General features: G+C 62.3%; 47 protein-coding genes and 5 pseudogenes. 9 read left to right on the top strand and 43 right to left on the bottom strand.

The window, feature by feature from the left end:
• Positions 1–624 precede the first annotated feature (624 nt).
• From EAV90_RS30975 to EAV90_RS30940, 8 genes and pseudogenes are all read right to left on the bottom strand, one after another.
• A complete protein-coding gene (locus tag EAV90_RS30975) occupies positions 625–1,527 on the bottom strand; it encodes a terpene synthase family protein (protein ID WP_122401287.1) in 903 nt (300 codons plus the stop codon).
• Positions 1,528–1,549: 22 nt separating this feature from the next.
• Positions 1,550–3,073, bottom strand: a complete 1,524-nt coding sequence (locus EAV90_RS30970; RefSeq protein ID WP_129145610.1) for a hypothetical protein — start codon at positions 3,071–3,073, stop codon at positions 1,550–1,552.
• A gap of 281 nt (positions 3,074–3,354) precedes the next feature.
• The gene (locus tag EAV90_RS30965) at positions 3,355–4,353 is read right to left on the bottom strand and encodes a polyprenyl synthetase family protein (RefSeq protein ID WP_129145612.1); all 999 of its coding nucleotides are present in this window, start codon (positions 4,351–4,353) and stop codon (positions 3,355–3,357) included.
• Between the two features lie 132 nt (positions 4,354–4,485).
• Positions 4,486–5,829 (bottom strand): cytochrome P450, encoded by a 1,344-nt coding sequence (locus EAV90_RS30960; RefSeq protein ID WP_129145609.1) that lies wholly within the window; start codon positions 5,827–5,829, stop codon positions 4,486–4,488.
• The gene (locus EAV90_RS30955; RefSeq protein WP_129145608.1) at positions 5,829–6,674 is read right to left on the bottom strand and encodes an SDR family oxidoreductase; all 846 of its coding nucleotides are present in this window, start codon (positions 6,672–6,674) and stop codon (positions 5,829–5,831) included. The genes EAV90_RS30960 and EAV90_RS30955 overlap by 1 nt, the downstream gene beginning before the upstream one ends.
• Complete coding sequence (locus EAV90_RS30950; protein WP_129145607.1) at positions 6,661–6,969, bottom strand: ferredoxin; 309 nt, start codon at positions 6,967–6,969, stop codon at positions 6,661–6,663. Before EAV90_RS30950 ends, EAV90_RS30955 begins: the two co-directional genes overlap by 14 nt.
• Complete coding sequence (locus tag EAV90_RS30945; RefSeq protein WP_122401281.1) at positions 6,969–8,258, bottom strand: cytochrome P450; 1,290 nt, start codon at positions 8,256–8,258, stop codon at positions 6,969–6,971. The genes EAV90_RS30950 and EAV90_RS30945 overlap by 1 nt, the downstream gene beginning before the upstream one ends.
• A gap of 92 nt (positions 8,259–8,350) precedes the next feature.
• A pseudogene (locus tag EAV90_RS30940) lies at positions 8,351–9,555 on the bottom strand (cytochrome P450).
• 732 nt (positions 9,556–10,287) lie between these two features.
• Between EAV90_RS30940 and EAV90_RS30930 the strand changes: the two are divergent.
• On the top strand, positions 10,288–10,917 hold the full coding sequence (locus EAV90_RS30930; RefSeq protein WP_129145606.1) for an FMN-binding negative transcriptional regulator: 630 nt from the start codon (positions 10,288–10,290) through the stop codon (positions 10,915–10,917).
• Between the two features lie 965 nt (positions 10,918–11,882).
• The gene (locus tag EAV90_RS30925) at positions 11,883–12,791 is read left to right on the top strand and encodes a TauD/TfdA dioxygenase family protein (RefSeq protein ID WP_129145605.1); all 909 of its coding nucleotides are present in this window, start codon (positions 11,883–11,885) and stop codon (positions 12,789–12,791) included.
• A 183-nt stretch (positions 12,792–12,974) separates the two neighbouring features.
• Here the strand turns inward: EAV90_RS30925 and EAV90_RS30920 are convergent, their stop codons facing one another.
• The 24 genes from EAV90_RS30920 to EAV90_RS30805 all read right to left on the bottom strand — a co-directional run bounded on the left by EAV90_RS30920 (position 12,975) and on the right by EAV90_RS30805 (position 33,938).
• Positions 12,975–13,217: a DUF2274 domain-containing protein gene (locus tag EAV90_RS30920; protein ID WP_122401278.1), complete on the bottom strand. Its 243-nt coding sequence runs from the start codon at positions 13,215–13,217 to the stop codon at positions 12,975–12,977.
• Between the two features lie 4 nt (positions 13,218–13,221).
• Positions 13,222–14,433 carry a TraB/TrbI/VirB10 family type IV secretion system protein gene (locus EAV90_RS30915; protein WP_129145604.1) on the bottom strand — a complete coding sequence of 404 codons (1,212 nt, stop codon included), beginning with the start codon at positions 14,431–14,433 and terminating at the stop codon, positions 13,222–13,224.
• Positions 14,430–15,464, bottom strand: a complete 1,035-nt coding sequence (trbG, locus tag EAV90_RS30910) for a P-type conjugative transfer protein TrbG (RefSeq protein WP_208738557.1) — start codon at positions 15,462–15,464, stop codon at positions 14,430–14,432. The genes EAV90_RS30915 and trbG overlap by 4 nt, the downstream gene beginning before the upstream one ends.
• Complete coding sequence (trbF, locus tag EAV90_RS30905; RefSeq protein ID WP_129145603.1) at positions 15,461–16,144, bottom strand: conjugal transfer protein TrbF; 684 nt, start codon at positions 16,142–16,144, stop codon at positions 15,461–15,463. The genes trbG and trbF overlap by 4 nt, the downstream gene beginning before the upstream one ends.
• Before the next feature lie 101 nt (positions 16,145–16,245).
• Positions 16,246–17,475 (bottom strand): P-type conjugative transfer protein TrbL, encoded by a 1,230-nt coding sequence (gene trbL, locus EAV90_RS30900; protein ID WP_129145602.1) that lies wholly within the window; start codon positions 17,473–17,475, stop codon positions 16,246–16,248.
• Positions 17,472–17,849, bottom strand: coding sequence for a putative entry exclusion protein TrbK-alt (trbK-alt, locus tag EAV90_RS30895; protein WP_129145601.1), 378 nt, complete (start codon positions 17,847–17,849; stop codon positions 17,472–17,474). Before trbK-alt ends, trbL begins: the two co-directional genes overlap by 4 nt.
• The gene (trbJ, locus tag EAV90_RS30890; RefSeq protein WP_129145600.1) at positions 17,849–18,580 is read right to left on the bottom strand and encodes a P-type conjugative transfer protein TrbJ; all 732 of its coding nucleotides are present in this window, start codon (positions 18,578–18,580) and stop codon (positions 17,849–17,851) included. The genes trbK-alt and trbJ overlap by 1 nt, the downstream gene beginning before the upstream one ends.
• Positions 18,577–21,018: a conjugal transfer protein TrbE gene (gene trbE / locus EAV90_RS30885; RefSeq protein ID WP_129145599.1), complete on the bottom strand. Its 2,442-nt coding sequence runs from the start codon at positions 21,016–21,018 to the stop codon at positions 18,577–18,579. The genes trbJ and trbE overlap by 4 nt, the downstream gene beginning before the upstream one ends.
• A 10-nt stretch (positions 21,019–21,028) precedes the next feature.
• On the bottom strand, positions 21,029–21,292 hold the full coding sequence (locus tag EAV90_RS30880) for a VirB3 family type IV secretion system protein (protein WP_129145598.1): 264 nt from the start codon (positions 21,290–21,292) through the stop codon (positions 21,029–21,031).
• Positions 21,292–21,615 (bottom strand): TrbC/VirB2 family type IV secretion system protein, encoded by a 324-nt coding sequence (locus EAV90_RS30875; RefSeq protein WP_122401270.1) that lies wholly within the window; start codon positions 21,613–21,615, stop codon positions 21,292–21,294. The genes EAV90_RS30880 and EAV90_RS30875 overlap by 1 nt, the downstream gene beginning before the upstream one ends.
• Before the next feature lies 1 nt (position 21,616).
• Positions 21,617–22,531 carry a P-type conjugative transfer ATPase TrbB gene (gene trbB / locus EAV90_RS30870; protein ID WP_174221554.1) on the bottom strand — a complete coding sequence of 305 codons (915 nt, stop codon included), beginning with the start codon at positions 22,529–22,531 and terminating at the stop codon, positions 21,617–21,619.
• A gap of 229 nt (positions 22,532–22,760) precedes the next feature.
• Positions 22,761–24,089, bottom strand: coding sequence for an MFS transporter (locus tag EAV90_RS30865; protein ID WP_129145597.1), 1,329 nt, complete (start codon positions 24,087–24,089; stop codon positions 22,761–22,763).
• Positions 24,090–24,223: 134 nt separating this feature from the next.
• A complete protein-coding gene (locus EAV90_RS30860) occupies positions 24,224–24,649 on the bottom strand; it encodes a ribbon-helix-helix domain-containing protein (protein WP_122401267.1) in 426 nt (141 codons plus the stop codon).
• 5 nt (positions 24,650–24,654) lie between these two features.
• Positions 24,655–26,643, bottom strand: coding sequence for a conjugal transfer protein TraG (locus EAV90_RS30855; protein ID WP_129145596.1), 1,989 nt, complete (start codon positions 26,641–26,643; stop codon positions 24,655–24,657).
• Between the two features lie 36 nt (positions 26,644–26,679).
• Complete coding sequence (locus EAV90_RS30850) at positions 26,680–28,443, bottom strand: relaxase/mobilization nuclease domain-containing protein (RefSeq protein ID WP_129145595.1); 1,764 nt, start codon at positions 28,441–28,443, stop codon at positions 26,680–26,682.
• Positions 28,440–28,865: a hypothetical protein gene (locus EAV90_RS30845; protein WP_129145594.1), complete on the bottom strand. Its 426-nt coding sequence runs from the start codon at positions 28,863–28,865 to the stop codon at positions 28,440–28,442. Before EAV90_RS30845 ends, EAV90_RS30850 begins: the two co-directional genes overlap by 4 nt.
• A 277-nt stretch (positions 28,866–29,142) precedes the next feature.
• Positions 29,143–29,832, bottom strand: coding sequence for a lytic transglycosylase domain-containing protein (locus tag EAV90_RS30840; RefSeq protein ID WP_122401265.1), 690 nt, complete (start codon positions 29,830–29,832; stop codon positions 29,143–29,145).
• Between the two features lie 206 nt (positions 29,833–30,038).
• Positions 30,039–30,551 carry a S26 family signal peptidase gene (locus EAV90_RS30835; protein WP_129145593.1) on the bottom strand — a complete coding sequence of 171 codons (513 nt, stop codon included), beginning with the start codon at positions 30,549–30,551 and terminating at the stop codon, positions 30,039–30,041.
• Complete coding sequence (locus EAV90_RS30830) at positions 30,548–31,012, bottom strand: DUF2840 domain-containing protein (RefSeq protein ID WP_129145592.1); 465 nt, start codon at positions 31,010–31,012, stop codon at positions 30,548–30,550. Before EAV90_RS30830 ends, EAV90_RS30835 begins: the two co-directional genes overlap by 4 nt.
• Positions 31,013–31,301: 289 nt before the next feature.
• Complete coding sequence (locus EAV90_RS30825; protein ID WP_129145591.1) at positions 31,302–32,183, bottom strand: replication initiator protein A; 882 nt, start codon at positions 32,181–32,183, stop codon at positions 31,302–31,304.
• 23 nt (positions 32,184–32,206) lie between these two features.
• Positions 32,207–32,488: a helix-turn-helix transcriptional regulator gene (locus EAV90_RS30820; RefSeq protein ID WP_129145590.1), complete on the bottom strand. Its 282-nt coding sequence runs from the start codon at positions 32,486–32,488 to the stop codon at positions 32,207–32,209.
• Between the two features lie 132 nt (positions 32,489–32,620).
• Positions 32,621–32,893, bottom strand: coding sequence for a DUF2285 domain-containing protein (locus tag EAV90_RS40915; RefSeq protein WP_245509660.1), 273 nt, complete (start codon positions 32,891–32,893; stop codon positions 32,621–32,623).
• A gap of 367 nt (positions 32,894–33,260) precedes the next feature.
• The gene (locus EAV90_RS30810; protein WP_129145589.1) at positions 33,261–33,506 is read right to left on the bottom strand and encodes an anion permease; all 246 of its coding nucleotides are present in this window, start codon (positions 33,504–33,506) and stop codon (positions 33,261–33,263) included.
• Positions 33,507–33,938, bottom strand: coding sequence for a citrate/2-methylcitrate synthase (locus EAV90_RS30805; protein ID WP_245509659.1), 432 nt, complete (start codon positions 33,936–33,938; stop codon positions 33,507–33,509).
• A 291-nt stretch (positions 33,939–34,229) separates the two neighbouring features.
• Between EAV90_RS30805 and EAV90_RS30800 the strand changes: the two genes are divergently transcribed.
• Positions 34,230–34,916, top strand: a complete 687-nt coding sequence (locus EAV90_RS30800; protein ID WP_129145588.1) for an IclR family transcriptional regulator — start codon at positions 34,230–34,232, stop codon at positions 34,914–34,916.
• A 218-nt stretch (positions 34,917–35,134) separates the two neighbouring features.
• Here the strand turns inward: EAV90_RS30800 and EAV90_RS30795 are convergent, their stop codons facing one another.
• From EAV90_RS30795 to EAV90_RS30755, 8 genes and pseudogenes are all read right to left on the bottom strand, one after another.
• Positions 35,135–35,455: a DUF736 domain-containing protein gene (locus tag EAV90_RS30795; RefSeq protein ID WP_129145587.1), complete on the bottom strand. Its 321-nt coding sequence runs from the start codon at positions 35,453–35,455 to the stop codon at positions 35,135–35,137.
• Positions 35,456–35,643: 188 nt separating this feature from the next.
• A complete protein-coding gene (locus tag EAV90_RS39780) occupies positions 35,644–35,808 on the bottom strand; it encodes a hypothetical protein (RefSeq protein WP_164937178.1) in 165 nt (54 codons plus the stop codon).
• A gap of 226 nt (positions 35,809–36,034) precedes the next feature.
• Positions 36,035–36,625, bottom strand: a complete 591-nt coding sequence (locus EAV90_RS30790; protein WP_244607874.1) for a hypothetical protein — start codon at positions 36,623–36,625, stop codon at positions 36,035–36,037.
• Positions 36,622–37,545 carry a DUF2493 domain-containing protein gene (locus tag EAV90_RS30785; protein WP_129145586.1) on the bottom strand — a complete coding sequence of 308 codons (924 nt, stop codon included), beginning with the start codon at positions 37,543–37,545 and terminating at the stop codon, positions 36,622–36,624. Before EAV90_RS30785 ends, EAV90_RS30790 begins: the two co-directional genes overlap by 4 nt.
• A 326-nt stretch (positions 37,546–37,871) precedes the next feature.
• A complete protein-coding gene (locus EAV90_RS30780; protein ID WP_129145585.1) occupies positions 37,872–38,933 on the bottom strand; it encodes a DUF7146 domain-containing protein in 1,062 nt (353 codons plus the stop codon).
• Positions 38,933–43,252, bottom strand: coding sequence for a strawberry notch-like NTP hydrolase domain-containing protein (locus tag EAV90_RS30775; RefSeq protein ID WP_129145584.1), 4,320 nt, complete (start codon positions 43,250–43,252; stop codon positions 38,933–38,935). The genes EAV90_RS30780 and EAV90_RS30775 overlap by 1 nt, the downstream gene beginning before the upstream one ends.
• A gap of 185 nt (positions 43,253–43,437) precedes the next feature.
• Positions 43,438–45,556 (bottom strand): annotated as a pseudogene (locus EAV90_RS39775) (ParB/RepB/Spo0J family partition protein).
• Between the two features lie 103 nt (positions 45,557–45,659).
• A complete protein-coding gene (locus tag EAV90_RS30755) occupies positions 45,660–46,622 on the bottom strand; it encodes an ArdC family protein (protein WP_129145583.1) in 963 nt (320 codons plus the stop codon).
• Between the two features lie 1,266 nt (positions 46,623–47,888).
• Between EAV90_RS30755 and EAV90_RS30750 the strand changes: the two genes are divergently transcribed.
• Positions 47,889–48,152, top strand: a complete 264-nt coding sequence (locus EAV90_RS30750; RefSeq protein WP_129145582.1) for a hypothetical protein — start codon at positions 47,889–47,891, stop codon at positions 48,150–48,152.
• Between the two features lie 30 nt (positions 48,153–48,182).
• Here the strand turns inward: EAV90_RS30750 and EAV90_RS30745 are convergent, their stop codons facing one another.
• Positions 48,183–48,371 carry a DUF3606 domain-containing protein gene (locus tag EAV90_RS30745; protein WP_006022625.1) on the bottom strand — a complete coding sequence of 63 codons (189 nt, stop codon included), beginning with the start codon at positions 48,369–48,371 and terminating at the stop codon, positions 48,183–48,185.
• 245 nt (positions 48,372–48,616) lie between these two features.
• On the opposite strand from EAV90_RS30745, the gene ligD reads away from it, so the two are divergent.
• A complete protein-coding gene (ligD, locus tag EAV90_RS30740; RefSeq protein ID WP_129145581.1) occupies positions 48,617–49,564 on the top strand; it encodes a non-homologous end-joining DNA ligase in 948 nt (315 codons plus the stop codon).
• A gap of 53 nt (positions 49,565–49,617) precedes the next feature.
• On the opposite strand, the gene EAV90_RS30735 is transcribed toward ligD, so the two are convergent.
• Entirely contained in the window at positions 49,618–50,040 is a 423-nt protein-coding gene (locus tag EAV90_RS30735; protein ID WP_245509658.1) for a metallophosphoesterase family protein, read from the bottom strand.
• Between the two features lie 36 nt (positions 50,041–50,076).
• Positions 50,077–50,532, bottom strand: a complete 456-nt coding sequence (locus EAV90_RS30730; protein ID WP_129145579.1) for an NUDIX hydrolase — start codon at positions 50,530–50,532, stop codon at positions 50,077–50,079.
• A gap of 273 nt (positions 50,533–50,805) precedes the next feature.
• Between EAV90_RS30730 and EAV90_RS30720 the strand changes: the two are divergent.
• From EAV90_RS30720 to EAV90_RS30705, 4 genes and pseudogenes are all read left to right on the top strand, one after another.
• Positions 50,806–51,126 (top strand): annotated as a pseudogene (locus EAV90_RS30720) (hypothetical protein); the annotation flags it as partial.
• A 3-nt stretch (positions 51,127–51,129) separates the two neighbouring features.
• A pseudogene (locus tag EAV90_RS30715) lies at positions 51,130–51,854 on the top strand (SOS response-associated peptidase).
• A 186-nt stretch (positions 51,855–52,040) separates the two neighbouring features.
• Complete coding sequence (locus tag EAV90_RS30710) at positions 52,041–55,499, top strand: DEAD/DEAH box helicase (protein WP_129145578.1); 3,459 nt, start codon at positions 52,041–52,043, stop codon at positions 55,497–55,499.
• Positions 55,496–55,813: pseudogene (locus tag EAV90_RS30705) on the top strand (hypothetical protein); the annotation flags it as partial. The gene EAV90_RS30710 and the pseudogene EAV90_RS30705, both read left to right, overlap by 4 nt.
• Positions 55,814–55,933 lie beyond the last annotated feature (120 nt).

Below are 55,933 nucleotides of genomic sequence, written 5' to 3'. Positions count from 1 at the left end.
TGCAGGCCATCTCAATTTGAAGCGAACTTGGAGCAGATGACTTTGAAACCCCGCGACAACCCGATCGGCACGAGGTTGTCACCCATCTCTTAGGTACGTTTCGTTACCCATGTCTCCGGGCCGGACAGGGTAATTCATGGTAGCGGGGGAGCGCTACCGCCTTTCCCCACACCAACCAAACCTACGATATCTTATCCCGTCCTTCGCATGAGGCAGTCCGCTAGATCCGCGCTAAGCTCTTATGAATGCATTTGGTGGCGTACTTGGAAGCGTGACGAACCTCGGTATCTGACTAAAGCGGCACAATTCGGGAAAAATCGAACAGTGGCTCATGTTCGTCGACACCTTCGTACAGCCGGCCACAATTGCCGAGACCACTCCGCTGGCTGCGCAGTTTCTATTCGGAAAGCACTGGGCGCCTCCCAGCCTTGACTGACCGTTGCCCTCCGAAGGCAAAGGTCACACGTCCAAATCGTGTCGCCGATCCAGCACCATGTCCAGATAGTCGTCCTTGCGCCGGCTCAGAGCGGTGTTGCTCATGCTCGCTCCGTCCGTCGCCCCGGGCGACGGCGTTGCGTCGGACCGAACCGCGGCAGCGCGCGCACGCCGCCGCCTCCCGCGCGTTCAGGCCGGCGAACGCTGGCCTCGCCCCGCAGAGTCGCTGCGGTAGCGGCTGGCCGAGGTCTGGTAGTACCGCGCGCAGATGGCCGCCATGGCCTCGATCAACGATCCCCAGGGCGCCGGAAAGCGTTCTTCCGCCATCACCCGGTGCAGCATGCGCGTATAGCCGGCCAGTTCGTCGCTGAGGAACTCCACCACAGGCATAGCTGGATAGCGCTGCAGCAGCAGGATCGCCGCGTTGTCGGCCTCGCCAGCTGACGTGTCCTTGTCGCGTCCATGCAGATCGTTCTGCAGGCGCCCTATCGCGGAGATGAGCCGCAGGACCTGGCGAAACGCCGGACGCGCGCGCAAGGTCGCCATGTCCAGCCCCCACAGCAACGACAGGCAACAGAACACGTTGGCGTAGGCTATCGAATCGATGCCGTTATGCAGGTACTCGGCGTAGGACCAGCGTTCCGGCCCTGCCGCCTGCGCGTGTCCGGCGCGGAGCGCCGCGCAGTAGCGCCTGGTATCGGCGAGAAGCTGAGCATAGTCGCGATGATCGTAGGCTAGCGCGGCCAGCGAAGCGCGCAGCACAGCGCAGCCCTCGAATCCGGGGAGCGCGCACGGCTCGCCCTGCCCCAGCGCCTGCTCCACCGCGGCGAGCTGCTCCGGCACGATCAGGCCAAGGTCGTTGCAATCGTCGAGCCAGAACAGCAGCGCCAGTTCGCGATAGAACGCCAAGATCAGTGTTTCGTCGTGCGGATCGCGACCGGTGCGGACGCTTATGTCGCGCAGGCTCGGGCGGATACGCTGCAGAATGTACTGGCCGCCGTTCACCGCTTCTACGGCATGCTCGTCGGCGAACCCGGTCAGGGTACGCCCCCACTCCAGCACCTGATGCAGCGCGCGTTCTGCCTGGATCATGGCGTCGCTCCTACTCTCTCGGTCAGGACGGGCCGCCCCAACGAAGCGCCAGCCACAAGCCGGCGAGTTCGGCCACGCGCACGACCCGAGTGGGGCAATACAGTTCCTTGCCGATCCACAATGGCGTTTTCGGCAATGCATGCGCCGCATGGCGGGCGAGCATCCACTCTAGCGCACGCGCCACCACCTGTGAGATGCGCCGGCGCCCTGGGGTTTTTTCTCTCTCGTCCATCACGCGTAATGCGAACAACGCATAGGCGGTTTCCTCGAATGTGGACGCGCGACCGGCGCCCCAGCCGCCGTCGCCGCGCTGCGCCCGCAGCAGTGCCGCCAGCGCGCGCTCGTCCCGCCACTCGGGCTTGCCCTGCGCCAGCGCAGCGACCGCATGCGCGGTGGGATACAGCCACGAAACGTGCCATTTTTCGTTGTCCCAGAGACCGTGCGGGTTGCGACTGGCCTCGACGTAGGCGCTGGTGCCGGCGGCGGGCTTTCCCAGCAGTCGCAACGCATGCAGGGCGTGGATGTTGGTCGACAGCGAGGCATTGCGCTCGCCGGGGAAGGTGACGAACAGCTCGCCGGTTTCAAAATGGCGCAATGCATCGACCGCCGCGTCGCGGCCTGCAATGTGCAGGACGCACAACGCAATGGCGGTGTCGTCCGCATCAGCTGCGAAATGCAAGGCGGGGCCTAGACCGCGCACGCTCAGGCGGGCGTCGAGCTGTGCGACAATCACGCGGACCGGCTCGGCGAGCCCGGGATGCGCGAACAGTCCGGCCAGATGCAGGGTGTACAGCGACCAGCATGGCTCGAAAACATTGATCGGCCAGACGTTGGGAACGACGCCTTCGACGCCGCTGCGCGTCGCCCGCGATGCCATCCGGAGATACGCATCGGCGCGCCCGGCCTGCGGCGTGCTTCCCCGCGTCATGGCGTGCGCAAGCCACGCGGCAGTGGCCGCAGGACTGATGCCGATGCTGCCATCGTCATCCGGGCATGCGGTCGTCGGCGACGTCCCCCAGGCCTCCCAGGAGTGTAGCAACGGATGGCCGCTCGGCAACATCGCCGCCGCCGCCAGCTTGTCCAGGCACGCTTGCCGCAACGGCAACAGCGCTGGATGGCGCGGAAACGCTACGGTACCCAGCAAGGATGCGGCCTCACCGCAAAGCTGCGGCAGGATCAGCTCCGCGCCGATCGGCGCGTCTTCCGGCACCGCATACGCGTAGGGATCGGGCTGGCGCTGGAGGAACCGGGTTGCCGCCTGGACTGCATCGGCAGCACCGGGAAGAGGATCGGCACGCTGCAATGCCAGTAACGCTGCCCAGGTGGACGCATGGCGGAACAGCGGGAAGTCCGCGCTTCCCCATCCGCCGTCGGCCTGTTGTTGCGCGATGAGCCACGCGTACGCGTCCTGCCGACCGGTGACGTTGCCGTGGAAGCGCAGCGCCCGCGCCGTGTCGTAGACAGACGGGCCGACGCTGCCACCATCGCTCACTTCGCTCAGCAGGACGCGCAATTCGGAAAGGATCTGTTCGGACAGCACGTTCACGCTGGATGTCCCTTATGCACACCAGTGAAAAGAACCGGGATCGGGCAGACGCCGCGGATGTCGCGGCGTCGCATAGGCAGCGCCGGATGGCCGCCCTGCTCCGGCGCGGCGACGGTCCCCGATGCTGGCGCCGGTCCGGCGCGTAGGCTTGCGCGCAGGCCGCCGCGTACGCCGCGGCGGGCAACCGCTGCGATCTGGACCGCGATTTGAACAAAGTGCAGCATGGACCTCTGTCGCCGGTCGATCGCTGCGGCACGGGGGGCGTCTCCACGCGGGCGCGCTCATGCGCATGACGCGTGCTTGGATAGATACGCGTTGGCGCGCTGTAGGAGTTGTGCCAACCGTTCAGCACGCGACCCCAGCGGCGCGATCGCCTCCCCGGCATCGCGCAACAGATCCAGCGCGAACTGGCGTGCTGCCGGCAGGCCCATGATCGACGCGCAGGTCGGCTTCTGCGCCGCCGCGTCCTTACCGGGGGTCTTGCCCAGCGTCGCGATATCCGCTGTCACGTCGAGAATGTCGTCGATCACCTGCAATGCCAGGCCGAAACAGGCGCTGTAGTGATCGAGCGCACAGTACAGCGCAGCGTGCGCGGCATTCTCCGCAACAGCGCATAGCGCGCCCATGCGAACGGACGCGCGCACTAGCGCTCCGCTCTTCATCTGGTGCATCGCCAAGATCCTGTCCAGCTCGACGTGCTTTCCAACCAGCGACAGGTCCCTGGCCTGCCCGCCTGCGGCACCCTCGGCTGACACCGCCTGCGCCAGTTCGCGCACAAGCGCGATACGGCTCTCGCCCGGCGCGCCGAGGCTCGCCAGGGTCAGGAAGGCGTGCGCCTGCAGCGCATCGCCGACCAGGATCGCAGTAGCTTCGCCGAACTTGACGTGCACGGTCGGAAGGCCGCGGCGAAGCACGTCGTCGTCCATCGCGGGCAGATCGTCGTGGACCAAGGTACAGGCGTGCATCATCTCAATGGCGGCGCCGACCTTATCTAGGATGTGCGCCGGCGCGTCGGCCAGTGTGCCGGCGGCCAGACATAGCAAGGCGCGGGTGCGCTTCCCCCCATGCAAGGTGGCGTAGCGCATCGCGGCCATCAGCTCGGTCTCACCGTCATGCTCGGCGCAGAGAAGACGCGCCAGCACCTGTTCGACCCGGTTTGCGCCCTCATGCATCCAGATCTCGGGCAGCAGCCCGCCGGATGCGTCGCGCGCCTGAGCGCCCAATCCGCCGAGCGCGGAATCACCAGTTATGTCATCCTGTGGCGTAGAACCGGGCTGCATGTTGTTCATGTCCTTGTCCCTGACAGGCGAGCCGCCGCGGTATTGTCTGCGTCGCACCGTGCGCGCGCGGAGTGCAGCAATGCCGCGCGTAGCCGGCACTGCTGCCGCGCCACAGGGGCATGTGATGCCAGCTCATGAGAATCCGATGCGTATAGTCATGGACGGATGTGCGGTCGGGTAATAGCGCCGGCCTTTTTCGACACCGCTCAGCAACCGCGGCCGCGCCCCGCCCTCGTGCATGGTCAGCGCCAAGGCGATGCAGAATTGCACCAGTTCCAGCCATGCCAGGTGGTAGCCGATGCAGACGTGTGGGCCGGTACCGAACTGCAGCATGTCCACCGGACGGATCGGCTCGGTGCGTTCCAGCCACCGCGTCAGGCGAAACTGATGAGGCGCCTCGTACAGCAGCGCCGAGGTCGAGAAATGCAGCACCGGGATGCATAGATCGGTGCCCGCGGGAATGCGCCGTTGGCCGAGTGGCAATTCACGCACTGCGCGACGCACCAGGAGCGGCGTCGGCGGATGCATGCGCAGCGTCTCACGGAACAGCGCTTCGGCGACCGGACACTGCGCCAAGTCCGCGTGCCGGGTCGGCACCGCGCCCACGCGTTGCGCCTCCTCGACCAGAGCGTCCCATAGCCCAGGCTGCCGCGCCAGCTCGATTACTATCCAGGCCATAGTCGAGGCCGTGGTGTCGTGACCACCGAGCAGCAGCAAGCGGATATTGGCGACTAAGACCTCATCGGAGAGCGCATCGTCGCTGCGATCGAAGGCGCTCACCATGTCGTTGATCAACCCGGTGCGCGCGGCATGTTCGCGCGCGTCGCGAACGAACTCCCGCAACCGCGCATCGATCCAGTCTCGGGCGGCGCGACCGCGCCGCAAGGGCAGTCCGGGCAGGTCGACCGGGGGCGCGACGATCAACTGCAGCAGTTGCCGGTACTTGCGACGCCATTCCGGCAGGTCCTGCGCGGGGATTCCCATGAGGCTGAAGATGAGTTTGAGCATTAGATCGCCGGTTTCGCGCAGGATGGTTACGTCTCCCCGGTCGCGCCACCTCTGCACCCACGCCCGGATGACGGGCGCGAACAGCTCGCCGATGCCAGCCTGGGTTAGCCCCGTGGGCAGGAACGCGGCCTGGATCGCACCGCGCGCCTGCCGGTGCGCGCCGCCGTCCCGGGCGACCAACGTTCCACCAAACAATTCGGGCGCGATATCTTCGATCAGCGCCGAGGACACGTCCTTGTGCCGGAGCAGTGCGATCGCATCCGGATCCAGACAGGTCACCATGTGTCCGGCAGGGCCGAAGTCCAGCCAGAAGTGACTGCCCAGCGTCCGTTCCGCACGCCGCAGCAGGCGCGGCAGGTCGCAGACGATGGCGGGAAGGTGCCCGACCAAGGGGAAAGCGCCGGGCACGACCGGGATGTCGTGCCGCAGCCGATCTCGACGGTTCAGCGGGTTGAGCAGCATGTCCATCACCAGCGCGGCGACGCAGCCGCTTCGGTGGTCTCGCCGGAAGGCGGCGCGGCGCGGCTGTTTCCACCGTCGGCGTACGTCGGCACATGCGCCAGCATGCCGCCGTCGATGCACACCACTTGGCCGGTGATGAACGCAGCATCGTCAGAGAGTAGGAACGCCACCAGCGCGGCCACGTCCTCGGGGCTGCCGACGCGCGGCAGGAGCTGGTGCCGGCGCAGATGCCGTTGCATGCACTCGTCCAGCTTGGCCAGGAGACGCTCGGTCATGATGAGACCTGGCGCAACCGCGTTGCAGCGGATCTGCGCATGACCGTACTGGGTGGCGAGCGAGGCCGATAGCATGTTCATCGCCGCCTTCGATGCGGCGTAGGACGTCAGCGTGGTGTCACCGCTGAGCCCCTGGCACGACGACATGTTGACGATCGCGCCACCGCCGCGGGCGATCATCCCTGGGATGGCCCGCCGGCAGCAGAGCAATGTGCCGCGCAGATTGGTTGCCATGGTCTCATCCCAGACCGCCAGGTCCAGGTCGAGGATCGCGCAGTCGCGCGGGGTCAGATGCATGGCGCCCGCATTGTTCACCAGGAGATCGACCGCACTGAAGTGCCGCTCCGCCGCATCGAACAGCGCTGCCACAGCCTGCGCCTCGGCGATGTCGATGGCCAGAGCCAGCGCGTGGCCCGCCTCGGCCGCGATTTGCGCGGCACACGTCGTGGCCGCCGAACCATCGATGTCGGCTACCACCACTCTGCCGCCCTCGCGCGCGATGGCGAGGGCGCATGCCTTGCCGATCCCGGCGCCGGCGCCGGTCACCACGGCCACCTTGCCTTCAAACCGTCCCACGGTGTCCTCCTGGATTGCGTTGGTCTCTCGCGGGATGCCGCTCCGTGTCCGCCGGAGAAGGCGCACTGTCGGCGCTGGCGCGCTCGTCACCGCGAGTTTCGCTTCTGATGACTCGAATGGCGGCGACCGGGCACTGGCTAGCTGCGAGCCGCACGGCCGCGTGCAGCGCCTGCGGAACTGTCGCCCGGCACACTTCGGCCACGCCGTCCGATTCGCGCTGGCGAAAAATACCCGGTAGCGTCAGCGCGCACTGTCCGCTGGTTCCGCACAGATCCTGGTCGACTAAGACTCGCATCACAGCCCCTGCGCATGCAGCCGCACCGGAAGCGCGCGGAACGTCCTAAGGAATGCAGAGGGCTCCCGGGTCGGTAGCTCGGCCAATGCCAGCGTGGGGAAGCGCGCCTGAATCCGCGGCAAACTTTCGGCCAACTGCACCCGGGCCAGTTGCGCACCGAGGCAGAAGTGGATGCCGTGACCGAAGCTCAGCATGATCTTCCCGTCGGTCGACATGCCGGGACTAGTGCCGTAGAACCGGGCAGGATCGAAGCGGTCGGGATCGGCGAAGGCGTCGGGGTCGCGATTCCCAGATGCGATCAGCACGCGCACGTCCGCGTTCTTCGGGATCACCACGCCGCCTAATTCGATGTCGTGCTGGGCGATACGCGGAATGGAGCTGAACATGGCGGGCGCGTCGCAACGCAGGACCTCTTCGACGAATGCCTTCACCCGCATGGCGTCTCCCTGCAGCCACTGCCGCTGTTCGGGATAGGCCAGCATCGCCAGGACCGCATGGTCGATGGTCGCAGCAGTGGTGGCGAAGCCACCCAGCAGCATGCCCCACAACATGCTGATCAACTCCGCATCTGAAAGCGTGTCGGCATCATCGTCGTGTGCGAGGACCAGCATCGACACGATGTCGTGGCACGGATCGGTGCGCTTGCTCTGTATGAGAGCGCCGAAATAGGCCTTCACTTTGGCACTCGCCGCGTCCGCCGCGGCGAGCCGGGAATCGCTGGCGTGTGGGCTCAGGCCTTCCAGAATGGCGCCGATGCCCGCGGCGAGCCCGAACATGTCGTCCCGAGGCATGCCAAACAGTTCGGCGAAGACCAGTATGGGCACGGCCAGCGCGAATTCCCGATGCAGGTCCACGGCCTCCCCGCGCTCCAGCGCGGGCGCCAAGCCGTCCAGCCGCGCTTCGACGATCCGCGCGATGCTCGGCCGCAGGTTGTCGATCTGGCCCATGGTGAAATCGCGCGAGATCAGCCGGCGCAGATGCGTATGCGTCGGTGGGTCCTTCATCGCTAGCGTGGAGGCCAGCAGATTGAGCGACAGGCTGGTCGCCGCATGCGGAAAATAGCGCGCCAGTTCGCCCGGCGCCGGTCCCCGAAACGCATCGCCCGTGGCCTTGAGGGCCCAGTAGATGTCGGCGTGGCGGCTCAACAGAAAGAGGCCCGACGCCGCGCGATGCACCGGGTCGTGCTCGCGCAACCACCGCATGAACGGATACGGGTCGTGGACCCACGCCGGCGACCCGAGTTCGGCGAAGGCGTCCCGGCATGCTGCCGTGGTTTCTTGCACGTCCATCTTTGTTACCGGTTAGCTGGCTGATCTGACCGGTGCACGGCAGGTGCGCCGGCAAACCGCGGATACGGATCGCTTCCCCCAGCGCTGCTCCATCACCAGAAAAACGGGAACTCCTCGAACCCGCCAGTGATGATCTCCTTGCGCAACCTCAATTGTTCAGGCGCGACGGCCAGGCGCAGCGCGGGAAAGCGCTGGAAGATCGAACCGAACACCGCCTTGAGTTCCAGCCTGGCCAGCTCCCCGCCGATGCAGGAGTGCGGCCCGTAGGAGAACGCCAGGTGCGGCTTTTCCTGGCGCCCGATGTCGAAGATTTCCGGCTCGTCGAAATGGCGCGGATCGAACGATGTTGCCGGCAGGCCGACCAGCACCTTGCTCTCGGCGGGAATATGCACGCCCGCGATGGTCACGTCGGTCCTCGGATAGCGCATGATGCCGTCCCAGCCCGCGCCCGGCGGGTACATGCGCAGGATTTCCTCCACCGCGCTGTCCACCAGGGAATGGATCGCCGACCAGGCGCTCGCGCTGTTTCGGATGGCGGAACATGGCCAGTAGGCCGCATTCGATCTGGGCGACGGTGCTCTCGTGCCCCGCCACCAACATGCCTGCCGCCAGGCCTATCGCTTCTTCCTCGGTCGACTTGCCCTGGGTCGACCGCCGCGAGCAGATCAATCAGCAGGTTGTCGCCCGGATCCTGGCGCTTATCCCGCATCTTGTCGCGAATGTAGGCGCGCAGCTCTTCCCAAGCCAAGCGCGACACGCTGCGCGGGCCGCTTTCATGCTGGTGCGTCATCACTTCGTCGGACAGGCGAGCAAAAAGGGCATGATCCTCGTAGAGCAGGCCCATCAGGGCGCTGATGACCATGGCCGGAAGCGGAAACGAGAGGTGGCGCCGCAAGTCGGCGGGCTGGCGCTGGACTGCCAGGTTCTCGAATAACTGCGCAGCGATCGCCTCGACATGCGGCGCCAGCAGCTTCACCCTGCGGCTGCTGAAAGCCGGGGCAACGAGCGTGCGTAACCGGACATGCTCGCCCCCCTCGTGCGAGACGAGCCACCCCGGCGAACCGAGGATCACCGAATCCGGGGTGAACGCCGTCGGCGGCATTCCCGCCGGCCGGAACGCCGCGTCGGACAGCGCGGCCTTGGCCTCGTCGTAGCCTGTCACCCACCAGCCTTCGTGCCCGGACGGGAAACGCACGCGGTGGATCGGACCGTTCGCGCGTAGCGCCAACATCTCGGGCGAGGGCTCAATGTGATCGACGCGCCACATCGGCAGCATCGGCAGTGGTTGTTCGGACACGGTGGCACTTCACTCTCTAAACTATGGAAGGGCGGAAGGTGCCCGCAGGCGCTGTGGTCACCCTACGTGCGCTTGCGTTCACTTCTGTTCGTCGATGATGATCGGCGGGAAGGCAACCGAGTCCTAGGGCCTCAAGTTGGCTTTGGCCAGCTACCGAATCTTGTAGTAGCCCGCTAAGCGCCTGGTGCCGAAAAAACGCGGAAACTCTGTCGCCAGGCGCTGCATTTGGAAAACCTATTTCAAAGGGGTATCCGCCCATGTTGGTTGGTCTCATGCGCATCTGAGAACACGGACCTGCAGCGCGATGCGCTGCTCGGCTCGCCATCGTGACCTCGCTCAAGGACAATCGGTTCCGATCGCTGACCAAGACCCTGCACACGGCGACGCCCTCGGGCGAATTCCTGTTCCTAAGATCAAGGACTAGCTCGCCAAACGCGACTCGGTGCGCGTCGAAGGACAGCTGCCGGATCGCTTCATACAGGCGACCGCCGGGTGAGATCTGTAATGGTCCATGAATGCCCGGCTCAGCCCGCAGGAGAATAGCTACGGAAACACAACCCCAACAGCAGCTCGACGGACCGAAGCGGCTGAATGGAATCGCCCGCGTCCCGAATAAATCCGAAGTCGTCACGTCAAAAGAGGAACCGGAGTAGCAATACGGGAGCGACCGAAACTGACAGTTTTCTCGCATATCGAGGTGGTTTATCTCGACGACCGCCAACGGAGAGCCTCATGTACATACCAACCCACTTCCGAGATGACGACATCGAGAACATTCGAGCGACAATCCGCTGCGCCCGATTGGCCAACCTAGTGACAGCGACATCAGATGGGCCACTTGCGACGCCTCTTCCGCTCTTCCTCGATGAGAGCGAAGGCGAACACGGCGCGCTATACGGGCACCTGGCGAAGGGCAATCCCCAGTGGCGCACGGCCCCGATCGGAGAAGCTCTGGCGATCTTTGCTGGCGCAGAGGCTTATGTGACCCCATCCTGGTATCCCAGCAAGCGACAAGCTGAACATGTGGTGCCGACATGGAATTACATCGCAGTCCACGCCCATGGGCCGATTGAGTTCTTCGAGGATCCCACTCGCCTGCTTGAGGTTGTGACGCGTCTGACGAATATCCATGAAACGTCACGTGCGACGCGCTGGGCCGTCAGCGATGCTCCCGCGGATTTCATCGCCGCTCAGTTGCGTGAAATCGTCGGCGTTCGCATCCCGATCACCATGGTCGAAGGCAAACGCAAGATGAGCCAAAACCGCCCCGCGCCTGATCGCATTGGTATCGCCACGGGCCTAGCGGCGAGCAAAGTGGCACGGGACCAGGAAGTTTCAGCTCTTATCTTGGTTCAGGACTGAGACGATAATGTGCATGACCAGCAGCGCCGCAGCCATCTTACATCTACAGCTCTCATAGACTCCAGCGTCGGGCCATCAATTACCTCGCGAAATTCACGAACGGAAACGTCGCCTCGGGCTTGCCGCACTGCGCAGACACCTGTCGGCATTCTGACAAAGGGACAATCTCGTGTCAGGTCCAGTACAACGCCCACAGTAAGCGTTCAGACTTTCGAAAGCCCATTCGACTTTGCGGATCCCGCGCCGCCTGGGATGGCCATTGGTTAAAACAAAGCGATCCAGAAACAGAGCCATATAGGCAACACTGCTCTCCACCTTCTCCAAACTCCATCTCGCCCTAGTGGCAATTACATTGTTGAACCAATTCGCGCACAAGTGCAAAGGCTTTGACTCGAGACTCGCGTCAGCGACATTTAATATTTTCGAGCCGCGCAACTCAGTTTAGGAGCATGAGCAAGCAAGAGCGGCTGCACTTGTATATACAGACCACCGTTTGGTCCCAGAAAGAACCGTAATCGTCATAGTGAGCGATATGCCAGTTGAGACCGAACTTGCCAAAATCTCGGTCTCGTCAACATATCAAATCGTTGGATGATTTGTTTCCGAGACGCGCTTCCGCGCGGCAGGTCCCGACTACATGATTCATAACCATCATGAACTGTTACATATTCTACAGACGCATTGCTCTTTCAACGCAGTTGCGTGATTACAAAAGCATAACGAGATCTGCCGTTGGCGCGCTCCTGCTGTCCGCTTCGCGTTCGACATTCGAAGGGGTGAGCTCGAAGATCGAGTTCTTTCTTAAGTCGCCCAATCACACGCTCAGTTCGAGGCTCGCGCCAAACGCCACTCATCATTCACTGCCCGTTGTCGAGTACATTTTTGTCTTTCGCTTGGCACGATGCTTGCTGAAGATCATTTGTTTCAAGGGGCGAGGAAGAACTGCAAGGGCTTGGAAAAGCAAGATGAGCACAAACGCTTTGATCGGAGGCGTCATTCCTAGTACCGATGTTGTGAAACGTGCCGCGCGGATCGGTGCCGAAGTCAAGAATATCAAGTTATCAGGCGATCTACCGGATCAAACGATCGCCGCGATCAACAGCTTATTGCTCGAGCACAAGGTGATCTTCTTCCGCAATCAAGGCCATCTCAATGACGCCGAGCATGAGCGCTTTGCCGCTCGTCTCGGAAAGCTGGTGCCACATCCGATGCTCGGTCCTACCAAGGGGATGGCGTCGCTCCTCGAACTGGACTCCACTCGCGGCGGCGGCCGCGCCGACGTTTGGCATGCGGATGGAACCTTCGCCGACGCCTATCCCAAGATTTTGGTCCTGCGGGCCGTTGTAATTCCAGCGTTCGGGGGGGACACCGTCTGGTCGAACACAGCTGCCGCTTATCTTGATTTGCCGCCGCCGCTACAACGGCTTGCCGAGGACCTATGGGCCGTTCACAGCAACGTCTTCGATTACGCCGGCATCGCGCGAGTCCGCGAGGTCGACAAGAAACATTTTGACGAGGTGTTCACCAGAACGGTTTTTGAGACCGAGCATCCCGTCGTACGCGTCCATCCCGAAACAGGCGAGCGGGCGCTAGTGCTCGGCGCCTTGGTGAAGCACTTTATTGGAATCCGCAAATACGACGGACAAAAGCTGTTCGATCTGCTCCAGTCTTACATCACCGCGCCCGAAAACACTGTGCGCTGGAATTGGTTAGAGGGCGATATCGCGCTGTGGGATAACCGCGCAACGCAGCATTACGCGGTCAACGATTACGGGGACCAGCATCGCGTCGTACGTCGGGCCACGATCGAGGGGGACGTGCCTCTCAGTGTCGATGGCCGGAGCAGTGTAACGCGACTGAAGGTGACCGACTAACTGCACGTAGACGCCCAGCGCCCCGGCTGAAAACTAGGAAAAATTGGTAATCGGAGTTGTTTCGGGCAAACTCGAAAGCACACTTTCCGACGCTACATCTCAACTTTTGATGCCAACTCGGCAGCGCTTCGCTGTGCTGGCAACTATTTAGCGTGGGCAACGGCTTCGAGGAAACCACGAGCATCACTGTCCTTCGCCGGCGGCCGGTACGTGGCCTTCTCGTTTCAGTTTAGAAAATCCTCGATCAGCGGCCATAAAGCGCGCCAACATGGGGCCGATGAGTTTAGTTGGATCGACCAGTTGACCACCCTGACGCGTAAGCACTTCTGCATATGCAATGAGATCACGATGCACGGCCGCGGGCAGCTCCGCAGTCACTTTGACCGGCTTGTCGTCTGGAAGCTCTCCTATTTTAAGTTTGGGCATGTTGTCACCCTCTATAGTGGGGAAGTATCAGATCATGATTGACAAGAACACGAACCGGGAAACCGGGTCGCACGGTCAGAGTAGGTTGGATGTTGAGACTGCGCCGAACCACCTGCTGGCCGGTCTGGTTCAGTGAGTCGGAGGCGCCGTGTCGCAATGCTTGGATGATCGCACTGTCGTTGCTGTTGGTGTCCGAGCCGGCACCCAGTTCGGTCCCGACCGCCAGAAACGTGGATAGTGCCGCGGCCTTGAAGAGCTCACCCCAGTGATTGTCGACCTGGTCTTCGAGGCCCGCATACCCGCCGGCGTCAGCGCCAGGCTGCCGCTCGAGAAAGATGGAACGTCCATTCGGCATGATCAGCCGGGTCCAGACGAGCAGGACGCGAGACTGGCCGAAACTGACCTGGCTATCGTAGATGCCGATCAGACGCGCTCCCTGAGGCACAAGCAGAAAGCGGCCAGTCGGCGAGTCAAAGACATTCTCGGTTACCTGCGCCGTAATTTGGCCTGGCAGGTCCGACCGGATTCCGGTGATCAGGGCTCCCGAAATAATCGTCCCAGCCTGCACGATATATGGTGAGGCCGGATTGGTGACGCGATCAGGGCTGACCGTGCGGCGGTCCACAGAGGCGTTGACGAAGGCAAGCTTGCGGTCCTGACCGTTCTCCGCCGAACCATCGTTGCCAGTACTCGTTGCCTTCGGTGGCACGACGCGGTCGCTTCCGACCGCCGCAGAGGTGGGCGGACGCAGTTCTCTCCCATTGGTCGAAGCGAACAGACGACTGATGCGGGCGGCCTCAGTCTCTTGATCCCGGCGCTGCTGGTCCGGATCAGCGCCGATCGTCGGCGACTGGCCTTGGGCCGCAAGGATCGGACGACCGAGGTCCCCAGGAAGCGGCGGACCCAGTTGCGGCATTGGCTGGCGTGGAATGCCAGCGTAGTCCTTCGGCAGCGTCGCAACGCCGTCGGCGATATTGTGATGGTCGGCACTGTAAAGCTCATCGGCCGCGTGGTCTCGAGGGTGACTCTTCTGCAGCGACCACAGCACTGCTCCGCCGACCACAAGCAGGACGACCGCGCTCCCTCCCGCCAGTACTTTCCGTGACAACCGTGTCACGCGCGGATGCTCCGCTGTCAAGCGGAAGGTCCTGGACTGATCCTCTTGTGTTTCAGGCGGAGCCGCTTGCTCCTGATCGTTTCCATTCCGGGTGTTCATGATGACGGCCTCCCGTCGGTCCGGACAATCCTGACCTTCTGCTGGTGCTCACCTCCCAGCCTCAGTTCTGCGGCCGCGAACAGCCGATCGACGATCAATATGTTGCCGTAAGCGCGATAGTTGACGAGTTCAGTCTTGCCGTCTGGACCGATGACGAAGAGCGGAGGCATCTCACCCTGCACGATGCCTTGCGGGAATTCGACATAGACCTTGCGGCCATCGTCATATGCGGCGAGCGGCCGCCAAGGAGGAGTGTCGCCTTCGATGGCATAGCGGGAGATACGCTGCGCCGGATCCGGAAGAACGGGCTTCAGAGCAACTGAACGCGACCGTTCGCGTGCCGCCTCAGGATAGTACCAGGCAACGTATGGCATGTATGGCCGTTCGCGGGAGCGGAGCTCGATCAGGTAGGTGCGCCGGTCAGTGTTGATCACAAGATTGGTCTCGATGGAAGCTCGGGTCGGCTTGACCAGGATATGGACGCGCCGTGTGTCGCCGCTCCCGCTCTCGGTATCGCCCACGACCCAGCGTACGGTATCTCCGGCTGCGATCGGCCCTGATCCCGTCAACTGTTCTCCCTCCTCGAGCGCTATATCCGTGATCTGCCCTGGTGCGGCGTAGATCTGGTAGAGCGCCCCGGGACTGTAGGCGTAGATTTGCGCCGCGTTGAAATAACCCCGCTTGCGCGGTTCAACCCGGGCTGCGCTATTTGCTGTCTCAACCCGGCTCACGGGTTCGACATCTTCCATCCCTCCCGACTTGCCGCCGAGAGCCGGCTTCCAGAGAGGTGGAACGTGAAGCGGCCGCGATCTGTCGTCGAGAGCCACCGGCGTCGCCGGTAACGGAGGCACTTCGGCGTCATAGCTGATCTCCGGCGGAATGTAGGTCGCGCACCCACCGAGCACCGAGGAACCAAGCAAGACAGCAAACAAAAGTGCTCGCTTTGCGATCAAGAATTCGCGCCAAGTGGGACCGATCCCACAGTACGGGACGGGGCGCTTCGAATAGACGTCAAACAGCGTCTGGGTCACTGGCTCAACTCCTTTGACCAGTTGATGGCGCGGACGTAAACGCCAAGTGGATTCTTGCGCAGACGTTCGGCATCGCGGGGCGTCTCGATCACGATCGACAGAATTGCAGTCCACCGCTCAGTCGAGCTCAACGAACCGTTGTCGTAGGTGCGCTGGGTCCACGCGACCCGAAAGCTCTCCGAAGAAGCACGAATGACGCTCGAGACGTCGACGGAGACTTGCGCCTTGCCCAGCTTGGCAAAGGGGTCATTGTTGCGCGCGTAGTCGTTGAGCGCAGCGGCGCCGCGATCGGTCGTAAAATCATAGGCCCTAAGCCAGTTTTGCCGCAGAACGATGCCGTCCGCTGGCAGGCCTCTGACATCTTCGATAAAGCGCGCCAGATGGTAAGCGATCTGCGCATCAGTGGGTTGATAGTCGACGTTGGCTGGCGCAACCCTTTGAGCCTGGCCGAGATGATCGACTTCGACTACCCAGGGCGTGATCGATCCCTGGCTCGATTGCCAGATAAGGCTACCCGCGAGGCCGGCCGATAGAATCAAGCAGCCGAACGCCATCAAGCGCCAGTTCTTGGCCTGCACGCGGGCAGATCCAATGCGTTCGTCCCAAACTTGCGCTGCCTTTTGGTAAGGCGTGATCGGCTCTGGCATGCGCCCGTAATGAACGGATGGTCGCTTGAACATCGATAATTTCCCCTGAGATCAAAGATGGGTCTTGAGCCGTGCGGTGCCCGGGTTTGAGGCGCTGCTGCACAGCGGGTGGGCGGAAGCGCGATGGCCGCGCGTCAGCGCTCTCCTTCAGACAAATCGACGGAAGAGCCGCTGCCGCCACGATCGCCTGAGCGAACCGCGTGGCCGGCCGCCGACGCACCGTGCCGAATGGTCTGGGCCCGCTTCATGCGCCGCGCCCAATCTGGCTGCCCATCAGCCGAACTGCTCGCGGGTTGCCCTCCCGTTTGCCCCCCTGCTCCGAACGCGGCCGCTGCGCGACGCAAAGGGCTCATCGCAGCCGAGCTGCCAGCCTCCGCGACACCAGCAAGGCCTCCGCTTCGATAAGCCGCTGATGCTCCGCTTATGATGGCGCCGCCACCGCGCGCGGCGCCTGCAATCGCGCCGCCAGCAAGTCCAACGCCGCCGGCGGCAACACCTGCGCCGGCGGCAACAATACCGCCAGCCGCAAGGCCCGTTCCAATCGCCGCACCGGCGCCGAGCTGCGGTCCGCCAGATACCAGGCCGTTGGCGAGTCCTGGCCCGAAGATGCCCAAGCCCAGCAACGAAAGCGCCGCGAGCACCAGCGTCATCGCGTCCTCGATGGTCGGCTGCGCGCCGCCGAAACCAGAGGTGAACTGGGAGAACAGGGTCGAGCCGATGCCAACGATGACGGCAAGGACCAGGACTTTAATCCCCGAAGATATGACGTTGCCCAAAACCCGCTCCGCCGCAAAGGCGGTCTTGCCAAACAGACCAAATGGAATGAGCACGAAGCCGGCCAGCGTCGTGAGCTTGAACTCGATCAGGGTGACAAAAAGCTGGATCGCCAAAATGAAGAAGGCGAGCAACACTACGACCCAGGCAAACAATAGAACGACGATCTGGACAAAATTCTCGAAGAAGCTGATGTAGCCCATCAGGTTGGAGATCGAATCGAGCAGCGGTCGGCCAGCGTCGAGTCCGACTTGCGCGATCTTTCCCGGCCGCAGGAAGTCCGACGCGGAGAGACTTGCGCCTGATGCTTTCAGCCCAAGGCTGGCAAAGCTCTCGAAAACGACGCGCGCAAGGCTGTTCCAGTTTCCGATGAGGTAGGCAAAGACTCCCACGAAAAGCGTCTTCTTGACGAGGCGCGCGATGATGTCTTCGTCCGGCCCCCAACTCCAGAACAACGCAGCAAGCGTGATGTCGATCGCCGCAAGGGTCGTGGCGAGATATCCGACATCGCTACCCAGCAGCCCGAAGCCGTTATCGATATAGCGCGTGAACGTTTCCAGGAATTGGTCGATGATGCCCGTACCCGTCATGGCCTGTTCGCCTCAGGTGTCGCCGGCTGCGGTTGCGGATAGCCTTGCGGAATCCGGCTCTGGTCCTTTGGAGCGGGCGCTAACCCTGCGGCGGGATCTTCTTGGCCAGGAACCGCGGCATGGGTTTTCTTGCCGAAGAAGCGACGCCGGTTTTCGGCCCACAGCTGCCTGCAATGCAGATAACCTACCGTTTCCTCAGCAGTGACGCTGCGGCAGCGTGCGAGGTCCGAGCTGGTTGCATCTACCGTCTGCTCCGCGTTGTGCGATCGCGGAGCATCTTCTCCACCGCGAAGCTGGATCGTGCAGGCTGTGACGACCAACACGCCGATTGTCGCAAGTAGCGACAGCGCCTTGAATGCCCTTATGTCGTTCATCAGTGGAACATCTGCACATTGGATGATTGATAGCCCTGCCCCGGTGTCAGGAAGCGCCGAAGCTGTTCTCGTCCCTGATCCTGAGCCGCGGCGCGCTGAGCCGCTTCAAGACTCTGCGCCCTGCCCTGCGCCGTCACGACAGCGGTGAGGTCGGCGAGTTGCTGCGCGCTCAGCGCGAGAATCTGATTGCCGGCCTGCGTCGCCTGCAGAGCGCCGCTTGCACCTTGGCTGGACGTTACGAGCGCGGACGTCTGGATACGGTTGGTGTCGAGGTTGCCTACGATGCCCGCCTGGACGCGAAGCGCGTCCTGTGTTGCCGCGTAAGTATTCTGCCACCGGGATTGAGCGTTGGTGACCAACATTTGGCTCGACTGGCTGCCAGTGGCCGGTGCGTAGCTCGCCGAGAACGCACGATCGACCTGCTGGACGTCGTAGGCGATGCGCTGAGCCTGAGCCAGCAGTTGTTGGGTCCGCTGGATCGATGATTGCAGTTGCTGCAGCGACGAATACGGCAGGCTTGCCAAATTCTTTGCCTGGTTGACCAGCATCTGCGCCTCGTTCTGCAACGAGGTAATCTGGTTGTTGATCTGCTGGAGCTCCCGCGCAGCCGTGAGGACATTCTGGACGTAGTTGTTGGGATCAAAGACGATCCACTGTGCTCTCGCAGGCCGCGTGACGCCGAGCATCAGCGCGGCCGTGCCAGCGGCCACCGATAGGCCAAGACGCTTCATAGCGATTCCTCCAGATTCACGAGATTGGGGATCAGATCCGTCGCCCAGCCGACGCCACGGTGCTGGAGCCAGGCCGGCACGAAGCCGTCAGGTCCATGTTCGGCGAGGAGTTGCGCGATGGCAGCCTGGTCTGTCTTGGAAGAGGCCGCGGTAAAGGCGAGCGCAACCTCACCAAGCCCGAGTTCGAACATCCGGTTGCCGCGGCGGGACTGGCAATAGTAGTCGCGCTTCGGCGTTGCCCGGCTTAAGAGCTCGATCTGGCGGTCGTTGAGGCCGAAGCGGCGGTAAATGGCCGTGATCTGCGGCTCGATCGCCCGTTCGTTCGGCAACAATAAGCGCGTTGGGCAGCTTTCGATGATTGCCGGCGCGATTGCGGAGCCGTCGATATCCGACAGCGACTGGGTGGCGAAGATGACGGACGCGTTCTTCTTCCGAAGCGTCTTCAGCCATTCCCGGAGCTGCCCCGCAAAATCCTCGTCATCGAGGGCAAGCCAACCCTCGTCCACAATGAGAAGTGTCGGCCGGCCGTCGAGACGGTCTCCGATCCGATGAAAGAGGTAAGCCAGAACGGCTGGGGCAGCACTCGTTCCGATCAAGCCTTCAGTCTCAAACGCCTGAACCGAAGCTTCGCCAAGGCGCTCGAATTCGGCATCAAGCACGCGTCCGGAGGGACCGCCCAGGCAATAGGGCTGCAGGGCCCTTTTCAGGGAATTGGATTGCAGCAGGACTGACAGGCCCGTGAGGGTGCGTTCCTCCCTCGGCGCCGAGGCGAGAGACGTCAGTGCCGACCACAGATGATGCTTGACCTCAGGGGTGATCCCGACCTTTTCCCGTGCCAGAATTGCGCCGATCCATTCCGTGGCCCATCCGCGCTCAGTGGGATCGTCGATCCAGGCCAAGGGTTGCAGAGCGACGGGGTTTTCGTCCCCGTCAGACAATGCACCGCCGAGATCATGCCAGTCGCCCCCCATGGCGAGCGCGGCCGCCCGGATCGAACCACCGAAGTCGAACGCAAAGACCTGGGAGTTTGGATAACGCCTGAACTGTAGCGCCATCAGAGCGAGAAGGACTGACTTGCCGGCGCCGGTCGGTCCCACCACCAGGGTATGACCGACGTCGCCGACGTGGAGGGAGAAGCGGAACGGCGTTGATCCCTCTGTCTTGCCGAACAACAGAGGCGGACCTTGGAAGTGGAGGTCCCTCGCCTCGCCCGCCCACACGGCCGACATCGGAATCATATGGGCGAGGTTGAGAGTCGAAACCGGAGGCTGCCGCACGTTGGCGTAGACGTGCCCGGGCAGACTGCCGAGCCAGGCTTCGACAGCGTTCACCGTCTCGATCATGCAGGTGAAATCGCGGCCCTGAATGACCTTCTCGACCAGTCGCAGCCTTTCGTCGGCAGCACTGGGATCGCGGTCCCAGACGGTAACGGTCGCCGTGACAAAAGCCTGTCCGATCTGGTCCGACCCCAGTTGCTGCAACGCCGCGTCGGCATCCAGTGCCTTGTTGTGAGCGTCGGTATCGAGCAGCGTCGATGCCTCGTTGGTCATGACCTCCTTGAGGATGGCGCCGATGGATTTTCGCTTCGTAAACCACTGGCGGCGGATCTTGGTCAGCAGCTTGGTGGCGTCGGTCTTGTCGAGCATGATCGCCCGGGTCGACCAACGATACGAGAATGCCAGGCGATTCAGGTCGTCCAGGATTCCCGGGGTCGTGGCACCCGGAAAGCCGACAATCGTCAGGACCCGAAGATTGGCTGAGCCCAACATGGGCTCTAGCCCGCCGGTCAACGGCTGGTCGGCCAACAGCGCATCGATATACATCGGAATTTCAGGCACCCGAACGCGGTGACGCTTGGTCGATATCGTCGAGTGCAGGAAGGTCAGTGTGTCCTGATCATCGAGCCAAGTGCATTCCGGCATGAACCCTTGGACGAGCTGCAGCACGCGGTTGGTTTGATCAACAAACCCGCGCAGCACCTCCCGGGCATCCGCTCCAACGGTGCGGTCGCGACCTTCATAGAGCAATCGCTCCGCCCTGGCGGCTCCCTCCTCCGGCGGTAGATAGAGGAAGGTTAGGAAATAGCTGGACTCATAGTGAGCGCCGGCCTCTTCGAACTGGGCCCTGCGTTCGGCATCGACCAGCGCGGACGCGACATCCGGAAATGTACTCGGCGGATAGACCCCAGCAAAATGACGCTGCGCCTCAACGAATACGGCCCAACCAGATCCCAGACGGCGCAGGGCGTTATTCAAGCGACCCGCGACGGCGACGAGTTCAGCCGGCACTGCGCTATCGAGGTCGGGCCCGCGGAACTTTGCTGTCCGCTGGAACGAGCCGTCCTTGTTCAGGATGATTCCCTCGTCGACGAGGGCTGCCCAGGGCAGGAAGTCGGCGAGACGCGCGCTGGAATGACGATATTCGGCAAGGTTCATCATGACAAAGGGCTCAGGTGTTGAGATGTGCGGGAATGCGTAGATGCCGGCGCACCACATCGACGAAGGCGGGATCGCGCTTGGCGGCCCAGACGGCGGCCATGTGGCCGATGAACCAGAGGACAAGACCCGCGATCCAGAGCCGCAATCCCAGCCCAAGGGCTGCCGCAAGCGTGCCATTGACGATCGCAACCGACCGCGGCGCGCCGCCCATCAGGATGGGCTCAGTGAGGGCGCGGTGAACGGGCACCACAAAGCCTGCCACCTGATCATCCATCAGATCACCACGCCACCGCCGAAGGAGAAGAACGACAGGAAGAAGCTCGAGGCGGCAAACGCGATCGACAAACCGAACACGATCTGGATCAGCCTGCGGAAACCACCTGACGAGTCCCCGAACGCGAGCGTGAGCCCCGTCACGACGATGATGATGACGGCGATGATCTTGGCGACCGGACCTTCAACCGACTGCAGGATCTGATTGAGTGGCTGCTCCCACGGCATGTTCGAGCCAGCCGCCCACGCCGGCACCGACGCCAAAAGGACCGTGCCGCAGGCTAATGAAACGACACCTCGACGGAAGCGAAATTGCACACGCATGTCAGTCTCCTGCTGATGAAAGGTTGTAGTCGCCGGCGGACCCGAGCCCCGAAACGAGGGCGAGCTCAGCGAGGCGACGATCAGCGCTGCGGCCCGCAAGGACAGCGACGAGGTTGATGGTCTCAGCGATCAGGGCACGCGGAACCGTGACGACGGCTTCCTGGATGAGTTGCTCCAGCCGCCGCAGCGCTCCGAGCGCGGTACCCGCATGAATGGTCCCAATGCCACCAGGATGGCCGGTACCCCAGGCCTTGAGCAGATCGAGCGCCTCGGCACCTCGGACTTCACCAATCGGGATGCGATCAGGACGCAGGCGCAGCGAAGACCGAACGAGGTCCGATAGCGTGGCCACGCCATCTTTGGTCCGGAGCGCTACAAGATTGGGCGCTTTGCACTGAAGTTCGCGCGTATCTTCGATCAACACGACCCGATCGGCAGTCTTTGCCACCTCGGCGAGGAGCGCATTTGTGAATGTCGTCTTGCCGGTCGATGTCCCACCGGCGACGAGGATGTTCTTCCGTGCAGCGACCGCGCTCTTCAGGATGCTGGCCTGCTCCGAGGTCATGATCTCCTTGGCGACGTAGTCGTCGAGCGTAAACACGGCGACGGCGGGCTTGCGGATAGCAAAGGCCGGGGCGGCAACGACCGGAGGCAGGAGACCTTCGAAGCGTTCGCCTGTTCCGGGCAGTTCGGCCGAAACCCGTGGCGCGCCGGCATGCACCTCAGCGCCTACGTGATGCGCAACCAGGCGAACGATACGCTCGCCATCCGCAGCCGACAGGGTTGCGCCGGTATCGATCAAACCACCCGACAGCCGGTCGATCCACAGCCGCCCATCCGGGTTGAGCATCACCTCGATGATCGCTTCATCTTCGAGGTAGCCGGCAATCGCCGGGCCAAGTGCGCTGCGTAGCATTCGCGCACCGCGCGAATTCGCTTCCGATTGAATGGAATGGATTGCCACCGTTCGTCCCCACCGAATGAGGACGTCAAACCGGCGTCCTCATATGGGGATTATTAGAAAAGGCACCGATGGACATGGCGCAACAAGCGGCTTCACTGATCGTAGACTGGCGTAGAAAAAGAAAGGCTGAGAACTGATGTTTGATGCCTACTCAACTGTATTGTACTCGGCGAGCTACCGCTCACCACTCCGCATCGTCATTTGCGGGCAGGAGGATGAGCGACTCCTCATACGAGCTTACCGAAACGACAAGGTCGAAGACATCGGCCGGCGTCAAAACCGGAATCGGCCTCATCCGTGAAGCTAGGTATCCGGCCCAAGGCAGCGCGAACCAGAGCAGCGCCGCGATCTGAAGTGCTACGTTGAGGCCGAACGCGACTTGATAGGCTTGGACGGGCCTATGGCCACCATCCTCAGACCATTGCTGCAGGATCAGGCCGGTCCCGAATTGAGCCAAAAAAGCCCAACCGAAGTGCAGGACATTTAGGGCGCCATTGGCGCGACCAGCTAGCTCAGGGGGAAAGTAATCCGCCATCACCGCGAAGCTGGCCACAGTTGCCGTTCCGACAATGGCGACCACGGACCAGGGCACAATGGACGGCAAGGGTGCTCGCAAGATCAAGGCTAACTCAGCTGTGACAAACAGAACGGCTACCATCACCAATATCCTCTCCGCCCCGATTCCCCTCCGTTTGGTGTAATGGACCGTCGTACCGAACAACCAGGCACCGCAGCTCAAGACGATCGACATCGTAAGAAGCTGTCGGACCAGACTTGCGCGATCAAACCCCTCGACGTCTGCCAGCCATGGCGATGCCCACAAACCTTGCAGAGACCAGGCTGACCCAATGCAAGTCGCCGACAACGGTGCGATTCGCCAGAAGCGCCGGTCCCCGAAAATGGAGCCAAGGGTGGCGTGCGCGATTGATGGGACATTGGGTCGTTCAGGCACCACGACATAGATGAGAATGGCTGTCACACCCGTAGCGGCTGCCAGGATCTCAAAGAGCTGCCGCCAGCCTATCCAAGCGAGCAGGTGCTCGACGGGAGCCGTAGCAGTCACCGCTCCTAGCGAGCCCAGCATGACCATATAGCCATTCAGCAAGGCAACTCGCTCGCTGGGGAACCAAAGGATGATGGACTTCAGTCCTGCCGTGAACGCCGCTGCCACGCCAAGCCCGATCATTGCACGGGCGATCAAAAGCGACCGGAAGCTGGTCGATACAGCGAACAGCCCAGCGCCCACTGCGGCGAGCAAGAGCAAAACACTCTGGACGCGCCGCGGGCCAAAGCGGTCCAACAATACGCCGACGGGGATCTGCGCCGCCGCGAAGACTAGGAAATAAACCGACGTCAGCAATCCGACGTCGGCGGTCCCAAGACCGATATCCGCGCTGAGACGACCGGCGATCAAAGCGTTGATCGTTCGAAAAAGATACGAAAGATAGTATCCAGCAGCAAAAGGAAGAAAAACGAACGCGATTCGACGCGATGCTGTTAAGATTTGCATGCTGGCCCCTCTTGCTATCGGCTCGTGTGAGCCGATATCGCGTCCAGCTTTTTGCAAGTTCGGCTAAATTATTGCCGTCGTGGGCTGGCGTAGAAAAAGAAGGTCAGGCGCGATAACGCATCCAGGACACTCGGTCAGGATTCGTCGGCTGATTCCTGGCGGCGGATATCTTCCGGAATCTCGCGGAGAAAGCTTTGCCCTTTTTGCAAGCGACGCCCGAGCGCCTCGACAAATCCTTCAAATCGTTCTCGGCCTTTTGCCTGCGCGGCCGCCTGGGCGTCATTCGGCAACGGTGGCGTGATCGTCAGCCAGAACCGAATGAAGAGAGCCAAGGTCTCCGCCGTCAAACTAACGTCGCGCTCCAGCCTCTGCATCTGACGCGACAGCCGATCAAGACGACGGCTGAACGCGGCCTCCCGCCTGTCCGCGCCGTCCGGTGACAGAAACGAGACAACGGCCGCTTCCACGATCGCCGACCGGGAAAGCTTCTTGCGATCGGCGAGCTCCGATATCTGTTTCAGCAGTTCTGGCGGGAAGTAGACATTCATCCGATCGCGCATATGCCTCAGAGCTCCATACCGTCATTCGGGTCCATGGCGACTTGACGGGCGACACCGCGCATCTGTTGGCGTATGAGCCGGGACTGACGGACCGCATCGTTGTCATCGTCAAGCACAACCGCAAATTCCTCGGCTGGCGTAGGCTCGGTCGTCTCCTTGACCATCGCAACATGATCAGGCAATTCCGGCTCCCGACGAAGGCCGCTGTTCGCCATGTCTTCCTCCGATTCCGCGGTTTTGTCAGTTGGACCTGCCGTGGGCTTCAATGGTCCCAGCGCTGACCATCCGTCCGTTCGCGATGATCGGCCGGCGCTCGCCGGATCGGGCGGCGGCAGAACCCGCTCGGTGAATCGGCGATCCTCGTAGTAGCGGACCTTCTTTGCCCGGATCGGCGGCGTGCCCGCCACCATGACGATCTCGTCCTTCGGCGGAAGCTGCATGACTTCGCCTGGGGTCAGCAGCGGCCTTGCCGTCTCCTGGCGCGAGACCATCAGGTGCCCCAGCCACGGGTTCAACCTGTGACCGGCATAGTTCTTCATCGCCCTCATCTCGGTTGCCGTACCGAGGGCATCGGACACCCGCTTGGCGGTCCGCTCGTCGTTGGTCGCGAAGCTGACGCGGACGTGGCAGTTGTCCAGGATCGCATTGTTGGGCCCGTAGGCCTTTTCGATCTGATTGAGCGACTGTGCGATCAGAAAACTCTTGATTCCGTACCCCGCCATGAAGGCGAGCGCAGACTCGAAGAAATCAAGCCGTCCCAGCGCCGGGAACTCGTCAAGCATCATCAGAACTCGATGCCGGCGGTCACGGGCGTGCAAGTCCTCGGTCAGGCGACGGCCAATCTGGTTCAGCACCAGACGGATCAGCGGCTTGGTCCGCGAGATATCGGACGGCGGCACGACGAGATAAAGCGTCGTGGGGCTGGCATCGGCGATCAGATCGGCGATCCGCCAATCGCAACGGCGTGTCACCTGGGCTACGACAGGATCGCGGTAAAGTCCCAGGAACGACATCGCGGTGGACAGAACGCCGGAGCGCTCGTTCTCGGATTTGTTGAGGAGTTCGCGCGCGGTCGAGGCGACCACGGGATGAGCGCCATGCTCGCCAAGATGCGCGGTGGTCATCATCGCCTTCAGCGTCGCCTCTATCGGACGCTTTGGGTCGGAGAGGAAAGCTGCGACCCCAGCCAGGGTCTTGTCCGCCTCGGCATACAAGACATGGAGAATGGCGCCGACCAGGAGCGAATGACTGGTCTTCTCCCAATGGTTCCGCTTGTCGAGCGAGCCTTCTGGGTCGACCAGAACATCGGCTACGTTCTGGACGTCGCGAACCTCCCATTCGCCGCGCCGGACCTCGAGCAGCGGATTGTAGGCTGAGGACTTGGGGTTGGTCGGGTCAAACAACAGGACGCGGCCATGACGCGAGCGAAAGCCGGCCGTCAGCTGCCAGTTCTCGCCCTTGATGTCGTGGACGATGGCCGAGCCGGGCCAAGCCAGCAGCGAGGGGACGACAAGACCGACACCCTTGCCGGATCGGGTGGGTGCAAAACACAAAACATGCTCTGGTCCGTCATGCCGGAGGTAGTCGCGGTCGAGTTTGCCCAGCACCACACCATCCGGACCGAGAAGTCCCGCCGCTCTCACTTCCTCAGGACCAGCCCAGCGCGCTGACCCATACGTCTCGACGTTCTTGGCTTCACGCGCCCGCCAGACTGACATGCCGATCGCAACCGCGATCGAAACGAAGGTCCCCGACGCCGCAATAAAAGCCCCCTCGACAAAGACCTGAGGTGCATAGGCGTCGTAGACAAACCACCACCAGAAGAAGACGGGCGGGTGGTAGACCTTGAAGCCCGATAGTTCGAACCAGGGCCGCCCAAGCTCAGGCTGCCAAGCGAGCCGCCAGGCCGTCCACTCGGTTGCTCCCCAGATGGCCAACAAAACGATCAGGCCGACAACAATCACCTGTCCCCAGAGGATCTTGGTTCCGGACATCGCGAACGCCCTTCTGCAACTGAATTGAAGAGTTTGCTAAAGACCGAGGTCGCGCTTCCGACCAAAGCCCCACTCGATTCCGCCGCCATCCTTCACAACGCCGGTGACGTGTCGGCCGAGCCTCTTTTCGAGCTCGCGCGACCAGGGCACGAGCTGGAAGCCGAGCCCATTGTCGATCATGGCGAAGCGTCCCGAGGTGAGCGTCAGCCGCTGGCGATACGTGCCCGCCACATGCTCCCCGGAGGCGGCGTTCACGTGAGGCAGGCCGGTGTCGGCCAAGACCTTTGCTGCCACCTCGTCCAGTTCACGTCGGCGCAACGCATTCAGAAGATCGCGCTGCAAGATGATGCGTTGGCCTTCCCGCCGCGCCAGGCCCTCCCGGATCAGATGCTCGGTGCGGGCCTCCATGGCGTCGCGGGTCTCGCGGCCGAATCCACCCATGGCGAGCGGCATGGGATCGCGTTCGACCAGCCGATGGTCGAGCCAGGTTGCTCCTTTAGCAGTGATCTGCTCACCGAGATCGAGATCGGAACGGGTCGCCAGCACCACGGTCGGCCGCGGATCGCCAGCTTGACCGAAGCGTCGCACTTCCACGATTCCGCCGATCGGCGGTGCGTGCTCGAAAGCCTCGAGCCCGCGGAAGCGCACGTGGTGAGCGCGTCCGTCTGTTCCGTCGATCAGGGCGTAAGCCTCGCCGGTCAGTTCGTCATGCAGTCCACGGTCGACCAGTCGTCCGATAATCTGCGAGGTCGGCTGCCCGCCTTCGACGACAAAGTCGGCCACGCCGCGCGCTTCCCCACGCTCGGTAAAGGCGCGGTGCATGGTCTTGATGATGTCGCCGCGCATGCCAAGGTCGCGCAAGCTCCGCTCGGCCTCGAGCCCTACCATCCACTCTCCTGGTGCGGCGGATCCGGCAAGGCCCATCTTCTCCAGGTGTTGAAGGCGACCGACCATCAGGCGCCGGATCTCGGAATCGGACTGGCCGGGATTCTCTGGGCGAAGATCGATAGTGCCGGTCTCATCTGCCGCCAGTCGGATCTCCCGATCGAGCCGCGTCCATCGGTCCGCCGTGATTTCCCTCTCCAGCGAATTGCGGATTTCGTGCTCTGGTTTTGGACCCAGTTCGATGACGACCAGTTCCTCGGCGCGTGAGCGCAGGCCTTGGCTGATGTAGTCACGGGAGATCACGAGATCCACTCCTTCCTCATCTACTCCCCGGACGAGAATGTGGACGTGAGGGTTGTCGGTATTCCAATGATCGATGGCCACCCAATCGAGCCGCGTGCCGAGATCGGTCTCCATCTGCCTGGCGAGGTCGCGGGTGAAGGCCTTCAGGTCAGTCATGTCGCCGGCATCCTCCGGCGAGACGATGAATCGGAAATGATGCCGGTCGTCCTTGCACCGTTCCGCGAAAGCCGCGCTATCGGCGCGATCGCCGCTGGCATCGAACATCTCGGCATGCTCACCGCTCCGGGTCACGCCATCGCGCTTCAGATACGAGAGATGGGCCGTCAGTGGTGCTGAGCGGAAGACGCGCCCTTTGTGGCGAACCACGCGCGCCTTCACCACAACGCGCCGCGTCGGGCTGAACAACCTGGCACGGCTAAAGGACACCCGGCCGCGCCCAAACGTCGAGCGCCCATAGGCCGGCGGACGTTTACCGGCCATGGTCTGCCCCGGCGTGTGTCCGGCTTTCTTTGCCGCGCGCAGCACCCGGTTGATGAAGCTCTTTTGCTTCGGCGCGCGGGTACTGCGGATGCGCCCAGGCCGAATACGCAGATCGCTGTCGCCCACGCTCACGGCAGGGCCTCCCCACAATCAAAATCGCACACGGTGCCGAAAACGCCTTTGATTGCATTGTTCAAAATGCAAGGCGCGGCACGCGCCCCGACCGACCGGCACGCCGGAACCCAAGCCATGTCAATGGCTTGCGGTTCGAGCGGCGAGCCTCTTTTATCTCGCGGTCCTGCCGTCGTGGTCTCCCGGTCGCCGGTTTCCGAAAGAGCCGCCGCGACTTGGCTGCCAACTGGCGAAGCCCCCACTGCTTCCGAGCGCTTGCGATAGCGATCGTTACCCGAAGGGCCGAGACACCCGAAGGGTGGCTCGGTGAGGAGCGAAGCGACGAGTAGAGCGCGGGCCGAAGGCATCGCCCATACGCCATCCGCACGTGCCACTTGCATGGTGGAGCACACGAAGGCTTGCGAACCCGCACGCTTGGTCATTGCGATGCTCCCGAATCGATCGAGGCACGAACACGCCAATTGGCCGAGAGAACCGTGTGCCCGTCCTGCCGTCGTGGTCTCCTGGTCGCCGAAAGAGCCGCCGCGACTTGGCATCCAAGTCGCGAAGCCCCCAATGCTTCCGAGCGCTTGCGATAGCGATCGTTACCCGAAGGGCCGAGACACCCGAAGGGTGGCTCGGTGAGGAGCGAAGCGACGAGTAGAGCGCGGGCCGAGGGCATCGCCCATACGCCATCAGCTTGCGAACCCGCGCACTTGGTCATCGCGATGCTCCCGAATCCGATCGAGGGACGAACATGCCAATAGGCCGAGGGACTATGGGCAATACATCGCCGCCCGAGATTGCGGTCGTGACACCGCTCGGCGGCATGAGCGCCAGCAACCGATCGCGCGTTTTCATGAGATCGGATCGCGTGACGAATAGCGTTGCAGCTGCTGATGACTGTCCACTGGACGCCCACCTCGGCGGCAGTTCGATGGCAAGCAGATCTGCAAGCTTTGCGACGTATGCTCGCGTCTCGCCTGGAAGAGGGCCGCCCGCGAGATGCTCTTCATAGCGAGATGGCCCCGCATTGTACGCGGCAAACACGCCAGGCGAGCCATACCGATCGAGCAGTTCGCGCAAGTACGCCGTACCGGCCAGAATGTTGTCGTGCGAATCGTAGGGGTCATTCCCGAGATTGTAGCGCTCGCGAAGTTTCGCCCAGGTCGCCGGCATGATCTGCATCAGGCCCATTGCGCCTTTGGGCGACTTGGCGTGCACGTCTCCAGCGCTTTCGACGTTAATGACCGAACCGATCCAGTTCACCGGAATTGCAAAACGCTTCGAGGCTTCATCGACGAAAGCTCGAAACGGGTTGCTCGCCTGAACAACCGCTTGAGCTAATGCCGATCCACTCTCGGCTAGAGCGGCACTGTCCGATGCAGCGAAAACAAGCAGCAGCGACACGACAGCCCAAACACGCACGCCAGACCGAGCCAGGCATGCCATCGTGCTCGCGCCCGTCCCGGGTAAAGCTGCTTCGCGCCCGCCATGCGGCCGCCCTGGACTGCCGCGGCGCGCGTCCGCGCGGCAAGCGTTGGCCGGGACGGAGGAATCGCCCCGTGATCGATCGAACAGAGGAATGGCTGGGTAAGACCGTGGAACACGCACGATCACTCCTCCCACGTCCACACGGGCAGCGCACGGCCGATCACCGCCGACGCAGGCAAGAATCCAAAATATCGGCCATCCAGGGAGTCGTCGGACTGCCAGTTCATCAGAAACAGCTCTCCGTCGCCGACGACGCGGCAGCCCTGCCATTTCGGCAGCGGCCGGCCGCGTCCGTCGCGGTCCCGCGCCTCGCCCGCCGCCACCTCATCGACCGAAATCGTGAGGCCGGTTCTGCAAACGGTCTGCCCGGGAAGGGCGAGCACGCGCTTCAGCATGGGGACGCCAATGGGCAAATAGCCGTTAAGGTCGAGGAAGGTCGCAAGCGGCTCCGGCGGCTGCACGGCGACCAATTCAGCGACTCGGAATTGGTCCGCCGGCCGGAGGCGGTAGAGACCGATCGGCACGCTCGCGGATGCGTTCCAGATGTAAAGCGGAAGCGGCTCCAGCACGATCGTCGCGATGAGGGCAGCAGCGACCCCAATCGTCACGGCCAACATTATTGGGCGGTCCGTCATCGCATCACCTTTTGGCGATGAAGCCAGGCCTGGTGGCGGGCTTTCGTGTAGGGGCGCGGGTTTTCATTGACGGACAGACGGTTATGAACGTGATGCCAATGATCAGGCGCGACATCAGCGGGATCGATGCCGAATGCCTCAACGGCATCGGTCATCTGCAGCACGCGCTCGACCTTCGGCGAACCGGACAGACGCAGCAAAATTTCTCCGCCGGGTGTCACATAAGGAACGGTCGAGCAGCGCTGTCCCGGAGGGACCGCGCGCAAGATGTCGATCCGCGAAATGATTGCCCCAAAGTCGTTGGAGGTCCACCGGATGAAAGCAAAGATGCTGCCGGGCGCAAATGACAGGACGCGCCGGTGGCGATCAAGCTTCCGTTCCTTGACGATGCGACCGAACCGAATCCGGTTTTCAATACGCTTCTCGAGCCACAGCACTTCCACTTCCGTGAGATCGCTCATGCCGCCGCTCCGTGACGCTGGAGTTGGCAACCGTGAGCTTGGGGCTCGGTGGAGAGTGTGTATGGCCTACAAAGGCAGGCTGGCCTGTCGGACGGCCGTTGCCGAGCGCCACCAACTCCGCTTTCGGCGTGGTCCGTTAGAAGAAATCCAAAGGATTTCTGGTTAGTAAAGTTAGAGCGACTGGAAAGCTCGGGGAAACAAGCCCTTAAGGTCGATTCCGGTCCCCGAAAGCACGAGGATCGGGTTCCCGATAGCACGAGGGTTGCGATCCCCGATAGCACGAGTTGATTCACAGGTTGTCCTCCGAATTTCGAATGAGACCGCGCCGGCGCAGACGTGCCGTTAAGGGATCAAAAGGCGCTGGCGCGAAGTTGAGTCGCTCGGTGCCATCAGAATCGCGCGTGAGCACGAGCTGGTAGCCGGGCAATGTCTGGCGCTGGACGATCTGACGTAGGTCGTATGCAAAATGCTTGAGCGGCGAGAGGATGCCGGACTTGGCATGGAGGTGCACAAGATCAAAACTCCAGCCGCCGTCCTGGCGTCCACCGTGCTTGCGCACGAGCCTGTAGAGCCACCGCTCAAGCCCGCCCGTGAGCTCGAAATAGGCGCGGTCGATCGTCAGGACGAGGGCATCATCGATGACTCCAGCGTAGAACCAATCCGGCAGGATCAACTCGATCCCAAATGGCCGACCGTTTGCATCTGCCGTCTCCTTCCATTCGTTAATCCAGGAGAAGCGGTGTCGCCGTCGTTCTGCCGGCTGGCGGATGGAAGTCAGCACGGTCGTTGACTGAAGTCTGTCGAGACCCGCCTTCAGCCGGTCGTAGTCACGCGCGCTGGTGCCGCGGCCCACGAACGTCAGAATCTCGTAAGGCGTTCCGGCCATCAGGCGCGACGTCTTCAACCCGGCGTCACGGGCTTCGACGATCTGGGAAGCGGCCCAGATCAGAACGTCTGCATCCCAGATGGTTGCCATGCCATGTTCCGGCACGGCTTCGACACGAATTGCAATCGCGCCGGCACGGAAATCGATCGGCACGATCCGCTTGGTCTTTGCGAGGGAAAAGAACGGATAAGCCATCAGATCCTGCGCGTCGCGCGGCGCGAGATCGCCGGGCAGCGCCCGAAAGAGCTCAAGCTGGTCGCGCTCTGAATGATGTTTGCGCCGCATGGTTCGTTGCTCTCACGCGGCAATCAGCGTCGTTCCTGGCCTGCATACGGGCGCAGTGCAGGATGCTTCTTGGCCGGCAGCACAGTTCCCTTGCCGGGATCGGACGTCGACGTCTTGGCGCCCCGGTCGGCCCACGCTTTCAGGTCATCGACGGCGTAAACGACACGTCCGCCAATTTTCCGATAGGTCGGTCCAGTACCGTACGTGCGGTGCTTCTCCAGCGTGCGACCGGATAGGCCAAGATACCGCGCGGCCTCAGGTGTTCGCAGGAAGCGCGGGGGAAGACCGGCTATCGGATCGGACATTTGAGAACTCCAGGAGGACAGCGCACTAGGCTTGGCTAAGCCGGCGTGTGTGCGGTCATCATGGAGGAGCAGGATCTCGGAGCGGGATGCTGAATGTTGGGGATACGATTTTCGGCACCCCTGGGGACTGCGCTACTCGTCCTTGCGCCCGGGCCGCAACAGTTTGCGGTAACTACCGCGCATCAACGTGATGCCGCCTTGCATCAAGCGGATTGTTCGATTGCGCAGATCATACGTCTTCCAGGCGCGATCGGGGATGCGCTTTTTGCCGAACAGCACTTCGGCGAAAACGCGATAGCTTCCGCCGGCGCTATGCGCGTCGAGAGCGCGAATCGCGGCGCTCAGCCGTTCGCGGCGTTGTTTAGATAATTCGTGAAATGCAGGACCCGCCGCGCGTCCATTGATCGCGTGACTGCATACGCACGTGCGCCGAAATCCCCATCAAACGGCAATTCGGCTGTGTATGACGCGCCGAGCAGCGGCGGCTCTTTGGACAGACACGGTGATCTACCGCACCGACGCGCAGCACGATGCCAGCCGGCGCGGCGCACTTGGCCAGCTTTAACTCGAGCAGTGGGAGACGCGGAGCCGAGATCGGCCGTCAAGGCAACCGGCACCGGAACGACCGCCGCTAGAACCTCGGGCGCCCAAAAGATCGTCTGCTCGTCGAAGGACCTCTGCGGGTTTTGGGCGAAAGCAGATGCCCCCCATTGCACGCTGCTAACAACGATTGCGCCGCAATAGGTATGAACGAGGCGATTGCAGGAAGTCCCTAGTATACCGCTGCAACCGCAAGGATGACCACCGGCTCATTGTATGGCCGCAGAATGAAGCCCAGGATGGCTGCAACGTAGACCGCGAACAGACGCCATGCTTCTACCGTCAGCCCGGCAGGGATCGGGGAGAGCATCACGATCGCCGGCGCGAGAATGCAGACCAGGAGCCGCCACTGGCCGAGCGCTTTCTTGAGCAAGTTTGACTTTAGAACGGCCTGCGGCGCGACATCAATGGACGACATTTAGTGCTCCCTAGGATATTTGGTGACCGCGCTTCTTTTGGCGCTTGGTTCACGATCGTTAGCTGGGCTGAAGTCGCGTGGTGGCTTGCCTGTGTAGGAATAGGGAACGCCTGGAGGCATCGGCCCCTTGATACGACCGCCCTGCTGCTTCTGCTCCCAGGCATGCGCGAGAATGCCGACCGAGCGCGACAAGATGAAAAGTCCTCGCCCGAGTGGCGGCGCGAAACCGAGTTCGGAGTAGATGACGGCGGTGGACCTGTCGATGTTCAGCGGGACCTTGCGGCCCTTGCCCTTTTCCAGATGGGCTTCTACCGCGCGGCCAATGTCGGCAATCTTGCCGGAAATCACGCCCTCACGAGCGGCATCGAACAGCGATAGGGGCCTCGGCGAGCGAGGGTCGATCGGGTGAAAGCGATGGCCGAAACCGGGCAAGATTTTCCCGTGTGCCTCGAGTGAAGGCGGCGATACCAGCCTGCGTCGCCGCTACAAGCGCCGTACCTTCACTCATCCGTCGAGCGATGTCGGCGTACAGCTCCATGCATTGTTGGCCGGCGCCTCCATGGACGTCGTCGAGCAAATTGATGGCCGACGCCATTGCTCCCGAGTTCATGCATGAGTCAAGGCGGTTCTATTGTGAAGAACCCAATACATTCGGTATTTCAGGTTGATTTTTGACGTCACGCAAACTAAGTTCTGTAATACAGAACCTGTAGGCGATTTTCGATGACCAGGGACGGCGCGGAGTCGGTCGAGCGCGCACTCAACATCTTGCGCGCCTTCTCCGAAACGCGCCGAGAGATGAGCCTGACAGAAATCTCGCAAAGCACCGGCTTGTATAAGAGCACGGTCTTGCGTTTGACCGCATCGCTCGAAGCCTGCGGCTTCCTGCAGAGAGGAGAGGACAAGCTCTACCGGCTCGGACCGGAGTTGTGGCGTCTTGGAGCAATTTACCGGCGCGGCCTCGACCTCGGCGAGTTCATCCGGCCGGTTCTGCGCCGCCTCGTCGATACGACCCAGGAGAGCGTCTCGTTCTATGTCCGCGACGGCGACGAGCGCATCTGCCTGTATCGCCAGAATTCGCCGCGCGCGGTTCGACACCATCTTGAAGAGGGAGAACGGCTCCCGCTCGATCGCGGGGCCGCGGGGCGCGTTCTGCGCGCCTACACGGCGCCGAAGTGGCCGCCAGGAGCGCAGATTCGAGAGGACGGCTTCTATATCTCGTTGGGTGAGCGCGACGCAGACGTCGCCGCCGCTTCGGTGCCGGTCATCGACAATGCGGGCCGGTTGCGCGGCGCCTTGTCTGTATCCGGTTTGAGAAGCCGTTTCGATACCAAGGCGCAACACCTGGCGATCGAAGCCATGAAGATGGAGGCTGCGCGACTAGCTGACCACCTGCCTGCATCTGACTGAGTCCGGCGAACAAGCGGCAGATGTCGCGTTAGAGTCACAATGCGAAAAAACTCAGATTGAGCAAATCTGGTCCGCTCTGTTGCGATGAGCGGCGCCCGGGAGACAGAGCGCAGTTTCGTGGATGGGCCAGGCAGCTGCGAATGGCGTTACGCTCTGGGCAGGCTTTTAGCTAAGAAACCCCGTCCGATTTGGTCGGACGGGGCTTGATGGGGGCGTTCTTACTCGCCGGTCTTGCGCGGCCGCGACCAGAGCAGGGTGTAGCCTTCACCGCCCTCTTCGTCGAACAGGTTCGCGTAGATCGGCGCGTTGAACGAAGGGTCGTCGAGCTTGAGCGAGAGGTAGTCGCGGCCTTCCTCGGAACGCTTCGACCAGGCTGCGCCGATCTCCGCCCGGCCCACATAAATGCGGTGGCTGGGCGCGTTGTCATTGGAGCGGTTGGTCTCGGCGACGATGCGGACGCCCTTGGCCTTCAGGCTCAGGGTGGCGATCTCGCCCTGGAATTCGTTGCCGACCTTCTTGAAAGAACCGATGTTAGCCATGTCACTTCTCCTGTTGTGTTTCGAGCCCGCGACCACCGCAGCCTCGATGGCGATCTAGGGCCGAGGACGATCGGCGACGCACCCGGTCGGGCCGTAGCGCAGCGGAGGACGTCGTTGTGGCGACTTTCTTGTCTCGCGAGGAATGGGCGAAGCCCAGGGGAAGAAAGTCGCATCAACGGCGTTGCGGCTCAGACGATCGAGGCGAAGCCGGTCTTCGGCCAGATCAAGCCATCAACGAGGCCACGTGCGTCCGCGTGCTGAACCACAATCTTACGGAGAAGCGTGGCTATCTCGGTTTTGATGAACAAGCGGTCGAAACGATTTGGCGCAGAAAGAGAAACAATCTGCTGCAAAAGGGCGGAATCGTCTCCCCAAGAACGGATCGAGATAAAACCGCTCCGACGCGGCTGTGTGGGCCAGACCGAATGCCGGCAGCTTGATCGAGGTGTTCCGAGGAGGACGGCCCTTCCCGCGCTCAGGTTTCGATCAGCCTTCCTTTAACGCGCCGATCTACGCGCACCTGTTCGACGGAGGGCGGAAAACGGTCAGCCCCTCGGGCCATGCGGCCATAAGAACGCGTTAGGACGGGTTCTCCACCACCTCACCCGGCTCGAACGGACGGGGCTTCGCCAACACCATCAAGCGCGTCCATGACGTAAGGCCAATGCAAACTGCGCCCAGGCAAGCGAAGACGTCACGCCCAGCGAGTGAAGGCGCTCCGATCTGGGACAGGGCGAATACCACATGATAGCCGGCGACGGCGGCAGGGACCGCGAATGCTGTCGCGATCGCGATACGCAAGGCGGAAGACCGAGTAGCAGCAAAGGCGACCTGGCCTAGCACGAGCGTCAGCGTACCGCCGGCCGTTGCGATAAGCGGGGTGCCAACGAGGCCGGCGCCGCGCTGATACGCCGTGATCCCGATACTCAGTGCGACGAAAAATGGCAATGCATACACAGCGAGCGTAAAGATCGCCCAGCAGAACAAGCCGATGCCGAGTGTGTTGAGAACAAGCCCAATAGCGAGCATGGTGGTGGCTCCATGTGCATAGATGTACTGGTCGCGCCTTCCACCACCACCACGGCGCAACTCTGGATATGAGACCGAAACGAGGCGGAGTTGCGGCGCGAGCAATTTCGCTTCGATGGAAATCGAGAAGACGGCGCTCACGCGCCGCCGAACCTCCAGACGGGGATGCCGAGGCGCTTCGCCTTATCGGCAAGGTTGTCCTGAATTCCCGTGCCCGGGAAGTGCATGACGCCGATCGGCAGGAGTTCGAGCATGGCGTCGTTGCGCTTGAACGGTGCGGCCTTGGCATGCTTCGTCCAGTCTGGCTTGAAGGCGATCTGAGGTACCTTGCGGGTGGTCGCCCATTTCGAGGCTATCAGTTCAGCGCCCTTCGGGGAGCCACCATGGAGCAGGACCATGTCGGAATGCTTGGCATGAACCTTGTCGAGGCGGTCCCAGATGAGGTTGTGGTCGTTAAAGTCGAGCCCTCCGGTGAGCGCGATCTTCGGCCCAGCGGGCAGCATGACCTCGGTCTCGGCGCGGCGCTTCGCCGCGATGAAGTCGCGGGAGTCGATCATCGCTGCGGTCAGCGTACGATGGTCCACCAGCGTTCCCGATCGGGGGCGCCAGAATGAGCCGGTGTGCGTCTCGAAGCGCTCGATGGCCCGATCACGGAAGAGCTCCAGGCAGTCGCGCCGCTCGATCAATGTGATGCCTTCCGCCGTCACGCGCTCGAGTTCGACGGATCGAACTTCGGAGCCGTCCTGCTCGCGCTGGCTCTTCTGCTGCGCCTGTTCGTTGTCGTCAAGTTGACGCCCGATGCGGTCGACGGCTCGGTGGAACAGGTTGACAGTAGACCAGAGCAGATCGTCAAGGTCCGGCTCGAGCCGCGTGTCGCTCAACGTGGCGACCAGGGCATCGAAGATGTCAGCGACGGCACCGGTAATGATCCTGGCCTCGGGAAGCGGCCGTGGATCGGGCTGGTCGTCGAAGGGGCGGTAACCGAAGAGCTGCAATTCGGTAAGAACATGTTCGGTCGGAGATGCGGCGTGCGGCGGTTCGATGTCGTCGTGGTCGGTCATGGAGGCGATCCTTTGCCGGATCGGCCGCGACCATCGCGGCCTTCGTGGCGATCACTCAGACGGCAGGCGGAACGGGCCAGAACCCGGAGCAGAGCGGAGGGCCGAAGCGCCGCGGAGGATGGCAAAGGCCGGCTATTTTGCTTCGCGATGCAAAGCGCGCCGCTCAGATGGCTAATCGCCGGCGCGCGGCGGAAAATAGCCGGCCGCAGCCATTGCCGGCCCGAGCCGCTTGCCGTCCAATCGCCCTCTAGAAGGCCGTGGTCGCGTCCTCTTCCGGCAGTGGCCTTGCTATGACCGAGCTGTCGACCCCGATGGAAGCGCCGGGGCTATTCCGCGGCTACCGTCGGAGAATGCAGGAAGCGCGCGACGTCCTCTGGTACGAGTTGAAGCCGCAAGCGTACTCGGATGGCATCGATCCCGAAGAGGTGCAGATCTTCGTTGAAGTCCCCCAGCCGGGGCGACAGCGGGATCGCTTCAACGCCGACGGCTTCCGCTCGCTGCGTGAGAATCGCCTGTACGGCATCTCCGGCAGCATCGTCATCGCGGGCGATATAGAGCCGACGCAGGCCAGACGGCAGCAACATGGCTGCGAGGTGATTGGCCGAAAGCGCAGCCGCCATGGGCAAGGTCGGCAGTGCGTAACGCAGTGACAGCATGGTCTCGATCCCCTCGCCGGCAGCAAGTACGTCATCGACCACGCCGAAATGAACGGCGTTGCCCAGAAGGTCGCCCATTGCGCGTCGTGGTGTGTCGATCGGAGCCTTGCCGAGCCGCACGCGATCAAAGCCGTCTGGATCTAGCCAGGTGCGATGCACGCCGGTGATCCGTCCCTCGAGGTCCGTGACAGAGCCTATCATCGCCGGCCAGGTTTCGGTCGGCAAATGCTCGTCCGGCCGATAGTAGCAACGCGGGTGGAAGCGGAGGCTGCCACCATGGTGGATGCGGGCTATTCCGCGACGCTGCAAGTACGTTTCAGCCGCCGTCCCCTCGATCGGACTGGATATCGCAAAGAGCCGACGAGCGGCTTCCTGCGATCCGGCCGGCACTACTGGACGAATAGGTTTCTGAGCTGGTTGCTCTTCAGAACGCGGTAGCTTTAGAAAGCGCCTCGCCTCCTCAGCGACCTCGCGAAAGTCTCGCAAGGCCAGACTTTCGCGGATGATGTCGAGGAGATCGCCATGTTCTCCGGTCGCGGCGTCGGTCCATTTCCCAGCGGGTCCCTTCGGCGATTCCTGGAGCCGTACGAACAACGAGCGGCCCGGCGTGTTGTGGACGTCGCCGACCAGCCAGTACCGCCCCGCTCGCCTGCCATTGGAGAGATAGTGTCGGCACACCGCCTCGGCCTCGCGCGAGAGGCGGCGTGCCAGTTCGGAAGCATCGCGGGACATCACGCCGCCTCCCGATCACTGATGCGCGCAACCGGATAGCTGTCGAGTACATTCGACAGGATCTCGACACCGCTCGCGTCCGTGGGCACGAACATGCGCAGCTTCCAGGAGATGATCTCCCCAAAGAGGCCGTAAGCACGGAGGCGATCGCGCATCGTGTCTTTGAATCCCGACAGCTCGATGCGATACGCGCCCATCACCCGGACGCGGCGAAGCTGGAGCCCCTCCGCAAGATCGAGGACGGTCCGTCCCTCCATCAGCGCGGCAAAGGCAGCGCCTGGTGTCAGCGCAGGCGCGTCCGTTGCAAGGACGCTTTCGACCCACGCCGCGGAAACCTTGCGTCCGATGATGCGTTCGCCCGCATCGGTCTGGAGCCGATAGACGCGGGTTGATTCGTTCGGCAGCCGCTTCCAGATCGGGAGCAGCAAGCCCGCCACGACGTGGATCGTGATTTCCGTGAACTCGGGCACCTCCGCAAGTTCCGCCAGCCAGGCCGAGGCAAAGCGTTCACGATCCGCTTCGTCCCAATGGCTTTCTGCCATTATGCTTAGGGCGACCCGGTGCTGCTCCATCGGCCGGATCAGACGGACGCGCCGCTCGATCTCGCCATCATCGAGCATGACGCTCGCCGCAGGGACCTGCACGGCGGCTCGTCCCGAGCGCTCATTGACGAGCAGGACGGCCTGACGATCGGAAAGACGTGCAAGAGCGTCATCCAGACTCACCGGATGATTGCGCTGCCGCTGGGCGACCGTGAGCAGCCGGGTCTCGGCGCCGGTGCCAGGATGGTCATAGATCGTCCGCCGGTCGGCGACGACGAAGCTTTCAGCGCGGAGCGTTTCCAGGCCGACGTCGTAGGTACCCGACGCGACCGCGCCCTCGATCCGAGCGGTCGACAGCTGCTCGAAGGCGGTGAACAGCACATTCTGTAGATCGATAGTGAGTGCCAACAATCTGTTGAGGAAGGTGGTGATCGGCGGCAGGTCATCCCTCAGCCCATTGGCATCCATGAGCTTCAGGCCGGTCGCATCCTCGAACCGTTCGAGCGAACAGCCATCGACTTTGCCTCGCACAAGCAGCGTATAGAGCTGACGCAGCGCGTCACGCCCGTACTGGCTTTCGAGATTGTCCTCGGGCCGGAACAGGCCCTGCCCTCCTGTCTGGCGCTGGCCGCGCGTAATGGCCCCTAACGTGTCGAGCCGTCGGGCAATGGTGCTGAGAAAGCGCTTTTCGGCTTTCACGTCGGTCGCAATGGGACGGAACAGCGGCGGCTGTGCCTGATTGGTCCGGTTTGTGCGGCCGAGCCCCTGAATCGCGGCGTCGGCCTTCCAGCCGGGCTCGAGCAAATAATGGACCCTCAAGCGGCGATTCCGGGCCGAGAGCTCGGCATGGTAGCTCCTCCCCGTGCCGCCTGCGTCGGAGAACACGAGGATACGCTTGAGGTCGTCCATGAAGGCCGATGTCTCAGCGAGATTGGCCGAACCGGCTCGGTTTTCGACCACCAACCGATCGCCCTTACGAATGATGCGGCGCGAGCGGCCGGTCACTTCGGCGACGATGTCGGTGCCGAATTGCTGCACGATTCGATCCAGCGCGCCGGGGACCGGAGGCAGCGAGGCGAGTTTCTCGATGAGGCGGCCGCGTCGTGCGACGGCTTCCCGGCTCTCGACCGGCTGCCCATCGCGATAGACAGGCCGAGAGCAGAGGTTGCCCTCAGAGTCGGCGAATGGTTCGTAGAGCTGGACCGGGAAGGAATGGGCGAGATAGTCGAGCACATACTCGCGCGGGGTGATGTCGACCTGAACGTCGCGCCAGTCTTCGGTCGGGATCTCGGCGAGCCGGCGCTCCATCAGCGCTTCGCCCGTTGAAACAATCTGGATGACAGCGGCGTGGCCGGCGGCGAGATCGCGGTCGATCGACCGGATGAGCGACGGCGTCTTCATTGAGGTCAGCAAATGGCCAAAGAAGCGCTGTTTGGCGCTTTCAAAGGCGGATCGGGCCGCGGATTTCGCCTGCCCGTTCAGCGTTCCGGTTTCGCCGGTGATGTTGGCGGCCCGCATCGCCGCGTCGAGGTTGTTATGGATGATGCTGAACGCATCTGCATAGGCGTCGTAGATGCGAACCTGCTCCGGCGTAAGCTGATGCTCGACGAGGTCGTATTCGACGCCTTCATAGGAAAGCGAGCGGGCCGCGTAGAGGCCGAGCGCCTTCAGGTCACGCGCGAGCACCTCCATGGCCGCGACTCCACCCTCCTCGATCGCTTCGACGAATTCGGCGCGTGTGGCGAACGGGAAGTCGGAGCCGCCCCAAAGACCGAGGCGTTGGGCATAAGCGAGGTTGTGGACCGTGGTTGCGCCCGTCGCCGATACATAAACGACGCGAGCATTCGGCAGCGCGTGCTGGAGCCTCAAGCCCGCGCGCCCCTGCTGAGAGGCCGCCTGGTCGCCGCGCTCGCCCTTGCCCCCGACCGCATTCTGCATGGCGTGGCTCTCGTCGAAGACGATCACTCCGTCGAAATCGGCGCCCAACCATTCAACGATCTGTCTGACACGCGAAAGCTTTTCGCCACGCTCGTCGGTCCGTAGCGTAGCGTAGGTGGTAAATAGGATGCCTTCCGAGAGCCGGATCGGGGTACCCTGGCGAAACCGCGAAAGCGGCGTAACAAGCAATCGCTCCATGCCCAGTGCGGACCAGTCGCGCTGCGCATCTTCAATCAGCTTGTCGGACTTGCTGATCCAGACCGCACGACGACGGCCCTTGAGCCAGTTGTCGAGCAGGATCTCCGCGACCTGCCGCCCCTTGCCCGCCCCGGTGCCATCGCCCAAAAACCAGCCGCGGCGAAAGCGGACGGCATTTTCCGCGTCATCGCGCGCGGCGGCCACAACATCAAAGGTTGCGTCGACCGTCCAGGAGCCCGCGAGAAACTCAGAATGCGCCTCACCTGCATAGATGATGCTCTCGAGCTGGGCATTCGATAGAACTCCGTCTGCCATAACATTGGCCGGCAGGTGCGGACGATAGGAAGGCTTCGGTGGCGCAACGGAAGCCATCGCCGCGGATTGCACGAGTTTGGTCGGGTGTGCGCACGATCCAGGAATACGGATCGACTGCAATCCGTACTCCTCGTAAAGCGCATTGGTGAGCCGGGTGCCTTCCGGCGGCGACCATTCGACCGTTTCGTACGCAAGTTCGACGCCTTCTGGCGCTGCGCCTATCGAAGAAGACGATAAGCGCGGTGCAACGGCGCCGGTCGATCGCGACTTCGCAGGCCGCCCGATAGCCGCGATCTCCGATGGCGTGGCGACAGGCAGCCTTGGAGGCACATGCAGGCTCACCCAGCCAAGCAAAGTGGCGACGTCGGCCGCCAAGCCTGGCGATGCGGGAAAGGCCGTTGGATCGGCAGCGGCCAGCTTGTCGATCACAAGCAGCCGTGTATCGACTAGTGTTCCGTGCTTCGCGTAGATGGTGCTGTCGATCGCGGCGGAAAAAACGACCTGCCCGCGTTCCTGGAGCCGCACAAAGGCTTCTCGCCATGCTGGGTTATCCGGTGCGAAGCTGGCGCCAGTGATGGCGACGAGGCGTCCACCGTCGCAAAGACGCGCGAGCGCTGAAGTGATGTGACGGAGAGCCGCATCAGCCATCCGTCGATCGACATTCGCCACCGCGGAAAACGGCGGGTTCATCAGAACGACGCTCGGCGCGACACTCACATCGAGGTGGTCATCGATCTGAGCAGCATCGAACCGCGTGACGTTAACGCCCGCGAACAGATGCTCGAGCAACCCCGCCCGGGTCTCGGCCAACTCGTTCAACATCAAGGCGCCCCCGGCGAGCTCTGCAAAGACGGCGAGCAAGCCCGTCCCCGCGGAAGGCTCCAGAACGCGATCGACCGATGTAATGCCGGCTGCACTGCATGCGACCAGTCCCAACGGAATGGGCGTCGAGAATTGCTGAAGTACCTGGCTGTCCTCGGAACGCCGCGTGTGGGTCGGCAAACAGCTCGCGACCTTCGCGAGCATCGGCAGCATGGCGGCAGTCGAGCCAGCCCTGGCCCGTATGGCCGGTCCGAACTTGCGAAGAAACAGAACGGTTGCCGCCTCGCAGACGTCATAGGCGGTCTTCCAGTTCCAGGCGCCGGCCGTGTCCGGGGCGCTGAAGGCAGACTCCACAGCGGTACGCAGAACAGCTGCATCGATGCGACGGCCGCGTTCGAGCTCGGTCAGGACCTGTCGCGCGGCCCTAATAGCGGCAGAGGTGAGATTTGCAGTGGCACGCATGGAGAGCGGCGTGGCGACACCGCCGGCAAGAGATTCGGTCATGGCAGGGTTCTTTCGGAGAGCAGGAATGGGTCGAACCACCAGGCGCTCTCCTCCGACCCCGACGGCTCAAACCCCTCCCGGCCCGGCTCTCCCTCTCAGCCCTCGCCCATAAGAATGGGAACCGGCGCTGTACACAGGTCCCCAAGCAACTGCGGGATGGCCCTAGCCATCCCGCTCGATGATGTTCACTCAGCCGCGTCGAGCTGTTGCGGATCATCGTCGCCGGCGTTCTCCGGATCCTCCTCGTCGGCGAGGAATTCTGGCAGCGGGCCTGCTCCGCCCTCCTGCTCCACTGGCGCCGCATTGAGATCGACGAGACGCAGCGGCTCCGGCAACCAGCCCGAGCCATCCAGAAGGCGCTCGGCCTCCTTTGCCATCTCGGCCTTCTTCAGATGATCGATCAGTTGTGCCGACGACTCGCCCTTGGCTTCCCGCACCGCGTCCAGAATTCGCGGCTTGGTGACCCGGCCGAGATAGTTGTCGACGGTCGGTCGCCAGCCGGCCTGCACCATGTCGAGCCCGACCGCGCGGGCCAGCACCTCAGCTTGGTCAAGACGCGTGCGAACGCCATTGGCGGAGACGCGCCCCTGATTGTAGCGATTCGCCGGCTCATAGACGGCGTTGACGGCAAATGATGCACAATGGGCGAATAGCGATGCCTGTGCATCGCCATCAAGAGCTGACAGTGCACCCCAGAGATCGTTCTCGCTCTTCGGCAACCGTGCCTTCCAGACCTCATGTCGCGCCTCGACGGCCTTAGCGGAGACGCTTTCTCTCAGCCCCGGAGCTTGAGCTGGAAAGTTCGGCGTGCGAAGGCCGATCTCAAGGCAGCTCCCGGACGACGCGAACCGGTAAAAGGCCGTCAGCACGAAGTTATGCAGCACTGCCTGGAACGCGATCGCCGGATTTTCTGCCAGTGCATCCCGCAATGCCAGCGTACGATGCGCCGTCAGCTCGGTGATCAGCCGATCCGGCAGAGGCCTGGCCGCGTCCTCATCATCTTCTTCAGCATCAGGAGCACTACCCGCGACCGCGATCACCGTGCACTGGACGGAAGAGCCCTCTTCTTGACCTTCGATCGACGACGTTTCGGCGCCCTGCACAACATCAGGACCGGTTGCCGGCAGTTCGTCCTCCGGCCGCACGTAACCCCGGTCCACGGAGAGACGTCCCTCGTTATCGATGCTGGTGAAGACACCAGATCGGGCGATCTCCGCCGGTTCGTAAAGCATCGGCCGATCTTCGAACACCGCCAGTGCCGACTCGATTTCGCCGAGACGCTGATCGATCTCCTCGGGCAGCTCGTCCGCATCCTGGTAATCGGTTTCCAGCTTGGCCTGCTCGGCATTCAGGGCATCGATAGTGGCCTGCTCCTCAGGCGAGAGATTGACAGGCTTGCCTTCGATCTTCCGTAGGCCTTGAGTGTGACCGTAGGAGAAGTCTACGGCGACCGATATCCACTTCCAGCCTTCGGCGGCAATCGTCTCAGCCTCGGCCTTGAGCTTTTCGGTTACGAGGCGGTCGAGCAGGACGACGTCCTGAAGCCAGCCGCCGTCGTCGTGCTCGAACAGATCCCGCAGAACGCCGTCACCCGCGTGCTGATAGGCATCAAGGCCCACAAATTGGGCGCGGCGATCGGACCCCCGTACGGTGTTCTCGGTGAGCAAGCGCCGGATCTGGTAAGGCTCGTCATAGCCGGAACGGCTGACATTCTGCCAGACTTGCTCCTGGCAGGCGTAATCGGCCGTGACCGAGAACGCCATGAGCTGCTCGAGCGTCATGCCGTCTTCAGCATAGACCTCATGCAGCTTCGGCGAGACCGACGCCAGGCGCAGGCGCTGCTTGACGATTGCAGGGTTCACGAAATGGCGCGCGGCAATGTCTTCCTCGCTCATGCCGAGATCGCGCAGTGTCTGGAAGGCCCGAAACTGATCAAGCGGATGCAGGCCCCCCCCGCTCATCGTTCTCCGCCACCGAATCGTCCTCGGCGATGCCACCTTCGCGAACGACGCACGGCACCGCCTGCGTCTGGGACATCCGCTTCTGTTTCACCAGGAGCTCCAGAGCGCGATATCGCCGGCCGCCCGCCGGCACCTCGAACATGCCGGTCTCGTTGCCATCCGGATCAACAACGGCCCGGACACTTAGACTTTGCAGAAGCCTACGCTGCGCGATGCTCTCGGCTAGCTGCTCGATCGAAACACCGGCCTTGACGCGGCGAACGTTCGACTGGCTGAGCACGAGTTTGCTGAAGCGAATGTCCCGGGAAGGCGACAGCGTGATCTTTTGGAGGGCTTTCGTCATCTTGGCTCTCCACGACGGGCGGCCGTGAGTCTCTCTCTGGGCTTCCAACCCGTCGCGAACAGCCTCCCGTCCTCTCACTCTCGCGCAGCCACCAGGCCAAGCATCACGCCGTCTCGTGATCGGCGACAACCGAATCCAGCGACGGAAGCTCAATGGACCCGGGAACGAAGCCGAGCAAATAGTCCACGGCCTTGCTCGCCTGTGAGGCGGCCCGCACGATGGCCCGACTGTCTTCGCGCAGGACTTCAAGCCAGGAGCCGATATAGTCGGCATGGCGCACCGTCGGGACGATCCCGAGCGACGCGCAGCTGAATGCGGAACTCAACTCGGCGACCAGTTCTTCAAAGGCATATTTCTTCGTACCGTAGGATCCGCTCTGGTCGCGATTGAGGCGCGAGGGATGCCCGGTCGCATGACCGAGTTCATGCAACGCGGTACGGTGCCAGTTGATCGGTTCGAAATAGGTCTGCGGCGGCGGGACCTGAACATAGTCTTCGGCTGTTGCGTAGAATGCGCGATCTCCACCAATGCGAAATGGAATTCCGCTGGCCTTGATCAGGGCGTCAACCGTGGGGTCAATCAGGCCAGCCGGCGGTGGCGGCGCAGCGGTTGCGATGCCGTCGGGCAGTTCCTCGCACTGTTCGACGTTGAAAACAGTAAATCGTTTGAGGAATGGAATTGCCTGCGCGTCTTCGCCGGTCTCGGCCGCCCGGCGCTTTTCGTCATTCGGCACGAAACGATCAGCGTACACCACTGTGGTGCCGCGCTCTCCCTTGCGAACGTGGCCGCCGAGCGAGAGCGCCTGACGAAAGGTGAGCCAACTTTGACCGGCAAATCCGCGTTCGATCACGGCTCCCCAGAGGATGAGGATGTTAACGCCACTGTATTGCCGGTTGGTCGACGCGTTTTTCGGCATGGCCAGCGGCGCTTTCGCCGCGGCCGTACCCCAGGGCTGAACCCAGGGGACGCGTCCGGCCTCAAGCTCGGCAATGATCTTGTCGGTGATTTCGTTATAGAGGTTTGCCCGGTCCTGGCCGACGCGCGCGCAAGCAGTAGGGTTCGACATCGCGGGTCTCCGCGACGGGCGCCACGAGCCTCTCTCGCAGCTTGTAACCCGTCACGGAAAAACCCAGCCTGCACTCTTACTCTCAGCTTCTAGCGCAATCTGCCTTAGGCCGCAGGCCCGATCTGCGGCGATCGCTATCACTGCCCCGTTCCCGGGTGCCGCTATTGAACCGGTCTCGTCGCTGCACTCGGACCCGCGTGCCCCTTCGGGTCGCTATGGCTGCGGCTTCGATCCCTCGGGCCAGAGCTTTGGTGCTCCTCGCCGGGGGCACTCGGGAAAGGGGCTCGCCCGAGACGCGGCGCGGCTCGGTTCACGAGAGCCCGGTGCGGCTCTTGCCGCACGCGCCAAAACCTGAGCGAACGTGATGCAGGCGAGAGGCCTGTGGGCGGAGCGAAAGCGAAGACCACTCGCGGGACGCAGCAAAAGAGGCACCCGTAGGAGGGTCAGCATAGCGCCGACGCGTAGCGGCGGGACCCGGGACCGAGTGCAGTCGCGAGACCGGTTAAGAAGGCACCCGACCCGAAGGGCAGTGATAGCAACGCCGGCATGCAATGACGGCGTGCCTGAGAGCGAGTGCCTCCGGCGAGCGACTCAATGCGGATTCACGTCTCCTTGGTATCAATTTTGCTTTTGTGATATCGTCTCACTCGTGCGCATGTCCATGCACGGCGTGGGCATGTTCACTGAGAGCCAATTCTTACAGAGGACGACATGGCCAAGAAAGCGAAGAAGGCAAAGAAGACCGCGAAGGCAGCCACCAAGAAGGTGGCAAAGAAGACTTCAAAGAAAAAGAAGTAGTCGTATCGGCTACTGAACTTTTGCCGCCTCCGGGTCGCAACCCGGATGAAAAGCGAGACCTCCCAAAGGATATGAAGCGTCCTTTGCAGCCGTTTGGTATCGCGGCACGCTAAGACAAGGCCGGACCTTTGTGCAGGTGGCTGCTGCATAAAGGTCCGGCTTTTCGTTTCTGCCCCGCGAGAGCGTGATCTGCTCGCGCGCGAGGGATCGAAGCCGCAAGGCCGAGACGCTCCGCGGCTCGGTTCACGAGAGCCCGGTGGGGCGACAGCCGCACGCGCAAAACGGATAAGACGTCTGAAGATCGGAAAACGGTTTCTTCAGTTCGTTCTTGCCCGCCCTGGCACCAGGCCGGGCGGAAAATTTGGCCTTTGGACCACGAGATCCCACCATCCGGAATCCCAGTCGCGTGTTAGCGATCGGGAACGTCTGCGGGACTAAACGATTCGTCTCAGCGTGGGAGAACCTTCAATGCTAATGACCAAGCAGAGACGGCCAGCGATCCGCACCCTGCGGGGTTGGGCGATCAACGTGCTGAACGAAGCCGGCGTCATCCGCGAGTGCGAGGAGCACGGTTGGATGCAGGACCGCGCCGATCCGCATGCCCGAGAGCGGGCCTTCGATATCGCCCGTAGAGACCTGCCGGAAGGCGTCTCCCGTCAAGCAGCGGAGGCCGCGGTTCGCGACGTTCTGGACTCAATCGGTGACACCTGCCCTGAATGCCCCTCTGACTAGCCCCTTGGGACGCCAGCCCGTCTCTCCGACTCAGCGGCCCAGCCGTTTCTCCACCCGCTTGCGCGCGTTACCGACCTTTTTGACGGCCTTCTTCACCGCCGGCGCCGACTTTCCGGTCTTCTTCGCCTCGTACTGCACTTCGTAGTCCTGCCCGCCGGCCACCCGCGCCCGATCCTGCTTTCGTCCGCGCGCCGTCTTGCTCTTCTTCGCTGCCGCCATGGGTGCCTCCTGTCGTGACATCGAAGCAACGCGACAAGGATTCGCAGGTTCCGGAACGATTCGAACTGTGCCAATTTGAATCGGCTGTAGCGTGGAGTTCTTCAGTGGCGTTTCGCGCGTAATAGGCCGGCGGCTATCGGCATCAAGGCGCTTCTCCCCGGCTTCATCGAACCGGCCCTGGCCACCTAGAGCAATAAGGTGCCGTCCCTGCATTACGCAAAACGCACTGAAGGATTGGCCCTTGAATGAGCCGGACGTCGACCCTGCCCAAGCGCTTACAGCCGATGCTGGCTACGCTCACCAACGCGCCGTTTGACGACGCCGACTGGGTTTTCGCGGATAAATACGACGGCTTCCGGATGATCGCGGAAATCTGGCGGGGCAAGGTTTCGCTCTACAGCCGCAACGGCAAGATCATCAGCCGCAGCTATATCGAGGTCGCCAAAGCGCTGGAGGGCGTGAAGGGCGACGCCGTGATCGACGGGGAGCTCGTCGCGATCGGAAAGGACGGCGTCTCGCATTTCCAGCTGCTTCAGAACGCGCTACGTCATGAAGCGAAGCTCCTGTATTGCGCCTTCGATCTCATGTTTCAGAACACAGTTGACTTGCGCAAACAGCCTCTGCTCGAGCGCAAGGAACGGCTGAAAGCGATCTTGCCGCGTCACCGGCTGATCACCTTCAGCCGTCACCGCAAAGCGAGCGGCACGAAATTCTTCGCCGAGGCCGAGCGGAAGGGTTTGGAAGGCGTCATGGCGAAGCGCGCCGACAGCCCGTATGCGTCCGGAAGCCGGACGGCGGATTGGCTGAAGATCAAGACAGCAAAGCGGCAGGAAGTGGTGATCGCGGGCTTCACGGCGCCGAAGCGTACAAGACCATACTTCGGCGCCCTGGTCCTCGCCGTGCGGGAAGACGACACATGGCGCTATATCGGACATGTTGGCACTGGCTTCAGCCACAAGGTCCTGGAAGACCTCCACACCAAGCTCATGAAGCTGACGACCCCAAAATCACCTTTCCCTGCCAAAGTGAAGGACGAGGCCGCCACGACCTGGGTCAGGCCCTCGTTGGTTGCCGAGGTCAAATTCGCGGAGTGGACGAGTAAGGGCGAACTGCGCCCGCCCGTCTACCTTGGGCTCAGGTTCGACAAGCGGGCGAAGGACGTCGTGCGCGAGCGAGAACGTCCGCGCAAGTAGAGCTTCCCTTCGGCGAAAGCCGGCAAAAGGATTGACGCACCCTCCGCCGACACTCACTCGCCTCCAAGGTCGTGGATTTCCGGTCGCATGCCGTCAGGCGTGAGTTCGAGCGTCGCAAACGTGATCGGCAGCTTAAAACGGCGAGGTCCCGCGCTGCCGGGATTCAGGTAGAGAATGCCACCGACCATGTCGATCTTCGGCACGTGGGAATGCCCGGAGACGATGACGTCGATGCCGGCGCCGGGATCGACCTTCAGCGACTTCAGGTCGTGCAGAACGTAGATCGACTTTCCCGCCAGGCGCACAAGGTTCGAGACGGGGTAGTCGCGAGCCCATTCGCCATCATCCACGTTTCCACGAATGGCCGTGACGGGCGCGAGCCGGCGAAGCGCGTCGACGATCTCGGGGCGCCCGATGTCGCCGGCATGAATGATGTGATCGACGCCCGTCAGGCCTCGCTCCGCCTCGGGCCTCAACAGGCCGTGCGTGTCCGAAATGATTCCTCCGGAAGCTCATTTCCCGGCACTCTCAACCGCGATTGCCAAAAGACGATCGAGGAACTCTACCTGAGCGGACAGCATCTTGGTCCGCGCGAGCTCGATATCAAACCATTCCGCGCGGTCGACTTCGGGAAAACTCTGCCGTCGACCGCTTCGGGGCGGCCATTCGATATCGAAGGTATTGCTGATCAACGCCGCCGGGTCAAAGCGGCCCTCTCCGGCGAATGCGATGACGCGCTTCCCTCCTCGCTGTCGGACTTCCCCCAGGGCCTGGAGAAGACCAATCGAAGCGCTCGGGCCGAGTTCTTCGGCAAACTCGCGTCGAGCGACGTTCTCCGGAGGATCGTTGGCATCGATTTCGCCCTTAGGAATGGACCAGGCGCCATCATCCTTGTTGCGCCAGAACGGACCACCAGGATGAACCAGCAGTACCTCGAGCCCACGAGGGCCCTTGCGGTATGCGAGAATGCCCGCGCTCGAGGTCGATCTCCTGGAGTCTTTTTCACCGCAACGATATCGCTCCTACTTTGCAGAGCAATCGAGATCCGGCGAGCCATTGTCCCACCATACCGGATCGCGCTCACCGAGCGCCTGCTTAGCCTCGTCCACGCTCTATGTCGTTACTTCGGCCTCGCGGTTGGCCGCGTTCCTAGCGTCGTGCACCGCCCGCCGGGCCACCATTGGCTTCCCGACGAGATGATCTCGCGTGACATCGTCGAGATTGGGATTTGCCATCCACCAGAGGCGATGATCCAGCAAGCCGACAGGCTGCTTTGCGAAAGCTGGAACGAGCGGATGTGGAGTGACGGCGAACCGATCGATCCATCACCGACCATCGACCAGGCCGTGAACGGAGGCTTTCCCTGGCTGGAGATCAGGTGCACGCGATGCAAGACGCCGAGCGACGTGGACCTCGCCGCGATGAAGCACCCGCCGACCACCTTCGTGCACGATCTCGCCAGCCGGCTGCGCTGCCGCAAATGCGCCAATGCGGGCCGGCGTCCATCCGCGACTCTGCTACAGTTGACGTGGCAGTCGCACCACCCTCGAACCGAATCCTGACTCATGTGCAATCTTTATTCGATCACGACCAACCAGGCCGCGATCAGCGCTCTGTTTCGTGTCGTGAACCGGTACGTCGGCAATCTGGCGCCAATGCCCGGCGTGTTTCCCGATTACCAGGCACCGATCGTACGCAACGGGGCCGAGGGCCGCGAACTCGCTACGGCGCGGTGGGGAATGCCGTCGTCGTCAAAGGCGCTGATGGACGCCACGAAGAAGCGAGCCGAGAAGCTGCAGGCCAAAGGCAAGGCAGTGGATTTCAGGAGTTGCTCAGAATGGAGCCGGACGGCCGCACGACAAACATCCGCAATGTGAAGAGCAAACATTGGACACGATGGCTGGGTACCGAAAATCGCTGCTTGGTGCCGTTCAACTCCTTCAGCGAGTTCAACAAGGCCCAAGGCGGTGATATCTGGTTCGCGCTCGACGAGACCCGCCCCCTCGCCTGCTTCGCCGGCATCTGGACCAACTGGACGTCTGTGCGGAAAGTCAAGGAAGGCGAGACCACCAACGACCTCTACGCTTTCCTCACGACAGAGCCGAACACCCAGGTTGCCGCCATCCATCCGAAGGCCATGCCCGTGATCCTAACGACACCGGACGAGGTAGAGACCTGGATGACGGCTCCTCTGGACGAGGCCCTGAAGCTACAGCGGCCGCTTCCGGACAGCAGCCTTCGGATCGTCGCCCGCGGCGTCAAAGAAGACCCCCTCGGCTTGGCGCCGTGACTGACGAGGCCGACGACCAAACAGGGCCGCGACCGTGTCCAATCTTTGGCGAATCAGACGATCGCGCGACACTGAGAATACCCTGCAAAATCCCGGTTTTTGGGTCGATAACTTCGCTTCAGATCATATGGTTATCCTCCGCATGCGAATCACGCTGTTGCACTCTATCCAAAGGATTACGTCGCCATGGCGCGAGGTCCGAAGCTAGGAAAGACGACGCTCGACGCACGGTTTACGTTTGCCGACACTGCGTTTTCCAGCGGCATCGACGGCTGGCATTCTCAACTTCGCTTTGCCACCGGCATCGCCGACGGCGAGGACTATCTCCTTCGTCTGTTTAAGAAGACCGGATCTCCGCTCGACGAGGACCTGAAACGACTCATCACGCACGGGCTCAGGCGTGTCCGGCGCGTTCTGTCGTCGCGCCGTGCACGACAGCTGTTGGTTGAGGTTCTTGAAATCGTCGAGGACCAGGATGAGATCGGCATCCTGATGATCGATCCTGGCAGTCCGATCAGCGGGTCATTGCACAGGGTTCGAGCGCGAGAAGGCCGGTTGCTTACGACGACCGGTCGCAAAATGTTTTGGCGCAATATCCTGCGCGTAGCCGAAGGACTCGCGCTTTGCCATGACGCGGGAATTGTGCATGGCGCTATCAGTGAACATGCGATGTTCTCGCATAGCGATGAGAAGGAGGATTTCCGACTCGGCGGCTACGAGGCGTGCGTGCACATCGCCGACGGCGATATGGGCGGTGCGGGACATCTCCTGCGGCCCTCGGGCACCGTATCGTTCCGACAGGACTGGAGCGATCTGGGGCAGGCGGCGTCCCGTATCCTTGGCCTTACCGAGGACGGCGGCGGACCTTCGCTGCTGCCGATCGAACGGCGCATGCTCAATCGCCTTGCCAATCCACCGCACCATCAGCTTTTCGACGGCAATATTGTCCTGAGCGAGCTGACGGAGGTCGTGGCCGATCTTGACCGGTCAGGATCGAGCGCCGAAGGCGAACTCGTTCTCTATCCCTCGCCTCAAGTTATCCAAAGCGACCTTCCGGCTCTCACGTCTGGCACCATACAGGCAGATGACCGGGACGCAGTCCTCCGGTTTGTCGAAGACGATCTCAGCGGACCAACGGTACGTACTGCTGTTGTGGATCAGGCCTTTGTGCGTGTCGTCACCGATCTTGCCGCCTATGGCGTGAAAGTCATCGATGATTGTGTCGGCATGATCGAGAATGCCAACAAAAGGCGGCCTGATGATCACATCTTCGATGCCGTCGAGGTCTCTCACAGGGTCTATCTGGCGCGAACCCGGAAAAGCGCTGAAGAGCGGGTGCGCAAGCTTGGTCCCGGTGCCAAGCAGTGGATCGACGCCAGTGGCAATAGCCGCGCGGCTCAACGATCCAACGATATTCCAACCTGGTACGCCCTCATCCTACTCGAAGCCTTTACATGGTTGCGCGAGCAGTTTCGCATCTATCCCGTCGAAGTGCTTCATCCGCCATCGGATGGAGATACCGATTTGGCCTGGATCGCATGCCGCGAGGATGACGAGCGCGACGTCCGGCGCAAAATGATGGGACTACGTCCGGCATACGACGCCCTGGGCCACGAGTTGAAGTACGACGATGGCAAGCCGAATTGGACGCTGTCACGCCTTGATGCGCTCGCCGGCGACCGTGAGCGGCTTCCCGAGCTCAGTTATGAAGGAACCGGCGGCATCGTCGAGGGGCGCCTGACTTACATATTCGCGACAAGCGAAGCGGTCGTGCCGGGCCAGACTCTCTTTCTTCGTCCTCGACGCGATAGCGGATTCGAGCGCGCTATCCGCCGCCGCCTTCAGAATATCGTGGCGGCGCGGACCAATATTGAACTCTTAAGAGCGATCGACGATCCGGCACAGGTCGCGCTGGACGATGCGCTGCGCGATATTGCAGCTCCCGGCAGCACGCCGCCGGACGATATGGATGCATCGAAAAAGTCCGCATGGGACGCGATTGTCGCCGGTAGATCCATCAATGTCGTTGTCGGCCCCCCTGGCGTCGGCAAGACCTTCCTGATCTCGCATCTCGTCAAGAGTATTCTGGGAAAGACACGGGGCGCCAGGCTGCTGGTCTCGGCACAAAACCACGAAACCTTGATTCAGATGGAGGACGAACTCAAAAAGACCCTGGCGGGCGGTCCGGAGATCGTGGTTCGTGTCGACCGCACGCGACCGACCGACGAAGTTACCTCCCTGCGAACGAGCTCGGTTAGTCTGCTCCGGTCGGTCTCAGTGGCGGGCCACGCTGCGGAAGGTGCGATGGTCAATCAACGCCACCAAATCAAACAAGCCCTTCAACCCGTGGATCCGTCCGAAACGGTGGTTGCCGACCGCGTGTTTCGCGATACCGAAAATCTGTTGCTGCGATCATCCGATGTGACGCTTGCCACGACGTCGTCCCACATTATCGAAGAAATGATCGCCGACGGCGACCAGTTCGACTGGGTCATCGTGGAGGAGGCTGCTCGCGCCAATGGCGCGGAGCTGATCGGCGCACTGTTGCTGGGCAACAGGAGGATCGTGGTTGGAGACCATAACCAGCTGTCTCCATTCGATGCCGCCCAGCGGCAAAAGTTTTACGATGCTGAACGCGCGTCGGAGCTGTTGCGGGGCGCAAAAGAGCAGCTTGAAACCATCTCCGATCTGCCGCCAGAAGTGAACGAGGCACTCGATACTATCAAGTCGAACGAGCTTTTGCTGAAGGAAGTGCTCGCGACAGCAGCGCGTCTTGAAGAGCCCTTCCGGTCGATCGCAGAGCGCGAAGAGCAGCGGGAAAAGGACGCGCGACGGCCGAGTACGATCGTCAATACTCTCCTCGAGCAGAGCCGTATGCACCCCGCCATCGGGGACCTTGTCTCGAATACTTTCTACAACAGAAGGCTCGTTCCCTCCGATCGCGTCAAGCGTCGCGCGCTGACTGTTACATCGAACGCGCCTCGCCTCGCCGCGCCGATCGTTCTCCTCGATTTCCCGCCGCTCAGCGTGACGAAACGGCGCAATTTCGAAATGAAAGTGAAGCGATCGTACCGCAACGACCTTGAGGCTCAGGCTTTAATAGCAGCTTTGAAAAGCTTGCATCCGGTCGTCAGCGGCGATGGCCGCCGCCCCACACTGGTGATCCTTTCGCCATACCTGGCGCAGGTTAATTGGTTCAAGCACCTACTCAACCAACAGATCAAGAAAGACAAGACTTTGTTTGGCTTCGCCAGCCCGCGCAGCAACGGAGAGTTTATCTTTACGAGCGACAGCTTCCAGGGCGGCGAGGCCGACGTCGTCGTCGCGAGCCTCACGCGCAACAATGTCATGTTCGGATCGCGCGCTCTCGGCTTCGTTAAGAGCCCGCAACGCATGAACGTGCTGCTCAGCCGCGCCAGGCAAAAGCTTGTACTTGCCACAAGCCAACACTTCATTCGCGACGTTGTGGACGGAATAGATCCGGATGGAAACAAAGATGAGCTTGAGTTCCTTCGCAAGATGCTGAAGGAGTTCGCGACGCTGGCCGGAACCGATTACGACCTCGTCAGAAAGGACGGCACCACCGTCAAGGTCAAGGGTGCATCCATCATCACGGTCGATGAGAACGGGAGATTTCCCGCGTGAAAATCTACCTTCCCGCCTGGCACTATCGTGCGCGTGCCATCGTCCAACGCACCTGGGGATGGAGCCCAATTGAGGAAATGATCCTGCTCGCGCTCGATCGCGCCCCAGACACGATCGAGGGTGTTGCTACGTCGCTCGGAATTCCTGTCCAGGTCGCCGGCTCGACCATCGCGCGGCTGATGCAGTTCGGCCTGGTCGAGATACGCCTGTCACCTGTTCCCCAATTGGCAACAAGCACTGTCGGTCACGACTTCATCCGGTTGGGGGGCGCTTTGCCAGAGCGAACCGAAGATCGCGAGATTCACATTAGGGTCTGTACTCAATAGGGATTCCCGCTGAGGCGGAGTTGTGATTCAAGACCTCCGAGTCGAAGGGGGGCTTGATGGGGCAAAAGCTATATTGGCTGAGTGAGGCGGAGTGGAAGCGGATTGAAC

The organism is Bradyrhizobium vignae (assembly GCF_004114425.1).
Classification (GTDB): Bacteria; Pseudomonadota; Alphaproteobacteria; order Rhizobiales; family Xanthobacteraceae; genus Bradyrhizobium; species Bradyrhizobium vignae.
The sequence above is the reverse complement of the archived record's forward strand: the minus strand, read 5'-3'. Positions and strand labels throughout refer to the sequence as shown.

Bases quoted from the DNA above. Each gene is read 5' to 3' on its own strand.
- EAV90_RS30975 (WP_122401287.1), bottom strand. From the start codon at position 1,527: ATGATCCAGGCAGAACGCGCGCTGCATCAGGTGCTGGAGTGGGGGCGT.
- EAV90_RS30965 (WP_129145612.1), bottom strand. From the start codon at position 4,353: ATGCAGCCCGGTTCTACGCCACAGGATGACATAACTGGTGATTCCGCG.
- EAV90_RS30960 (WP_129145609.1), bottom strand. From the start codon at position 5,829: ATGGACATGCTGCTCAACCCGCTGAACCGTCGAGATCGGCTGCGGCAC.
- EAV90_RS30950 (WP_129145607.1), bottom strand. From the start codon at position 6,969: ATGCGAGTCTTAGTCGACCAGGATCTGTGCGGAACCAGCGGACAGTGC.
- EAV90_RS30945 (WP_122401281.1), bottom strand. From the start codon at position 8,258: ATGGACGTGCAAGAAACCACGGCAGCATGCCGGGACGCCTTCGCCGAA.
- EAV90_RS30930 (WP_129145606.1), top strand. From the start codon at position 10,288: ATGTACATACCAACCCACTTCCGAGATGACGACATCGAGAACATTCGA.
- EAV90_RS30925 (WP_129145605.1), top strand. From the start codon at position 11,883: ATGAGCACAAACGCTTTGATCGGAGGCGTCATTCCTAGTACCGATGTT.
- EAV90_RS30920 (WP_122401278.1), bottom strand. From the start codon at position 13,217: ATGCCCAAACTTAAAATAGGAGAGCTTCCAGACGACAAGCCGGTCAAA.
- EAV90_RS30915 (WP_129145604.1), bottom strand. From the start codon at position 14,433: ATGAACACCCGGAATGGAAACGATCAGGAGCAAGCGGCTCCGCCTGAA.
- trbF (WP_129145603.1), bottom strand. From the start codon at position 16,144: ATGTTCAAGCGACCATCCGTTCATTACGGGCGCATGCCAGAGCCGATC.
- trbL (WP_129145602.1), bottom strand. From the start codon at position 17,475: ATGACGGGTACGGGCATCATCGACCAATTCCTGGAAACGTTCACGCGC.
- trbK-alt (WP_129145601.1), bottom strand. From the start codon at position 17,849: ATGAACGACATAAGGGCATTCAAGGCGCTGTCGCTACTTGCGACAATC.
- trbJ (WP_129145600.1), bottom strand. From the start codon at position 18,580: ATGAAGCGTCTTGGCCTATCGGTGGCCGCTGGCACGGCCGCGCTGATG.
- trbE (WP_129145599.1), bottom strand. From the start codon at position 21,018: ATGATGAACCTTGCCGAATATCGTCATTCCAGCGCGCGTCTCGCCGAC.
- EAV90_RS30880 (WP_129145598.1), bottom strand. From the start codon at position 21,292: ATGGATGATCAGGTGGCAGGCTTTGTGGTGCCCGTTCACCGCGCCCTC.
- EAV90_RS30875 (WP_122401270.1), bottom strand. From the start codon at position 21,615: ATGCGTGTGCAATTTCGCTTCCGTCGAGGTGTCGTTTCATTAGCCTGC.
- trbB (WP_174221554.1), bottom strand. From the start codon at position 22,531: ATGCTACGCAGCGCACTTGGCCCGGCGATTGCCGGCTACCTCGAAGAT.
- EAV90_RS30865 (WP_129145597.1), bottom strand. From the start codon at position 24,089: ATGCAAATCTTAACAGCATCGCGTCGAATCGCGTTCGTTTTTCTTCCT.
- EAV90_RS30860 (WP_122401267.1), bottom strand. From the start codon at position 24,649: ATGCGCGATCGGATGAATGTCTACTTCCCGCCAGAACTGCTGAAACAG.
- EAV90_RS30855 (WP_129145596.1), bottom strand. From the start codon at position 26,643: ATGTCCGGAACCAAGATCCTCTGGGGACAGGTGATTGTTGTCGGCCTG.
- EAV90_RS30845 (WP_129145594.1), bottom strand. From the start codon at position 28,865: ATGACCAAGCGTGCGGGTTCGCAAGCCTTCGTGTGCTCCACCATGCAA.
- EAV90_RS30835 (WP_129145593.1), bottom strand. From the start codon at position 30,551: ATGACGGACCGCCCAATAATGTTGGCCGTGACGATTGGGGTCGCTGCT.
- EAV90_RS30830 (WP_129145592.1), bottom strand. From the start codon at position 31,012: ATGAGCGATCTCACGGAAGTGGAAGTGCTGTGGCTCGAGAAGCGTATT.
- EAV90_RS30825 (WP_129145591.1), bottom strand. From the start codon at position 32,183: ATGCGGCGCAAACATCATTCAGAGCGCGACCAGCTTGAGCTCTTTCGG.
- EAV90_RS30820 (WP_129145590.1), bottom strand. From the start codon at position 32,488: ATGTCCGATCCGATAGCCGGTCTTCCCCCGCGCTTCCTGCGAACACCT.
- EAV90_RS30810 (WP_129145589.1), bottom strand. From the start codon at position 33,506: ATGTCGTCCATTGATGTCGCGCCGCAGGCCGTTCTAAAGTCAAACTTG.
- EAV90_RS30800 (WP_129145588.1), top strand. From the start codon at position 34,230: ATGACCAGGGACGGCGCGGAGTCGGTCGAGCGCGCACTCAACATCTTG.
- EAV90_RS30795 (WP_129145587.1), bottom strand. From the start codon at position 35,455: ATGGCTAACATCGGTTCTTTCAAGAAGGTCGGCAACGAATTCCAGGGC.
- EAV90_RS30785 (WP_129145586.1), bottom strand. From the start codon at position 37,545: ATGACCGACCACGACGACATCGAACCGCCGCACGCCGCATCTCCGACC.
- EAV90_RS30780 (WP_129145585.1), bottom strand. From the start codon at position 38,933: ATGTCCCGCGATGCTTCCGAACTGGCACGCCGCCTCTCGCGCGAGGCC.
- EAV90_RS30775 (WP_129145584.1), bottom strand. From the start codon at position 43,252: ATGACCGAATCTCTTGCCGGCGGTGTCGCCACGCCGCTCTCCATGCGT.
- EAV90_RS30755 (WP_129145583.1), bottom strand. From the start codon at position 46,622: ATGTCGAACCCTACTGCTTGCGCGCGCGTCGGCCAGGACCGGGCAAAC.
- EAV90_RS30750 (WP_129145582.1), top strand. From the start codon at position 47,889: ATGCTAATGACCAAGCAGAGACGGCCAGCGATCCGCACCCTGCGGGGT.
- EAV90_RS30745 (WP_006022625.1), bottom strand. From the start codon at position 48,371: ATGGCGGCAGCGAAGAAGAGCAAGACGGCGCGCGGACGAAAGCAGGAT.
- ligD (WP_129145581.1), top strand. From the start codon at position 48,617: ATGAGCCGGACGTCGACCCTGCCCAAGCGCTTACAGCCGATGCTGGCT.
- EAV90_RS30710 (WP_129145578.1), top strand. From the start codon at position 52,041: ATGGCGCGAGGTCCGAAGCTAGGAAAGACGACGCTCGACGCACGGTTT.